Genomic DNA, 57,671 nt, shown 5'->3' with positions numbered 1-57,671 from the left:
CGTATATTTAGCCTGCTTTCCATCCATACCCTTTTCTCCGGATTCAGCTTTCCGCCACCCTTTGCCTTCAGGGCCATATTCCTGCAACACGATCGCTTCTTCCGTATACAGATAATCCGCTAACCGGATGGCGGCAATCTGCTGCTCGCTCGTCGCTTTATTCGTAATCGCAAATTGTGAGACAGCGATTCCCGCAAAATTCAGCGTCTGCTGCACACCATTCGGGCCTTTTAGCGGAGGCAGGGCAACATAATCTTTATGACGCGGCGCCTTATCATCCATGCTGTAAGCATAACTGATTAATGCAGTTGAAAGCGTACCCATAATATTGTCCGGTTCCCGGTTGGCCATTTGCTGAACAGCATCGGCATTCTGGGTAAAGGCTGCGGGATCAATTAATCCCTCTTTGTACAATTGATTCAGATAAAGGAGGCCTTGCTTCCACTCTTCTTTGTTTGCCGTAAAATCAACTTTGCCATCCATGACGCGGAGGAACGTACCCGAACCCTTGTCGACGTAATCATCAAGGATAAACGAGTTCATCAGGAAGGCGGAGACGTTGCCTGCCCACATTTCATCCGAGCCTGTCAGCGGGATTTCATCTTGTTTGCCGTTGCCGTTCGGATCCTTCTCTTTGAACGCTTTCAGCACCGTATAAAATTCGTCCGTTGTCGTTGGAACAGGCAGTCCCACTTTATCGAGCCATTTTTTATTGATCCACACTTTGAGCGCATTGTCACAATGGTAGCATTCATTGACCTGCGGCAATGCATAGATGTTGCCGTCCGGAGTCGTGATGGAGGCTTTCATGTAAGGGATATCCTCCATCGCTTTCTTAATATTGGGTGCATATTGGTCTATCAAATCATTCAGAGGGATAAACACGCCTTGCGACCCATACTTCATTTGCTCTTCCTTGGTCAAATTCCCTTGGAGAATGACTTCAGGATAATCGCCGCCGGCCAGCATGAGCTGCTTGCGGTCGTTCAAGGCATTTTCCGGTACAAGGTCCCAAGCGATATTGATGTTCGTCTTCTCTTCAAGATGTTTGGTAAATAGGTTGGTATCCATGTTTTCGATTGACGCAAACTGAGGCGCGAACATTTTAATGGTCATCGGCTCCTTCACGATCGGATAGGAACCAACAGCATTAAATAAATCTTCATTGGCAGCACCGTTGTCGGCCGTCTTGCCAGTTGACTGATTGCCGGAATTGGTTCCGCCGCAGGCACTAAGCAGCAGCATGCCAGCCATTAGGCAGCTAATGATACCTAGCCAGTTTTTCTTCTTCATGCTCTTTTCCATCGAATATACCCCCCGTTTATCATCCGTATTTCGGGCGTTTGGCCCCTTCCTATGCTTTTGCCTCCACCAGCTTTTGCCGTATCTGAATAATGTACAGCCTCACCTCCTTGAAACCATGATCGCTCTGTCATGATCAGCCCTTTAGCGAGCCGATCATGACGCCTTTGACAAAATGTTTCTGGACGAAAGGATATATGATAAGCACAGGCAAGCTGGCAACAACGATCAAGGAATATTTCAGCAAATCCTTGAGCCCCTGCTGCGCCTGCATCTGGCTCACATCCGCCATCATGGAAGCATCGACTGAATTCAGAATTAGAATGTTTCTGAGAATGATTTGAAGCGGGAACAAGTCAGGATTCCTTAAGAAGATCAATGCATCAAAATAAGCATTCCAATGCCCGACTGCATACATCAATGTCATGACCGCAATAATGGGTTTGGACAGCGGCAGGACAATGCTGAATATGAACCGGATGTCACTGCATCCGTCCAGCTCCGCGGCTTCCGCCAATTCATCGGGAATCGTGGTTTGGAAAAACGTCCTTGCGACGATAACCTGGAATACCCCCAGTGCCCCCGGTAAAATCATGGCCCACCGCGTATCCAGCAGATGGAGATTCTTAACGACGAGGTAATAAGGAATCAGTCCTCCTTCGAACATCATCGTGATCACCAGCAGAACCATGAAGAAATTGCGGCCGTAAAGCGACTTCTTCGCCAGCGGATAAGCCAGCATAATCGTGAGCGTTACATTGATGAGGGTGCCGACAACGGTATAAAAGAGGGAATTCAGATAGCCGACGCCGATCTGCGGATTATTGAATACCGCCTTGTAGCCGTCCAGCGTAAAATCTACGGGAAACAGCCAAACCTTGCCCGATGTAACCGCCTGAGGCGAGCTGAAGGACGAGCTTACGATGTAGATTAATGGTACAGCTACAGCAATGAGAACCAGGGTTAAGAACAGATAGATCAAGAACATGAATAGGCGGTCGCCTTTCGATTCACGTATAGCGGCTTTTTTGAACATGGGGTCTCCTCTCTTTCCAAAGTTGCTATTGTTTACTGGCTGCGTAGAACAGGCCTACCACAAGCTGCTGTTCGACAGCTTTCTGGCGATGTAATTGACGGACACCAGCAGAATAAGATTGATGACCGAGTTGAAGAGACCGATCGCCGTTGAGAAGCTGAAGCTAGAGCCCAGCAAACCAACCTTGTACACATAGGTGGATATGACTTCCGACGTGCTTAAATTAAGCGGATTTTGCATCAGGTATATTTTTTCAAATCCTAGTTTCATGATGTTGCCCAGATTGAGAATGAGCAGAATGACCGATACGGGAATAAGGCTTGGTATATCGATGTTCAGAATCTTCTGGATGCGGGACGCGCCATCTACTTTGGCTGATTCGTACAGCTCCGGGTTAACGCCGGACAGTGCTGCGATGTATATAATCGCTCCGTAACCTGTAAATTGCCAAACATCGGACCAGACGTAAATGGACTTAAACAGACCCGGTATACCCATAAAATTCGTATTGCTCATACCTAACATCTCGAAAAACTTACTGATCATCCCCACATTTGGCGTCAAGTTGACGATAATGATCGAAACCATAATCACCGTAGATATGAAATAAGGGGCATATGAAACCATCTGTACCGTCTTCTTGAATAGGCCGTTGCGGATTTCATTCAGCGCAAGTGCCAGCAGGATCGGTGCGGGAAAGCCTACAATCAATCCGTAGAAGCTAATGCCAAGCGTATTCTTAATGTAGAGCCAGAAGTTCGGCGAATCGAAGAACTGGCGAAAATATTTCAGTCCGACCCAGTCGCTGCCCCAGATTCCCTGGATGACGTTATAATTTTTGAATGCGATTACAATACCGGCCATCGGTATGTATTTGAAAATAATCAAATAAAGAACGGGTAACAAGAGAACGAGATACAACTGCCAATGACGCTTAATTTGTTTTCCTCTGGACCTTCCTTTCTTCACTTCTGGCAACGCTTTCAATATTATGGGAGGTTTCGGTTCCAGGCTTGGTTCGGTTTGAAGCCTAGCGTTCAGTCTCGGCATGCGGGTTAACTCCTTTCGTCCATTCCTACTTTCAGGTCCTTGCGATGTAAACCGAGTGTATACAACAACGACGCCCGGCAACAAGAAACAAAAATAAAAACGACTAACCATTTTCGCCTGAGCCTCCTCATAGAAAGCGAATCAGGGTTCATTCAAGGCGGATAGAACGCCTTAACAGCGGGTTCATTCTCAATCAAAAAAGGCAGCGATCCATGATCGCCGCCTTAACCGTTTTCTACTGCTGAATCATTTTCTCCCCGTTCCTTGGCCTTCCGGCCATTCCGGTATTCGCCCGGGGTAACTCCAGCCGTCCTCTTGAAAACGCGGGTAAACGAAATAGCATGGGCATATCCGACCCGCTCTGCGATCTCCTGCACGGAATAATCGGTTTCCGTCAGCAGCCGCTTCGCTTCCTTCATACGGATATCAATCAGGAAATCAACGAACCTTTGTCCGGTATTTTCCTTAAACAATTTGCTCACATATTTGGCGTTCAGCTGAAAACGATCCCCCAGCATTTCAAGGGACAGATCCGGATTGGCATAGTCACGCTCAATTAAATCGCATATGTTTCTAATGATGCTGGAGTATTGGTTGTCATGATGAATCTGCTTCATCTGTTCATAATGCTCCGTCAGCACTTGTTTAATTTCCTGTCTCAGCTGTTCCAGGGAATAGGAATTGTCTACCTTTACCGTCAGCTTCGGCAATTCCTCCTGTATCCACTTGTTGTAAATCTCCTTGCCTAGTCGCGACATTTCGCTGCCGGTGTAATAAACCAGATAATTCATCAGGCTGAATATTTCATCATTGGTCAAGAAGCTGTTCTTCAGCTGTTCAAACCATTGATCGTAATCCTCGCTCCACTGCTCCTTCTGCATTCTGAAGGACTGGATAATTGCACGAATCTCACCTAAATGCGTATAAACCTCGACAATGCCATGGCTCGAAATATCCTCGCTGCGGATCAAACGATTCTCACCGAGCACAATTTTATACTTTAAGGCTTGCATCGCATCTTTATAGGATTGCGGAATATCGCCAATCTGATCTGTCGACCGACCCATTCCCATCGTAATTGTAAATTTCAAGTTTTGGTGCGTCCATGCCAGGATTTGTTCCGCAATCGGAACCAGTACGGCCTCCTCAAACTTGTCCTGATCCCGTTCTTCAAACAGAATAATGGACAGGTTGTGAGGTGATGTCCATTCCGACCACAGCCGGCAGTCCCATTTCGAAGCGATCTCATCCACGACCGTCCGCAGAGTGAATTTAAGCAGATCTTGATCGGTCTTGGAATAATCCCGACAGAAATCCCCGTACTTATCAATCTCCAGGATGAGAATACGATATCGATCCAGTGGCAGCGGCAAATTCAGTCGAGCCGCTTCAGACTTCCATTCGGATACAGATAGAGGTGAGTCCCCTTCGATCAGCTGGCGGAACATAAACCGGGTCCTGACATGGAGATCCTCCCGGTATTTCTCCTGATATTCCTTGGATTGTTCCAGTATACTGTCAAAGGCGGATTCGATAAATGCGAATTCATCCAGCTTCCCCTTATGTCGGCTACTGCTCACCACCGGAAGCGAATAGCTGCTGAAACGGGCAGCTATCTCCTCAATGGGCTTGGAATTTCGCCTGGAAACATAAATCATCCATAGGAAGCCGATGGCAATCATGCCAAGACCTATGATAAACCAAAGATTATAGAGATAAGAGACAGCGCTTACAAAACCGTTGTTCAACAAACCGCTTCCATAGTTCCAATTCGTATAGCTTGATACATACTGGGAATTGACTTGGGATGGCGGACGATCCGCTTTGGTGCCGAACAAATGATTTCCGGAGGTATCCTGAACCTGAATGAAGCTCATGTTGGAATCCAGCATCTCTTCGGTAAGCTTGTTCAAGGATTCCGTGCTCACATTGACAACGATCATGCCTAAGTCGTTTTTCATATAAGGCGATCCTCTGACCAGGCTGACCACCTGTTTGCCGCCTTTCATTTTAAATTGTTCGAAATATCTCGCGCCTGTCCATTTCGGCGTTTTCGATACTTGATATTGTTCAATAAATTCATGGTCCGGATATGTACTTATGTATCCATTCGTGGCATTGCTGAGCACATAGCCGTCCGAATTCCTCACCAGATAAATCGAATCGATCAAGGGATAATAATTAATAATCTCCTTGAGCTTCTGAACAGCTTGAATATTAATATATGGATCGCCAACGGCAGATGATTTGAAAAAATCATTCAAAGCCTTGCTGTTGATGCTTTCGAGGACGATCATATTGTCGATCACCTTCAGCGACGTGTCCACCATGCGCATCGCTTGCAAGGAAAGCGATTTATTGGCATTAAGCGCCTCCCGCCGGCTCTGTTCGCTGAACAGCTGAAAGAAAACAAAAAATATAAAGGTAATCACAATGACAAAAATGGGCATATAGGAGAGCAATAGACGCTTGTACCAGGATCTCTGCATGATCAACCCTCCCACCGTTTTTTCACGAATTTTTAATTATTATAACTTAAAAAGCACCTTTTGGGTTATAGTTCTCCATAGTCATAACGATACGCCCATACCTAAACAAAAAAAGAAGCGGGACAATGCCCGCTCCGTTGTTGTAAACCTAGTATGCTGTATTGAATATTTTATAGCAGCGGGTTCTCGTGTTTCGCTTTCAGAATCGACCAGCGCCGCTCCACTTCTTTTTCAAATTCGCCGAGCATTTCTTTGTTTTCTTCCTTGAGCAGATGTCTTGATTTGCCCATGTATTTTAGCCAGTCGCTGAGCGGCACCTGTTTTTTCTTCGCTTCAGGATCGTACGTAATGTTCGTTTCTCCTTGCTCCACTTCATACAGTGGGAAGAAGTTTGAATTCACGGCCGCGCGGACGATGTTCTCCCCATCCTTGTCGCTCGATTTCCAGTTCAGCGGGCATGTGATCAGCAGCTTGCCATAGACGGTACCTACATTCTGGGCGTACCACTGCGCTTTTGCCGCCTTTTTCACAAGATCCTGCGGGAATGCTTCCGTCCCCGTGAATACATACGGAATATGCGCCGCCGCCATCATTTGTACCGTATCTTTATGATGGAACGCTTTGCCCTGCTGCTGTTTGCCGACACCGGACGTACTGGTCATGTGTCCTAATGGCGTGGAGTACGAAAGCTGCGCACCGGTGTTCATATAGCCTTCATTATCATATTCCAGAATGATCAGGTTATGGCCCCGCAGCGCCGTCCCGATGGCCGAACCCATCCCGATGTCCATGCCGCCGTCGCCGGTCACCATCACAAAAGTGAAATCCTCAGGAACCTCGATTTCCCCGCGGCGTTTCTTCTCAAGGAACGCTTCTACCGTGCCGGATAAAGTAGCCGGTCCGTTCTGGAACAAATTATGAATGAAGCTCTGCTTATGCGAGTTATATGGATAACCCGTTGTTGTGATATAAGCGCAGCCGGTATGGAATAAAGTAACGACATCGCCTTCAATCCCTTTGAAAAAGAGCTCCAGCGCCGGGAAAATACCGCAGCCCGGGCAGGCTCCGTGACCGGAAGCAAACCGTTTCGGTTTCGCGGCAAGCGCCCGCATCGGCGGCACTTTGACGGCTAATTTACTTGTCTCTTCATCCACCTTTACGGTGATCAGGCCCGATTTAAAGCTGTCTCCATTCATCGGGGCAATGACCGGCTGCAGCCTCTGCTCCTCAGCTCCCGGTGTTTGGCCGTAATAATCAAACGGCACGTTGGCATGACCGAGCTCCATGGCCTCGATCGTCAAGGCAAAAAAAGCTTCCGCGTCATCCGCGTAATAGTCTTTCCCGCCAAGACCAAATATGCGGGACAGCACAATCGGCTGCGGACCACGGATTTCCTGCAGGGCCGCTTTGACCTCATGGGTCAGATTGGCTCCGTGCGCACCGTAAGAATCGGCACGTTCGCCAACCAGTAGTGCTTTGACACCTATAAGCGCCTCGCGAATTTCTCTTGCCGGGAACGGCCGGAGAATATTGGGGCTGATTATGCCCGCTTTAATTCCTTTCGCCCGCAGCCGATCCACGACGTCTTTGGAGGATTCGGCCGCCGAATTGAGCAGGAATAAAGCCACCTCCGCGTCTTCCATTCGGTACAGATCAAGCGGCGAATAGGATCTTCCGGATACAGCTGCGTATTCCTCTGCCACTTCCTTGAATACCTCGCCCGCACGGTACATGGCGTTGGACTGTTGGTAGTGGTTATTCATCAAATCGTCGCCGTTCATATAAGCCCCAACAACGATCGGGTTGTTCTCGTCCAGCACATGCGGATATTCAGGAGCCTTTTCCCCTACAAACGCCTGAACGGTTTCCCGTTTCGTAAATATGTGTACCCGGCGTTTCTGGTGCGATGTGAAAAATCCGTCATAAGCTACAATGACCGGCAGGCGTACGTCTTCATGTTCCGCGATACGCAGCGCCATGATATTCATGTCATACACGGCCTGCGGTGAACGAGCGGTCAAAATCACCCAGCCAGTGTTCAGGCCGTAGTAAAGATCCGAATGGTCACCACGAATATCCAGCGGTCCGCTGACTGCACGCGTCACCAAATTCATGACCATCGGGAAACGTGTGCCCGCCTGCACAGGAAGCTGTTCGATCATATACAGGAAACCATTCGCGCTAGTAGCATTGAATACCCGTGCTCCGGCTGCGGCCGCACCGTAGCAAATCCCCGCCGAGCCATGTTCGCCGTCAGCCGGAATCAGCTTGATGTCATGTTCGCCGCGTGTACGCATCATATCAAGATATTGGGCGATTTCCGTAGAAGGTGTAATCGGAAAATAACCCATAATGTGATAGTTAATCTGGGCAGCCGCCATGGCAGCCATTTCGTTGCCCGATTCAAAGACTGCCGTTTGAGCGGCCGCCAGCTTGTTCTCCGTTGTTTCTTGAATTTGCATATTCATGATCGGACTCCCTCCGCAGTTAAATAGGGAAAAAATTGCGGCACACGGTGCTGCTCCGCATAATGCGGCTCTTCTAACATGGCGGCTAAAGCGGTGGTCGGACAAGCTTCGATACACTTCAAGCAGCCTTTGCAATATTGATAATCGATGCCTTTCATAAACATCTGCATATTCCCGCGCTTGTCCGGTTTCTGCTCCCACACGATGCAGAAATCCGGACATACTGTATCGCAGGCGGCACAGTGAATGCAGTCCTCTATCTTGTACTCTGGCAAATATCCCTGCCGGGAGCTGCTAAGATCCTTCAGGACACTGTTCGCCGTAACGTTCAGAATCCCACCCAGCTCCTGCGTGTCATATCCAAGCATCGGCTGCGGTCTTGCGAAAGCGATTGGGTCTATAAGCTCTGAGCCGTTTCCCAAGGAAAGGAACTGGACTTCGTTATAACCTCTGTCAAAGGTCCGCACATTCGCTTCCACGAGGTGGGGCAGCTTTTTCTCAAATGTTGTGCGGATCACCTGCCGCATATCGTCCGGGTCTAGGAAGCTGCAAATCCGGAACAAAGCCCCCAGCATGGCCGTATTCACTTTGGTTTTTTCCTCAACGGAAATTTTCAGCGCATCCACTACGGCCAGCGTTCCCTGCGTCATGTTCAGATCCGCGGCCACTTCGGAAAGGTCTCGCGTCGTATTCACAAGCACCGTTCCATCAGGCTGTAATCCGCTTATGACATCGATCGTCTTATACAATGCTTCATGAAATACGCCGACGACATGCGGCTGCTCAATGGGACTGTGATCGCGGATTTCCACCTCGAGATCGCAGAACCTTACGAAACTCTTTACGGGCGACCCTTTTTTCTCCGAACCATAGCTGGAAAAATTCGAACCGTTAAGTCCGGAGCCGGTAACCCCGGCTTCGGCCAGCATTTTTCCGGCCAGATTGGCGCCAAGCCCGCCGATGGATTCGAGACGGATCTCGAAAAATCCCAGTTCATTCTTTTGAGGCAAAATCGACATGTTCTCTCCTCATTTCTTCTTAGGTCATTAATTCCAGTTTAAAAGAAGAAACGGACCAGGTTTGTGATTAAACTCACTACTTAAGAAATTGTGATTCCAATCACTATGTCGGTTGTGGGAGCGAAGTATACTGTCTTCAACAGTCCAATTGCGAGGCAATCTTATACTGACCTTACGACTAATAATCACGAAATTGGAGGAGAAACAATGAATAACAACGCCCAAGAGACCTTAAAGCATCAGCCGTCCATGTTCTGCTTTCAATGTCAGGAAGCATCCAAAGGAACAGGCTGCACCATTGTCGGCGTATGCGGCAAACCGCATGATGTGGCAAACCTGCAGGATTTGCTGATTTATCTGCTGAAAGGTATCTCTTTTCTCAGTCTGGATGTCCGGCTGCCGGAGGTGCTTGAACAGCGCGTATCGCTGTTTATGATGGACTCCTTGTTTGCAACGATAACGAACGCCAACTTTGACCGCGAGGTTTTTGTGGGAAAAATCCGGGAAGCGATCGAGCTCCGCGGCGAGGTGCGTACCTATTATAACGAACAATATCCGGAAGGAACCGCCAATCTCCCTGATGCTGCCGTCTGGCAAGCGGATAACGAAGCTGCTTTTGATGAAAAAGCACGTACGGTGGGTGTCCTCTCGACCCGCAATGAAGACATCCGCTCGCTGCGCGAATTGATTACGTACGGCTTGAAGGGGATGGCAGCTTATACGTACCACGCGCTTCATCTGGAGAAGGATGATCACGAATTAAACCGTTTTATGCGCCGTGCACTTGCCGCCACGCTTGACGACAGCCTTGAAGTGCAGGATCTGGTCGCTTTGACGATGGAAACCGGTAAATACGGCGTCAACGCCATGGCGATGCTGGATGAAGCGAACACCTCGGTTTATGGAAATCCGGAAGTTACGAAGGTCAATATCGGGGTAAGCAACCGGCCCGGCATTCTCATCAGCGGCCATGATCTGAAGGATTTGGAGGAGCTGCTGAAGCAGACGGAAGGAACCGGCGTGGACGTGTACACGCACAGTGAAATGCTGCCTGCCCACTATTATCCGGCATTCAAGAAATATGAGCATTTTGTAGGCAATTACGGGAATGCCTGGTGGAAGCAGAATAGCGAATTCGCAGCTTTTAACGGACCGATATTAATGACAACCAACTGTATCGTTCCGCCGAAAGACAGTTATAAGGACCGTATATATACAACAGGCAACACTGGGTTTCCGGGTGTCCGCCATATTCCAGAAGGAAAAGACGGTGCTCCCAAAGACTTCTCCCTACTAATCGAGCAAGCGAAAGGATGCCCGGCTCCAACGGAACTTGAAACGGGTGAGATCATCGGCGGTTTCGCTCATGCCGCTGTGATGAACGTGGCCGATCAAGTCGTCGATGCCGTGAAATCCGGGGCGATCCGCCGCTTCTTCGTCATGGCCGGCTGCGATGGACGAATGAAATCCCGCAGCTATTACACCGATTTCGCGGCTGAGCTTCCTAAAGACACGGTCATTCTAACTGCAGGCTGTGCCAAATACAAATACAATAAACTGGATCTAGGCGAAATCGGCGGTATTCCGCGGGTCCTGGACGCGGGTCAATGCAATGATTCTTACTCCCTCGTCGTGATTGCATTGAAGCTGAAGGAAGTATTCGGCCTTGAGGATATTAATGATCTGCCGATTTCCTATAACATTGCCTGGTATGAGCAAAAAGCGGTGATCGTGCTGCTTGCCCTGCTATATCTTGGCGTCAAAAATATTCATCTGGGCCCTACACTCCCTGCATTCCTGTCGCCTAACGTTGCCAAAGTCCTCGTGGAAAACTTCGGTATCGGCGGCATTACCAATGTGGAAGATGACATGAACATGTTCCTTGGCGCCTAATTAGTAGTCGAAGAAAACCTGATAAAGAAAAAAGGGCATGGGTTATGCAAGCAATGATCTGCTTGGTAACTCATGCCCTTTCAAATTAAATAAGCCGCTTCCACTCAACAAGGAAACTTCCACGTCGCTATTTTTCAATTTACCTATCAATGTAACCCCCTAATTCTTACCGCCATAGCCCTTATAAGTAGCATAAACTGCATCTGCATATTGATCTGCCAAAATAGGACGGCCATAAGAATCCGTAGCTCCTGGATACCAGTTATCTCCACCGTTGTAGTGTAATAATCCGTTGTAGATATTTCCAAACTTCGTAATCTTCTCATTTAAAATTAATGCCCCCAGATATACCTGGTCTTGTTCACTACTATGATTATACGCACGGCCAAATTTTGAGCTGAATTGAGATAAATACGCATTGCGTGTGTTTGGTTCTACCTGCATCAATCCGTCCCCGGCCGATGGACTACCTGGTAAACCGGCTCCAAAGCTGCTTTCCTTTTTGATAACTGCACTTAGCAATAAAGCAAAATCTCCGCCTTTCCCATAGGCATTGTCCGCATTCATGACATATGTCCATATATGGCTTGGAACCTCGGCAGGCTTAGTTACTGTAGGAGGTGGTGAACCCGTATAAATCTTGACCGATGACATTTTGTCATTGATCGTGTTGCCAACCCAGGAAGAATCTGAAGTAAAGGTCCACTTGTTTCCTCCATAATTATCATTCTCATAAACTTCAACCGTCCAACCGCTTGGAACCTTAAGAGACGACATCCAGTCGTTCGGAATTCCGTTTGCGTTTAACTGAGACAGTGTATAATTGCCTATCCCGAGTGTCACTGCTTTTCCTCCATAGTTTATATCTGCATAGAATGTTACTCCGTTCGTTGTCGGTGGTGTGGTTGGTGGCGTAGTTCCGCCGCTACCGTCTTTCTGCCATAAAGCAGGAACATTGGACGGTTCCCAACCTACGAGAGAAGTATGTGCCTGAAGACAGGTATAAGTGCTTCCACTATAGGTTACTGTGTCATTTACTGCATATGCGGTATTTGGAGCCCATGCTCCTCTAGCGGCTGCGCTCACTGACGGTAAGGCTGTGCAAAATGTGGATAGAAATACTGCTAAAACTACCAAAAGTGATAAGGGCTTAAAAGAAAACCTTTTATTAGTCATTTTCAAACCTCCTTGTTCTTTATTTATCTGTAGCGCTCCCATGAGACATGCCACAGGTTTTTACTTTACTATTATCTTACTTTATTTCCATTTTCTAAATTAATTCCACAGTTTTTAATGATACGGCAGGAGGATATCAAGATCGGGACCAAAAAGGCAATTTAAGTCGTGCTAAAAACAGAAGAAAGACTATGGAAAAATGAAGGGGGAAGGATTCAATAAAAAAACCGAGGAAAAACAGGAGTGGATACCTGAATTTCGCCCGGCTTGTAACACAACTTTAGGCTTTAACACGACTTTATCTGCTTTGAGATGACTTTAATTGCCTTCCACACCTATCGCACTAACAGTGCGCAACTCTCCACATGCACCGTATGCGGAAACATATCCACCGGCGTTACCTCTACCGTCCGATACCCGCCATCCTCCAACACACGCAAATCCCTTGCCAGCGTGGACGGATTACAACTCACATAAACAACCCGTTCAGGCTTCATCTCAAGAATCGTCTCTAGCAAGCGCGGATCGCACCCTTTACGCGGAGGATCGACCACGATGACGTCCGCCTCGATGCCCTGCTCTTTCCAGCGTGGAATCACATCCTCAGATGCACCAACCTCAAACTCTACATGCTTCATACCATTGAGTTCGGCATTCGCACGCGCATCCTCGATGGCTTCCTTCACGATCTCGACCCCATACACCTTCTTGGCATGTTGGGCCAAGAATAGGGATATCGTCCCGATGCCGCAATACGCATCGATCACGGTCTCTTCCCCGGTTAATCCTGCGTACTCCACCGTTTTACCGTACAGCACTTCGGTCTGAGCCGGGTTCACCTGATAGAAGGAACGCGCAGATATCGCGAACTTCACATCACCAATATAGTCATGGATGACCTCACGCCCCCACAGGACATGAGTTACATCCCCGAAAATCACGTTCGTTTTGCGTGTGTTCACGTTCTGGCAAACACTCACCACAGCCGGGAGCTCCTCACGGATCGCAGCGACCCACTCGTTCACCCGCGGAATCCGCTCGCCATTGGTCACGAGCACAATCATCATCTCCCGGGTAGCAAAACCGATCTTCACCACCACATGGCGAAGCAGGCCTTGGCCTGTCTCTTCATTGTACGCGGTAATGCCGAGCTTCCGTCCGATGGCTTTGACGCGGCTGACGACCTCGTCGTTCTGCTCGTGCTGGATGAGGCACGTCTCCATGTCCACGATCCGATGGCTGCCGCGGGCGTAGAAGCCGCCGACCAGGCCGCCTTCCGTTACGCCGATCGGCACCTGGGACTTGTTGCGATAGCGCCAAGGCTCGCTCATGCCGAGTGTCGGCCGCACGAGGATCCCCTCTTGATCTGATTCAACGCCGGACACGGCATGATTCGCCCCATTGGTTTGAGAATTCTCAATGTCCCCTCCACCATCTGTGCCACTCCGCTCGTCGTCCACACGCATCTCTCCAGCAACTGCCGCCTCACGCACCACCCGCAGCTTCCCGATCCGCTCCAGGTTGTCCACCACCAGCTGGCGCTTCCACTCCAGCTGTCCGGCATAACTCATATGCTGCAGCTGGCAGCCGCCGCATTGGTCGTAGATCGGGCACGGAGCTGCGATGCGGTTCGGGCTCTGTTCAACCAGCTCCAGCAGCTTAGCGTAGCCATACTGCTTCTTGGTCTTGAGCACCTTCACCCGGGCCTTCTCGCCCGGCAGGGCGCCCTGAACGAACAGGGTATAGCCGTCGGCACGGCCGACCCCTTCCCCGTCATGGTTCATTCCTATAATATCGATCACGACCTCGTCGTTCTTGGCCACCGGCAGGTCCAGGAGGGCCGCCGAAGCCGCCGGCTTGCCGCTGCGGCGCGTGTCGCTTCCCTTGCGGTTCTTCTTCATGGTGTGCTGTTCACTTCTTTCCGTTCAACTTGTCCCTTACTACTCTATATTCCCAATCGGAACACCATCCATAATCAAAGCGGATGATCTTCCGTTAACCTTCATTCGCTTAAACAACAAAAAGCTCCCCCAAGGGAGCTTAGCGCACAAGCTCACGTCCATCATTATACGGGAGCCTCGTATGTTATTCAATCCATATAGCCTGCAAATCCAATCATTTACTTACAAGAGCCTGGAGCCTAAGCGGCGATCCTCGGCCTGTTCCATCTCGATCAATGGCCCATCGCCCCAATCGCCTATCCATCGCTAATGCGGTCAGTCCCCGCTGAGCACTCAGCAGCAACCATCACGCCTTACGCGCGTTCCATGCCTACCGCCTCTCTACCAGCCAAACATCTCAGCCAAAAATCCGCAAATGCTGCGGCAGAACGCGGAACGTGCCCGGCAGAACGCCGCCGAACTCGCCGTCCAGGTTCAGCTGAACCGGTCCCGGAGAGACGACCTCCATATAGTCGGTGCGGAAATGCACGACTCGCTTGTCGTTGATGTGCTCGCCGCGCAGGGCCAGCGTAGCCACACGCACGAACTCCGCCAGATTGCACTTGCGCAGCGCAATGACGTCGAACAAGCCGTCATCGATGCTTGCGCCCGGCGCGATTTTGTCGAAGCCGCCGACCGAGTTGCTGTTGGCAATGAGGAACACCATGAACTCGTCATGGATCGCCGGATGGCCGCTGGCATTGATGATGAGCTCCTGCGGCGCGAGGCTGACCATTTTCTCGATCCCCTTCAAATAATACGCCAGCTGCCCGATCATCGTCTTCAGCTTGCTTGGCACCTCATAGGTGAGCTCGGTCAGCGTGCCGCCGCCCGCAATATTGATGAAGTAGCGATCATTCGCTTTACCCACGTCAATCGGACGCGTCTCGCCCCGAATCACCAGATCGCAGTACTCCTCCCAGTTCTTCGAGATGCCGAGCGCCCGCGCAAAATCGTTTGTTGTGCCCAGCGGGAAAATACCGAGCGGCGGGAGGTTATCCCTGCCGGCCATCCCGTTGATGACCTCATTCAGCGTACCGTCTCCGCCGGCTGCGATCACCAAATCGTATCCGCGTTCGACGGCATCTGCCGCTTCACGGGTCGCATCCCCCTCTCCGGTTGTTGCATGACAGGAGGTTTCGATGCCAGCACTGTCCAGACGGTGCAATATATCAGCAAGCCGACGCTTCATTTCCTCCCGGCCGGAGGTTGGGTTATAGATTAACCTTGCATTTCTCATGAACGATACGCCACCTACTTATGATTTCAAGGATAGAAGAAGAAGTTTAGCCTGCGACTCCATCCACTGCGGCAGCAGCGGATGCGGAAGCAAGGTTCTGCCGGAATATCGGCATTCAAGCCCCTCGAGCCGATCGGGTATAACCTTCTCCGTAAAATACCCCTCACTTAAAAAAAGCGGAGCTACGATCACATCGCAGCCGCGCTCCATCCATGCTGTTACCTTGTCCCGAACATCGCCGGGACTGAGTAAAGCATAATCTGCGCTTGTTCCGCTTACCTCGCTAACTCGCTGTGCCAAAGAGTTAATACCCTTTTCCCAGCGGCTGCGAAACAGATCATGCCGGCTGCCGTGTCCGACAAGGAGAATAACCTCCTTCGCCGGGTTCACGGACAGCTCTTTCACCTTATCCCATACCATAGCCGCAATCTCGGGGTCGTCGTCCATCGGCGTACCAAAATGAACCCGGGACCGAACCCGAAACGGTGCCAGGTCCGTCTCCATGTCCGGAACGGCCTTCGCTCCTATAGCATAAGCTATTTCGTCGACATGTGTGCTGCCGGACGAGACAAATAGTGGAATGACCACAATGTCGGTGACACCCTGATCTTCCAAGACCGTGATGCCGTCCTGAATCAGACGGCCCTCTACCAGCTCCAGGTACGAAGAGACGACCGGTACATCCATATGAGAGGCCAGCTTCTGGACGGCTTCGTCCACAAGCGACACCCATTTCTGTTCACGTGAACCATGACTAATAACCAGCACACCCGGTTTCGTCATATCTTAACGTCCTAAACGCTCCAGCGTCATTTTATATCCGTCATTGCCGTAGTTCAGGCAGCGCTTCACGCGCGAAATCGTTGCGGTGCTGGCTCCCGTTTCTGCTTCAATCTGGTTGTATGTGCATCCCTTGCCCAGCATGCGCGCCACTTCCAGCCGCTGCGACAAGGACTGAATTTCGTTAACGGTGCAGAGATCATCGAAGAATACATAGCACTCTTCCACACTGCCCAGGGTTAATATCGCTTCGAATAATTGATCGATGCTTTTATCATTTAGCTTCTTTAATTGCACTGGATGATCATCCCCTATTGTTACTGTGTATAACACTCGCACTCCCATTGTACCCGAGCGGAACTAGTATTTTCAAGCATTAACGATTTCACGCACTACAGGACAACCATTACCCAGGGGCAGCATCCCTTATGCACGCTCACATTTCACCGCTCCAGCGCTCGCCAAAATCTTCCTGGGCGATCGCCCGATTCCGCTCCTATCCCGAAAATCGGGACATCCGCCTAAACCCATCGCCCGCCCGTATCATACAGTATAGTATCTTAACTCAAAAAGGAAAGTGATATCATGACGCGTCATTCTCACTATTATCACCGCCGACCCACTAACAACCAGCGTTCGCTTAATGAATATGAATCACTGCCGCAGGCGCCATCGCCATACCCTGGCATCACGCCATACAGCGATTATCCGGAAGTCGGTGAAACCGCGTTATATCCATATACCGACGGTGTAACGGACATGGAGGCTTCAGCTTCGGCTCTGGCTCCATCTACGAATTCCGGCGGAGGCGGTCTGGCAGGTCTCCTCGGCGGTGGAGGCGGCAGCGGCGGTGGAGGTGGATTAGGCAAGCTCCTCGGCGGACTCGGGGTCAACAATATGAGCGACATCAAGGGCCTCATCGATCGGATGGGGGGCATCGACGGCATCGTCAACAACATTGGCAAGGTACAAAAGGTCATGCAGGGCTTCCAGCAGCTTGCACCTATCGTCTCTCTGCTTGCAGGCGCACTCGGCAAGAAGAAAGGCGGAGGTGGCAGCGGATCCTCACCAAGCGCATTTACGGACCAAAATGAAGACGGCTACGAATATAAACCGAGAAGACGCCGTTCCTCGGGAAGCCGGCGCCGCTCCGGCTCGCGCAAAACATCCGGTAAAGGCAGACGTCGCCGTTAACCTATGTAAATCGGTAGACTTTAAACCTTTGCCATGAGTTTCAAAAAACACCGCAGCCTCTGATCATCGAAGGATATCTGACACGATTGGTTTAGCAGATACGTTTGAAGCTCACCATAGGCGGGATCATCCGAACCATCATACATCATGCAGCAGGCTCCAGTCGGTTACCTAGACTGGAGCCATATCCTTTTTATCAACACGATGATATCCTCATCAGCGCGTCCAGTCCTCTTCGGGGCCGGCTTCTTTATTCTCGGCGCTTTCGAGTGATTTTAACCGGAACCAATAGGAGCCGCGCAGACCGGAACGCAGCAGCATCATAATGCTGCCCACCAGATACAGAACGGTCGGAATTCGCTTCATATGGGGATAGAACATGAGAATGCTGCCTGTGATGAACAACAGGCCGGTCGCAATCTCGCTAATGACCATGCCCACCTCATAGCGGTTCGTCACGGCCAGCTTTCGTTTTCGTTTCCATGCCAAGCGAAGCATCCGGCGCCGCAGCCGGGAACGCAAAGGCTCATCTGGATGATGCGATGAACGCTTCTTGGGATGTGGTCTGAGCCTAAGTTTCATATGCAGTCCCTCCTCTGCAAGCCTTTACCCCTTACGGAGAAACAAGAAACCCCAGCGATTTAGCATTGGTCTTATGGTGCAGGACAACCTTCCCCTCATTAGATAAGGACTTGGCAAGGACTTGGACCGACCGATACGCTGGCTAACCAACCTCTACTTCCGAATGGCATCACCATGTTCACGCCAAAATGAACCTCTCTATTTAAACCAGCCTCTGCGCATAAACCACAACACCATGCCGCCGCCGAGCACAAACATGAGAAGAAGCACGAAGAAGTATCCGTAATGCCACTCCAGCTCCGGCATGTTCTCGAAATTCATCCCATATATCCCGGCAATCAGGGTGAGCGGCATGAAGATGGTCGTGATCACCGTTAAGGTCTTCATGATCGTATTCATCCGGTTCGAATTCACTGATATGTAGCTATCCCGAAGATCTGCCGTCATCTCGCGGTCGGCCTCGATCATGTCTGCCAGCTTCAGCAGATGATCGTAGATGTCGGAAAAATAAGCATGGTGCGCGTGGTGCTCCAAATGCTGCGAGTTCACGATCCGGTACAGCAGATCCCGCATCGGCACGACCGTCCGCCGCAGGCGAAGCAGCCTCGAACGCAGCGCAAACACCTGATTCATTAGCTCCTCCACCGAATCCTTCTCGCCTCGGCTTTCCAGTTCGGCCAGCTCATCCTCGATGGCAAACAAGCTTGGGAAGTACTGATCCACCAGCTTATCCATGATGGTATAAGCCGTAAAGCTTGGACCGTCCTGGCCTAGCGGACCCTTGCGGGCGATCGAGGTGACGCGTTCCCAAGCGTCATTCATTTCGGGTAGTGCTTTCTCGTGGAAGGAGACAATGAACGAAGGTGCAAGAAACAGATCCACCTCGACGGCTTGCAAGGTATCCGGCTGAAGGGCATGGAGGACAAAAAATTGCATCTGTTCGTAATAATCCAGCTTCGGCCGCTGCAGGATATGCAGGCAATCCTCCACCGCCAGCGGGTGAAAATGAAAATAGCTCTCCAGCATCCGGGCCTCCTCCGGCGTGGGCTCACTGAAATCGGCCCAGATCCAGGCATAATCCTCGATTCGAATCTCTTCGAGCGGAAGCCCGATTACGGCTTCATAGCTTGGTGTAATCGCTAACGTGCGAATCATGATCAACACTCCTTCCATTGGCACCTTCGGTTTCATTAAACAAAAAAAGCCAATCGATTCCTGATTGGCCCACTACTATCCATGATCTATGTGTAATTATGTTTTAGAAAAGAATTTTAAAGATGACTCCTGCCAGTACAGCCGTAATGGGAATCGTAATAAACCAAGTCACCACAATGCGGCCTGCCAGGGACCATTTCACGGCGGAGAAGCGTTTTGCTGAGCCTACACCGAGAATGGCCGAGGTAATTGCATGCGTTGTACTGATCGGCAGATGAAGCAGTGTCGCCGAGAAGATGACGGATGCGGCCGAGAAGTCAGCTGCGAACCCGTTGATCGGCTCGATTTTGAAAATTTTCGTACCCATGGTCTTGATGATCTTCCAGCCACCCACCGAGGTTCCGAGCGCCATCGCTGTCGCTGCAGAAATTTTAACCCAGAGCGGAACTTCCATCTCCGTCAATTGACCGGAGGTAACCAGAGCAAAGGTGATAATCCCCATCGCCTTCTGTGCATCGTTGGTACCGTGCGTGAAGGATTGGAGTGCTGCCGTAAAGATTTGCATCGTACGGAAGCCTTTATTTACCGTATGCGGGCTGCGCTTCGCAAAGATGACCTTAAGCAGCTGCATGACCAGATAACCGATCACAAACGCGATGATAGGCGATAGGACCAACGCCAACACGATATCCTTAAATCCGCCGTAATTCAGCATGTCGCTTCCCGCGCCGACGAATACCGCACCGGCCAATGCCCCGATCAGGGCATGGGAAGAGGATGAAGGCAATCCGAACCACCAGGTAACCAGGTTCCAGATGATGGCTGCAAGCAATGTTGCAATAACAACCTCGATCCCGTTATCCAGCTTGGTCGGATCCGCGATGCTGCCGCCGATGGTTTTGGCAACCCCTGTGAACATCATCGCACCGATGAAGTTCATACTGGCTGCAAGCAAGATGGCTACCCGCGGCTTCAAGGCCCGGGTTGATACCGACGTTGCAATGGCATTCGCCGTATCGTGGAACCCGTTGATGAAGTCAAATGCAAGCGCCAAAAAAACAACAATTACTAATACTAACATCGTTGTATCCATTGTTCAGGACTCCCTTACGAGTTGCGCATAATGATGGATTCCAGCATATTTGCCACGTCTTCGCAGGTGTCCGTGGTCGTTTCAAGACGTTCGTAAATCTCTTTTTTCTTGATCAGCAGAATCGGGTCAGAGACGGTGGCGAACAGATCCTTGATACAGATGCGCAGCAGCTCGTCGCCTTGGTTCTCCAGATCGTTCAAGCGGATCGTGTACTCACGAATAGCCAGAAGTTTTTTCTGAGAGAGCAAATGAATGGCCTTCTGAATTTCGTAAGCCGATTGACGCAAAATTTCGGCAAACTGTACCATGTACTCGTCAGGTTTCCCCAAATTGTACATATAGAAACGGGATGCCGTTGCTTCCAATCCGTCCATCACATCGTCCATGCTGGTTGTCAGGTCCATAATATCGTCGCGTTCGATTGGCGTGATAAACGTTTTGTTGAGCTCAGTAATGATGGTATGCGTATAGGTATCACACTGGGACTCGTATTTTTTCATTTCATTGGCAAATTCAAGCACATCTTGAAGATTGGAAACGTGCTGCGAAAAATAATCTGCGGCTTGTACCACCGTATCGGCCATATTCTCCAGCGTTTGGAAGAATATATCCTTCTTCTTCAATTTCATACTCTTAACCCCTTTTTTCGATAAATTGCCGCGAACGCCCTCAAAAGATAGACAACCTTGACTATCTTATCACATCCATGGCAGGGTGTGTATAGAAAAGTAACACTCAAAAATGTAAGGAACTAACAAAATAGAAGATGCATGGATATCGCTTCAATTCCCTTGCCTATTAACATCTCCGTAGGCGTGCAAATTATCCCGACACAGCATCCTCAAACCACTTCTTGCGCATCAAGGATTCGAGATTGTCACATGGCTTTCAAAAGAAGGCGAATTCGGCACAATGTTGAAATACGTCGTTCCTGGTACCAACGGCACTTCTTTGCCGTCCTTCACGAAACGAATCGCATCGCCCGCTGCACGTACCCACTGCCCCTCGATGACTTCTCCGCGCTGGAACAGCATCGCTTTCCCGCCCGTTTCCACATTCACGGCAAGCCGGCCCACATCATCCAGCACTTTATGATCCGCCCCGAGCACGATGACATTCGCAGCCTCCAACTGAACGTTATCGTTGAGATCCACATGCGGCGATCCATTGACCCATCGTTTATACGTATTGGACGAACCGTCATACTGATAAGCCACCACATAACTGTCTAGCAAAAATTTGATTTCTACCTTCTCCCCGGGTTCACCGGAAACAACACCCACTGGCGCCGTTCCCTCCGCACCATCGCCGCTTGCAGCTGGCGGCTCGGAATAGAACGAATATTGCGGCACCTTCACGTCGTTGCCATAATTGAGCTTGGCTGCTCCTTCACGGAGCTTCTCGTCGCTGGAATACAGATTATGCGGCGCTTTGCGGTCCTTGGCCCTCCAGAAGTAGGCGCCTGCATTTCCGATCTCGTCCATATCCTGCTTGCCTTGCTTTTGGATGATGCTATAAGCTTCAGGGCTGCCTCCAGCATGTACAAGCACCCCGCCGTAGCTCTCGCCTAGATTGATCAGATAAGGACGAATGCTGCGAATCGGCCCGATCTTCTCAATCCCGCTCTGGCTTTGGAATATGCCGATCAGTCGCGTGATCCCTCCCTCCGCCAGCACTTCATATACCATGTCCGCTTGTCCCAGACCCGACTGCGGCCTGGCCGCCGGTGCGTTATTGATCATAACGGCCAGCGGCCGCTGCGTCAGTGACGCTTCTAACGGCATTCCGGTCAGCGGTGCCTTATATGGAGAGGACGCTTCCTCTTGAGGCACTTCGATCGGCTGCTCGACCGGAGCCTCCACCACTGGTGCCGGCGTTGATTCCGCCTGCTGTTTATCGCTTCCGCAGCCCGACAGCATAAGAACTGTCGCCATCGACATTAAGCTTGTCCTCCAAGCAAATTTTTGGAAAGACAAAGACCCTTTGCTAAACATATGGTTTCCCCCTATGAACGCTCCCATTACTTATTACCCTAAATTTCCAACCTATTTCCCCAAAATTCCCAACCGACAATTCAACTTTAGTTTACATTTAATCACAAAATCCGTGCTTTGTCTGTATCGTCCTTTGTCTGTATATAGAAGGGGATACATCCAGATGAATATCAAAGGTAACCCGATTTCTTAAAGCAAGTCTTCGATATTCACTAAAGAAAAAGACCTGACACCGCAGGTCCTTTTCTTCTTTGCTTAGTCAAAGGCTATATTTTGGACATATGTAATTGGAGTTGATCTGAATTCCCCTCTTTTTTTCTCTTAAATTAAGGTCTTCCATAGTTTAATATTTCCCATAACTTTTTCCTGTTTCTAGGTGTTTATACTATTAGAGCCACAATTAATAAGGTTCAAAATACAAAAAGGTAGGATTTTATTATGTTAAAGAAAATCATGAGGCTGGCTTTGATACCATTACTTGTTATGGGACTAACTCTTAGCGCAGTTGGTATGGCATTCGCAGCGCCTGAAGAAGGATTATCCGATCTTCAAATTCGAGAAAAGTTGAATGAAATTAACGATCGTTATGAGGTCGGAGAAGAGTTAAGTGAGGAGGATGCGAATTTTGTGAAGAAGCATGCTACTTCGGTCTCTAAAAAGAGTGTACAGCCCAGCCTATGGCAGAAGGTAATAAAACTTTTCCTGATTCACTTGGTGTTGTAGGTGAATTAGGATTTATCAAATATAACACCGACCCTTTTGGAGGATCTTTTAACGGTCTCATTAATGCCCAGACTTCTGACCTCAGTAAACGTAGCAGTATTGGAGTGCCACGGAGGCCTTAAAAAGGAAATCAACGATAAATATAAAAAAAAGGCGCCCATAGCCAGGGCGCCTTTTTTGGGCAAAGATAACTCCTATTATTTTAGGAGCAATCCCACATCAATGACACGGCTTGTTAAAGCAAGAGGTCACCGATCGTGACGGTTCCTTCGATTTCTCATCGCCGGCATCCCTCAGAGCGGTAGTTGGTCCCGATGACCTCATAATGATACAATACTTGATCTTCGAACGGCTCACCGTTCAATGCATGTAATAGGAATAGTCCCCTACCATAAATTCTTATTCCTTAATCCTTCGAATCCCTCGCGCGATTTGTTCCCTCTCATAATCGCCCAGCGAATATAGTACAGGTGCCCTGGGAATGTCGAACTTCAGATGAGAATGAGGGATTTCCGTCAATAAGGTTCCAATGGGCTGTTGACCATTCTTACTACGTATCACGTTCCAGAATATTCTAGCCCTATTTTCCTCGGTTCCCCATTTTTCAAGCGAATTGCGAAATAGCAAACATTTACCGATGATGAAATCATGCTCCTTGAGGGGCTCCATTGCTTCGAACCCGGCGTCTTCAAGGCTCTCAAATAGTGCGGGCATCAACTGATCCAAATAGAGCCCATAGGCAGCATCCTCGATTTCACGAAAAGCGATCGTTAACTCATCAAACATCGAATCGTATCGTGTTTTCCATACCGATTCAATATATTGATTACCTGCCACACAAATCTCCTCAATGGTCATGTCCGAACGCAATACTGGTTTTACTGTCATATAAACTCCTCCTTGAAATGGATTATTTTCATCATACAACATGAAAGCCAATTGGAAGGTTTAGGAGGCAAATATGAAGGAAATCAATAAGAAATCCAGAATAACATTACAATGGTTTTAATGTTATGCATTTTTTACGAAGGTGGGATCACATGAGCTTTCGACCAAAAAGACTGGCAGAGAAATACGGGTTAAGTAGCAGTACTCTACGGAACTACGAAGCGAAGGGGTTGATACCTCCTGCAGATCGATCTTCAAATGGATATCGGATGTACACAGAACGGCATGAAGCTTATCTGGCATGTATTCAAGCCATGGCTGCCGCATTCGGTATGGAAGTAACGAGCGAGGTAATACATTGTCTTGGGCGAAATGAGTTGGATGACGCATTGTGGATCGTCAGGGATCGAGAGGTTATGCTGCATCGGGAAAAAGTAAGTTTGGATCAACTGGTAAGGGAGTTGAAATCGTGTTCTGAAGGTAGTCGAGCTAACGACTCTAACCAATATTTCAGCATCCACGAGGTTTCCAGACGGACAGGGGCTCCTAAATCGGCAATCCGTTACTGGGAGCAGAGCGGCCTGTTCACTGCAAAGCGAGACCCTGATAACGATTACCGTCTTTATAATGAATCGCATCTTTTTAAAATTAGGATGATTCAGGTACTGCAGAGCTCCGTTTATTCCGAGGAAACCGTAAACTTAAAACAATCCATTGCACGCTTAGAGCTAGAGAACATCGAGCATGCGATGAAGCTTTCTGAAAGTATTCAAGCTTACCTGCACAAAACGATCAAACTTCAGGCGCGAGCTCTCTATTTTCTATATCGCTTGATTCAAACAACAGGCTTCTCGGAAACAATCGAGGACAATCTTTAATCCTTTCTCCTGTGCTGCCTGTTACTTTATAGGTTTAGGTTTTATGAAATCCATCATGAAATGATGTGCTAAAACATTTTGGACAAAAAGCTTCGTCTTGATCGCATCGCTGATAATGTTGGAGTCAACAACCCCCAACAATGATCGTTAAACGTAACAAACAGATAATGGATAACATGATGACATAGATCTAGCAGTACTTTATGGCTCTAAGCAGAAAGCAGGTGAATGGCAGCCTGACAGCCATCCAAGCGTGCTCCTAACTAGGCATCGCGCACCCAGAAATCGGTGCCCACATTGGATATAACCCCCTCTGCGGAGCGCTCATACCGAAACGTTCACAACTTTGTGATATTTATCACGTTTATTGTGAATATTTTCACTTATAATAAAGACATAGAGAAGGTGATCACTTCCCAAGGCAACAAGAACCAACAACAACGACATTAGAAACAACGTAATGTCCTAATCCAAAAAATCAAAACTCACTTAAGGAGTGGTTTATATGTTTAACAACTGGCTGAGAACAAACAAATGGGCAATGTGGCTGCTGACGATCATTCGGGTCTACATCGGTTATGAATGGCTGACAGCAGGTTGGGGTAAATTGACAGGCGGCGGATTTGATGCCGGGGGCTTCCTGCAGGGTGCGATTGCCAATGCAACCGGCGATCACCCCGCCGTACAAGGCTGGTGGGCAGCGTTCCTCGAACACGCGGCACTGCCGGGCGTGAAGCTCTTCAACTTCATCATCCCGCTCGGTGAATTCCTGGTAGGTCTCGGACTCATTCTCGGTACCTTCACCACCTTCGCCGCCCTAATGGGACTGGTCATGAACGCCGCGTTCCTCTTCTCGGGCACCGTGAGCACCAACGCCCAAATGCTGCTGCTTGAAGTGCTGATCATCGTCGCTGCTGCCAACGCTGGTAAAATCGGTCTCGACCGTTGGGTACTCCCTTACCTTCGTGGCCTGTGGAATAAAATGACCCACCGCGGTCATGAGCCCAAAGCGCCGACAACTCATCTGAAAAAGCGAACAGCTTAACATCGTAACGATCATACAAAGACGGTGGAGAACTCCGGTTCTCCGCCGTCTTTTTTTCATGCCAAGAACCTATGCCAAATCGCAGCTATGCGAATACTGTATTTAAATACAGTTTTTTGCAAATATGAATAATTTGTTAGGATACGACATTATATAGATCGTTGCTGTTTTTTCGGCTTTCGTCGCGGCTTACGAATTTCAAATTTGCAAAAATCTGAAAACAAAAAAGAGAATGATTATTCATTGGAGGAGTGGTACTGGTGTTTATTCAATGGTTGCAATCAAGCAAAATCGCAATGTGGCTGCTGACGATCATTCGGGTGTACGTCGGGTATAAGTGGTTGACGGCAGGCTGGGGTAAGTTAACGGGAGGTTTCGATGCAAGCGGATTTATGCAGGGGGCCATCGCCAAATCCACGGGTGAGCAGCCTGCGGTTCAAGATTGGTGGGCCGTATTCCTAAAACATGCCGCGCTGCCCGGCGTCAAATGGTTCAACGTCATCGTTCCTTTGGGCGAATTCCTCGTCGGGCTTGGCCTCATTCTCGGCACATTCACTGCGTTCGCCGCGTTGATGGGGCTCGTGATGAACGCCGCGTATCTCTTCTCCGGTTCCATCAGCATCAACGGTCAACTCCTGCTGCTTGAATTCCTGATCATCCTCTCGGCTGCCAACAGCGGAAAGATCGGGATTGACCGCTGGCTCATGCCCTACCTCCAGGATAAATTCACGCGCAAAGCAAAAATCAGCAGCGACCCGTCCTCTCTACAGAATCAAGCGGTCTGAAGTTACAAGGAATGCGGGAGTAAACTAACGAAAAAGCCAAAGTAATCACAAGGCGGCCGCTTGCTTCTCATCATGAGAAGTTGTCGCCTGGCTACTCCAACTCCTAAGGTAACTCCAACTCGTTTCAACTGTCTTACAGAAAGTTTGAAGATGCTCCTCTCTCCGATCTCTTACTGCTTGCCTTCATCAATAAATCTACGGGTGATCGCGGCCATCGGTACCGGTCATCCGTGTCTTATAAACAATTTGCCCCTTTTAACAAATTCACACCGAACCCAATGATTCTAGCGATATGATATCCCTCCTTCCTCTATCCACACGCTCCCACCTACAGGGTGCTGCCTTGCGCTTACTACTTACTGCTTACTGCTTACTGCTTACTACGTACTTCTTTTTGCTCTCTTACTACTTTGCTTATTACTGGTTTTGCATCTACTACATACTGCTTTGTTTATTGCTTTCTGTCTCTCCAGCTTACCACTTCACTGGCTGCTGGTTTTGCACTTACTACTCTCTTCGTTTTTATTACTTACTGGCTTTGCCCTTACTTACTCACACTGCATACTACTTACTACTTACTGCTTCCATACTGCTTACTGCTTACTGCATACTACTTACTGCTTACTGCTTACTGCTTACTGCTTCTGCTTACTGCTTCTGCTTACTGCTTCTGCTTACTGCATACTCCTTACTGCTTCTGCTGCTTACTGCATACTACTTACTGCTTATTAGCCTACTGGCAACCATCCTGCAAGCAGCCATTCTTCACTATGAGCATCATACTGTTAGCTTACACATCTCCTTGTCCTCTATTTCTTCCCCATTCTATATTGCGCTTGTTATCCCTACCGCTTGCCACCTGTAACTTACCACCTGCCAACTCACGAATATAAAGTTTTTTATGATATTTATCACGAATGTGATTTAAATCACATATATTGTGATTTATTTCACTTATAATAAAGACATGAAAGAGAGATGATCATCTTCCTAAAGAACACATCGCAGAACTTAAACACATCCGAGAATTGGCAAGGAAGCTTTCATAAAAAATAAATCATACTTTTAAGGAGTGGTTTATATGTTTAACAACTGGCTGAGAACAAACAAATTGGCAATGTGGCTGCTGACCATCATTCGGATCTACATCGGTTATGAATGGATGACGGCAGGTTGGGGTAAATTGACGGGCGGATTTGACGCAGGAGGCTTCCTGCAAGGCGCGATTGCCAAAGCAACCGGCGATCACCCCGCTGTACAAGGCTGGTGGGCAGCGTTCCTCGAACACGGAGCACTGCCGGGCGTGAAGCTCTTCAACGTTATCATCCCGCTCGGTGAGTTCCTCGTAGGGGTCGGTCTGATACTCGGTACCTTCACCACCTTCGCTGCTCTGATGGGACTTGTGATGAACGCCGCATTCCTCTTCTCGGGCACCGTGAGCACCAACGCCCAAATGCTACTGCTTGAAGTGCTGATCATCGTCGCTGCTGCCAACGCAGGTAAAATCGGTTTCGACCGTTGGGTTCTCCCTTACCTCCGCGGCCTGTGGAACAAAATGACTCATAAAACAACCAAGGGCGACGGAACCACGCACACACCGTTCAAAAAACAAACGGCATAACACGGTAAGTAGCTAACTGTAGAAGATAAATTCTACACTATTGATTAGACAGCCCGACTTGAGCAATCAAGCCGGGCTGTTTTTGTTATGATACGTTGGAGCTTTGTCATACGTTGGAGCTTTGTCATACGTTGGAGCTTTGCCATACGTCAGAGCTTTGTCATACGTTAGAGCGTTGTCATACGTTAGAGCTTTGCCATACGTCCAAGTGTACATACGACACTCAGAGCGATTACAATTTTAGCGGACACAGCGAACCTTATTTTGACCAAAAACACCATTTCTTTAACACTAACGGACCGGAGATCCGTTATTCACCGAATTAAGCCATCATTTTAAAGATTATCAGCAACTTAACGGATTCTGTGTCCGATAAATCCCGCTAAAACGAGCCGATAGCGAAAATAGCGGATCTAAGGTCCGAAGAGCGTTGTACTTACGTTCGAGCGTTGTACATACGACGCTGCATAGCGATTTACAATTTTAGTGGACTCAGAGAAGCTTATTTTGACTAAAAGCACCAATTCTTTAACACTAACGGACCAGAGATCCGTTATTCACCGAATTAGGCCATCATTTTACGGATTACCAGCAACTTAACGGATTCTGTGTCCGATAAACCCCGCAAAAACGAGCCGATAGCGAAAATAGCGGATCTGAGGTCCGAAGAGCGTTGTACTTACGTTCGAGCGTTGTCATACACCGAGTTTACATACGACACTCAGAGCGATTACAATTTTAGCGGACACAGCGAACCTTATTTTGACCAGAAGCACCATTTCTTTAACACTAACGGACCAGAGATCCGTTATTCACCGAAATAGGCCATCATTTTAAAGATTATCAGCAACTTAACGGATTCTGTGTCCGATAAATCCCGCAAAAGCGAGCCGATAGCGAAAATAGCGGATCAGAGGTCCGAAGAGCGTTGTACTTACGTTCGAGCGTTGTCATACATCGAGTTTACATACGACACTCTGAGCAACTTACAATTTTAGCGGACTCAGAGAACCTTATTTTGACTAAAAGCACCCATTTTTTAACACTGACGGACCGGAGATCCGTTATTCACCGAATTAAGCCATCATTTTGCCAATTATCCGCAACTTAAAGGATTCTGTGTCCGATAAACCCCGCAAAAACGAGCCGATAGCGAAAATAGCGGATCTAAGGTCCGATACTGCCGGGCCGACGGACTGACCAAGTGCACGGGTTAAACCAACAACAGCCCCATTATTCCTGCTTCTTCCCACAGACATCTGCCCCGACTTGCTGCCAACAGAAATCCCACACACTATCCCTCAGCCCCCAAACACAACAAAAGCCGAGCTTGTGAACCAAGCCCGGCATCTCATTATTCGAATGACCAGCAGTTCAGACTCAAACTGCCATATTGGTAAGATTGAAACAATCGCTTTGCCTTGCGGCCGTTATCGGCGGCACCCATTGCATAGAACAAAGGGACAAAATGCTCCCGTCCATAGGAAGGGACAGCATCGCCGGCATGAGGCGCTTTTTTGTCAAACGCAAACAGATTACTCAGATTCCATTCCGTCAGCTGCTTCGCAATCCATTCATCGAATGCAGCCGCCCATTCATCAGGCTCATCGCTCTCATGCACCATCCGCAGATTGTGCACCAAACCGCCGCTCCCGATAATCAGGATGCCTTCTTCACGCAAATCGGACAGCATCGCACCGATGGAATATTGTTCGTTAGGCGAGCGCTTGGAGTCCACGGACAAGGCCACCACGGGAATATTCGCATCGGGGTACATTTTGCGCAGAATGACCCATACCCCATGGTCCAGTCCACGGCCGGTGACGGCTTTGGCATGCAGATTATTTGCCTCAAAACGCTGACGAATCTGAGCTGCCAGCTCCGCGCTGCCTGGGGCAGGATACGTGATATGGTACATTTCCTCCGGAAATCCGTAAAAATCATGCATCGTACCATGCTCGGCATCTTCGGTCAGCCGCTGATCCGGATCGTCCCAATGGGCAGAAAATACAGCTATGCCCCTAGGTGCAGGCAGCTCCCGCCCCAACTGCTCAAGGAAGCGGGTGTACTCGTTGTCCTCCAGGGCCATCATCGGCGAACCATGGGCAATAAATAAAGCAGGTAACGTCATCGATGCCACCTCCAGCTTCAAAATCAAGGGACAACTCTATTGTACCGTTAAATCGCCCATTATGCCAAATAACTCCCTTAAATCATCCAGTGCTGCCATTCCTGCTGAATGTTCTCCTGTTCGTTCAACCAATCCCGTGTCCGCTGAAGGAGCAGCTCGCGCTGAGGCCCGGCGGAATACGTGTGATCAGCCTGGAAGATGATCTCCTTATCGCAGCGGCCTTCCTGGCGCATCCAGAACACTTTTTGAAACAGGAAAGCGTAGTCCACCGGAATGACTTCATCCGAGGTACCATGTATCACCAGCACATTGCCCGTAAACTTGATCGCTTCCTGGAAAGGCTGGCCCTGTGCCAACGAATCGAAAAAGACCGGGGTAAACGAGTATCCCAAATAATCAGCGGATCCCGACTTAACAGAGGTGTCGTACACATCGCGGCCGGTGATTTTGACGATATCATTGAACGGGTATCCTACCGCAGACCACAGGATCAGATTCTTCACGCGCCGGTCACGAACGGCGGTCTGCAGGGCGACAGCGCCGCCCAAGCTATGTCCAATGAGTGTGATGCGCGTCGGATCGACATCGGTACAGCTGAGTCCATAATCGAGAACGGAACGCGTCTGGGCAATCATCGAGTCGAGACCCTCGCTGCCATAATTGCCCGAGCTCTCTCCGCATCCGATATAATCGAACCGGATCACCATATACCCGTCTTCGGCAAACGCACGCGCCGTTTTGACAAACAGTCGGTCCACGCCGATCCGGCTTCCAACAAAGCCGTGGCAGATGATGACCAACGGTACCCGATTGCAGCGGCCGCCTTGGGCCGATTCTTTTAATGGGTAATGGATAGTTGCCGTAAGTTCCTCTTGATTATGCCGGATTGTAATTTGCCGTTCCATGCCGATTCCTCCTTGCGATAACGCGCCGTAATCATAATATTAATAATTCCGATAAGATTAATATGGATTAGTTAAACTTATCTTAGCATCGTGATTATGGATTGTCAACGCAAATGGCAGACGGCGAACTGCAGTGTAAGGACAAGATAGTGGGATATGATAGTGCGATGCGAGTGGATTTTGACTGAAGCGAGGCGAGATTATAGCCATGCTTGGCTCCTAAAAATCAACCTTATGCAGCGATTCAACCTTCTACTAAAGCTACATAGGTTAAGAAATGGTCCATTCAGCATCCACTCGCGGCTCTGCAAAACCCAGCGTGCAACTCTTCTTGTCCACTTCAACCTTCATCCAGTTTTCGCACCGCATCTTTAACCTCTACTCATAACTCTGGCGAAACATCGCATGGGTCTCTTCTCGTCCGCTCCAATCGTTCATCCAGGTCTTCCCGACAGGGTCGTTCTCCCATAAGGATGAGGCAGACAGACCTGTTTCATCACCCTCGGAGGCGTATGCTCCTTCAGGCTGGCCAAATATCCCATCCGCTGCACTGCTGCCCGCGACTACCTCTTGCCCGTTTGCCGGCACAGCGTCTCCACCATGCAATTCATCGTCATAAAAGTTAGCACTCACCTGAGAACTCCTCCTTCTTATCCCTAAATGTTTAGAGTGTCGTCTATTGCTTAGAATGCTTATTATTGTGAAATAGGAGCCGGGGAATTATACCTGGTTCACGAATACGACATATATTTTCTAGCTACCTTGCATTGCAAGTATGTTGCTGATATGATATATTGCATAACAAGGTAGTTGCAGGGACATTCATTTTGTAGGGAACAAGGTGCGTATTGACTGGTTGCTATTGCTATTGCTATTGCTATTGCTATTACTTTTGGCTTATGATTTTGGTTTTTGGTTTTTGGTTTTTGGTTTTTGGTTTTTGCTTTTGGCTATTGGCTTTTGACTATTCGTTATTTATTTTTCGTTGTTCGTTCGCTATTCATTATTCATTATTCATTATTCTTTATTCTTTATTGGTCAATTGCCATTTGTCATTCGCCATTGTTCATTGTCATTCGCCATTGCCATTGGTCAATTGCCATTGGTCATTCGCCATTGTCATTCGCCATTGCCATTGGTCATTCGCCATTGTCATTCGCCATTATCATTTGTCGTTCGTTATTGTCATTCTCATCCACCATCGCCATCACTCGTCATTGATCATTCTCATTCGTAGCTCAGCCTCAATGCGCCCCACTACCTTGCATAGCAATATAATTGAAGGAGGATAACCCCATTCATGACCACCCAAAGTCAAATGCTAAAAGGCATTCTCGAAGGCTGCATTCTCTCGCTTATGGAGCATCGGGAGGTATATGGTTATGAGATTAGCACGCTGCTGGAAGACAGTGGACTCACGTTTGTAAGCGAAGGCAGCATCTATCCCTTGCTGCTTCGCATGCAGAAAGACCAGCTTATTGAAGGTACACTACGGCCTGCGCCCGGTGCCGGGGGGCCGCCCCGCAAATATTACAATTTGACCGATAAAGGCCTGCACGTTCTTCAACAATTCAAGGAACATTGGGGAACGCTTAAAGATAGTGTGGACCATATTCTAACCCGCGGAGGACAGTAAAGATGAATACCAAACAGATGATCAAAGAGAACAACCGACTCCAGAATGCCATGAAGCCAAACAACCTGAGCTATTACCAAGACATGGTTGTCTATATCCGCAGCAGCTCCGTGCAGGAGCAAAAAGGCGAGGAACTGCTGCTCGAAATCGCCCAGCACCTGCTGGATGCCCAAGCCAAAGGCAAAAGTGCTGAGGATGTATTCGGAAGCGATCCCGAGTCCTACTGCAAGGAGCTGGTGGAGCAGCTGCCAAAAATGAAAGGCCTCAGCAGTCTCCAATACCATGTCATGATCCCATGGATTGCCTTAACCTGGTTTTTTTTCGTCCAAGCGCTGGTCGGATTCATCACAATGTGGGCCGGGGGACCGGTTGAGCGCATGACGCAGGTACGTATTTCCACCCTGATTCTGATCGCAGGCGGCTCCTATGTGCTTATCCACGCACTATTAAGATGGATGAAGAGTGACACCTTCAAACCGGAGGAGGACAAGCGCAAGATTAATGTCCGCAATATGGGGATTTATGTCGCCATTACCGTAGTGATTCTGGTTGCCGGCGTATGGCTGGGGCGGCTGCTGCCGGTTCTGACGATAGCGCCATGGATCAGTCTCGTTATCTTCCTGGTCGGAATCGCAGGGACGAAACTTCTTTTTTCGAGCAAATAATACAAACTCGTCATGAATTCGCGTCCGGCGCATAACAAAATCTTTAATATTTTTTCGTTCATTGTAAACTAATGTTCTATAGAAGATGATAGGATAAGGGTAATGTGTGGTAAGGGAGGAAGATATATGTCAAAATCAAAAAAATCCGCGATGGCTGCCATCCTTGCACTTATTCTATCGATCCAGACTGGCGTCATCGCTAACGCGGCACCTGCATCCGTATCCCAAGCTGGTTCAACCGCCGTCTCAAGTAAAGCTACTGCCTTCGGCAATGCGGTTTACAACAAAGCCAGTAAACTGCTGAAGGAATCCGACGTGGCTTATGCCAAGTCTTACATCACCAAGCATATCCGCAGCGTAACCACGTATCAGGCGACCATGCTGGTGCTCAAGCTGGAGAATGCGATGAATGATGCGCTCCCGGCCAAAACCGACAAGGTGTATGAAATCGGCATTCAAGATAAACTGATGAACCTGTACAAATTCGGGGAACCGATTAACACCACCATTAACAAAACCAAGGACGACACCCTTCGCAAGGTGCTCATCAACCTGCGGGACAGCGGCTACAGACTATATACGACCGAAGGCGTCATCTTCCCGATTATCGACTATACGACACTGAAACCATACAAGCCTTATATCAATAAGGATATTCAGGCCTATATCGACATCATGATCGTGGAATCCGAAAAGCCTGCCGTCAGTGATGCCGCCTTGGTGATCCCTTGGTCCGAGGTCATTGAACGTGGACTTGCGCAGGAGGCCTTTATTACGACGTATCCCAAATCAAACCGAGCCGCTGATGTGAAGCTGAAGCTTCGTTTTACTGAGCTAAGCTTATTCTACGGCTATAACAATACACCGCTATTCAAGTACGAAGACAATCTTCTGGACCCCGAAGTGCGGCAAGCCTTCGATAACATCCTCAAAGACAGCGACACCGTCTCCAAAAGCGCTCTCTTGAAAAAGCTAAAGTCCTGGTCTGAAGTGCTTGAGAGCAACAAGGACAAGTTGACCCAGGAAGTGGAGCAGTATCGTGCGAAGGCGGTTCCGCTCGACTAGACAAACGAACCACAGACCATTCCCAATGGTTCAGCAAGATTCCCACCCTAATGAATATGTATAAAAAAGCCGGATTCCCGTTTGTAGGAGAATCCGGCTTTTAATCGTAGTCTGAGCCTATTTATCGCGGCCTGTATACCTCTTAAATCAGCAGATTGAACAAGTTCATGTTCTTGTTAAGCTCTGTATAATCCAGTCCCTTGCGCTGCATCCGCTCTACCAGCGGACCGTAATCCTCGGGCCTTAACAGCTCGATGCCCACCAGGGCCGGCCCGTCTTCCTTGTTATGCTTCTTCGTGTATTCGAAGCGTGCGATATCGTCGTCGGGACCAAGCACTTCTTCCAGAAACTCGCGGAGTGCTCCCGCACGCTGCGGGAAGTTAATCATGAAGTAATGCTTCAGCCCTTCATAAATTAAGGAGCGCTCCTTGATTTCCTGCATCCGGTCGATATCGTTATTGCCGCCGCTGATGATGCATACCACCGTTTTTCCGCGAATCCGGTCCCGGTTCATATCCAGCGCAGCCACGGCCAGCGACCCGGCAGGCTCTACAACGATCGCATTTTCGTTATATAACTCAAGGATGGTGGTGCAGGCTTTTCCTTCCGGAACCGTCACGATGTCATCAACCAACTCGCAGCATATATCATAAGTCAGCTGCCCGACACGCTTCACGGCGGCGCCATCCACGAATTTGTCGATCTCGTGCATGGTGACGACCTCACCCTGCTTCTTGGATTCGATCATGGACGCAGCCCCGAGCGGTTCAACGCCAATAACTTGCGTTGTTGGACTGACGGTTTTGACATACGTTGCCACGCCAGCCGCAAGACCGCCGCCGCCGATGGTGACAAACATATAATCGGCCGGCGCGTCCAGCTCCTCCATAACCTCCATCCCGATCGTTCCGTTACCCGCGATAATCTTCGCTTCATCGAACGGGTGAATAAAGGTCATGCCATACTCATCGCAGGCCTTGATCGCTTCAGCATATGCATCGTCGAAGGTATCGCCTGTCAGAATGACCTCAACACTGCCCCCGCCAAAACGCTTCACCTGCTTCACCTTCTGGTTCGGGGTCGTGCTCGGCATGTAAATCTTGCCTTTAATATTCAACGCGTTACAGGAGAAAGCCACCCCTTGCGCATGGTTACCCGCGCTCGCGCACACAATGCCGTTGCTGCGTTCTTCATCCGACAAGCTGCGAATCATATTGTAAGCGCCGCGGATCTTGAAGGAGCGAACCACCTGCAGGTCCTCGCGCTTCAGATACACTTCGCAGTCATACTTAGCCGATAGCACAGCGTCCCGCTGCAGCGGCGTGCGTACGATCACTTCACGAAGCACGTGGTGTGCGCGCACGATGTCCTCCATGCTGACTGCCCGTTTTGCCGTATACGTCTCTTCCATTCTCTCGATCACACTCCCACTTCGCTGCCAGGTAAACGTTGATCCTTCCGCTACCCTTATTTACGTATTTCTATCATTGTATCACTTTTCATGAAAATATCCCGCCCTTTTCTGGCAAGCCTTCGCAAAATGGTGATGATTTCAAGAGCATGAGGCCTGATTTCCAGTCGAACCTATCCCGCCCGCTTCTCTGACGCATGCTGCAAAAGCAGCAAACGCCTTGCTGCGGAATGATTCATTGCGACGGACGAGCTGTGTCGTGGCAATGCGATACCCATCCGGAACGGGGTAGGCCCTTAAACTTGGATCGGACCAAGGAATGGCCGATGCCGGCAGAAGCGCGCAACCCAATTGGGCTCGTACACAGCTGAGCATCGTTTCCAATGTGCTGATCTCGATCATGTTTGCTGTGGCGATCCCTTCGCTGCGAAGCCATTCCTCGTTAGACTTCCGGAACGGACATCCCTTGGGAAACACGATCCAAGAAGCACCCGATAGACCGAACGCCTCGAACGTCTCCTCTTCTCCGTATTTCTCCGACGAAACAAGCAGCGACACCTCCTCCCGGATTTCCAGCTCGCTCTCCAGCCGTGACCTGTCATAATCACCGGTAATGAATGCCCCATCCAATTTTCGACGGAGCATGCTTTCCTCATGCTGTGGAGAAGTTCCGCTGACGAGAGACAGCGCGACCTCCGGATAGATTCGTTGGAATTCGGACAAGGCTTGAATAAAGGATGGCGATGTCGCCATCGTCTCCACGACGCCGATCACAAGCGGACCGCTGGGATAAGGGGGCTCCTTCACTGCTGCAACGGCTTCCTCAGCCATGCCGAGAATCTCCTTGGCATATCGATGAAGAACGAGCCCCTTCTCCGTGGGGGAGACGCCCTTTGGATGTCTGTCGAACAAAGGAACACCCAGCTCGGACTCCAGCTTGCGTATGCGCGCCGTCACGTTGGATTGCACATACCCCATCTTCTCGGCAGCTCCCGATACGCTGCCTTCCTCCACAATGACGGATATAACCCTCAAATCCGTTAAGTCCATCCAGCTCACCTTCTTGGTATCATTTTTATTGATACATATATTAATTTCTATCATTTTACAGTATAGACCATGCGAAATACAATCAGATCATACCCACTAACAAGCGTCGGTCGCAATAAGACTGATCAACCAATGAGGAGGATACAACCATGCATTCATATCCCAACCTGCTAACCGAAGCTTCATTAGGATCTTTGAAACTGCCCAATCGCGCCGTACTCTCACCCATGACCAGAACGAGCGCAGAGCCGAATGGCCTGGCTAACAACCGAATGGTTCGATATTATCAGAGATTCGCGAAGGGCGGGTTCGGTCTGATCATTACGGAAGGCCTTTATCCGGATGCCGTACAGAGTCAGAGTTATCTCAACCAACCCGGCATGGCCAATGACCAGCAGGCCGCGTCCTGGAAGCCTGTCATCGAAGCTGTTCATCGGGAGGGGAGTAAAATCATTGCACAGCTGATGCACGCCGGGGCCCTGGTTCAGCATGATCGATTCGTCCCGGTTGCGCCTTCAGCGGTGAAGCCGGTGGGCGCCATGCTTGAGGATCATGGAGGAAGCGGAGAATTCGCCACCCCTCGGGAGTTAACGCAGCTTCAGATTAAACAAACCATTCAGGATTTTGCTCATGCGGCACTTCGCGCCAAGGCCGCTGGATTCGACGGGGTTGAAATCCACGCGGCAAACGGCTATCTGCTCGATCAATTCATAACCGATTACACCAACCACAGAACGGATGAATACGGCGGGTCCACGGAGAATCGGATTCGAATCGTCGTTGAGGTGCTGGAAGCCATTCGCTCAGCCGTTGGCTCGGATTATATTGTGGGTGTTCGGGTTTCCCAGGGCAAGGTGAACGATTTTCATCATAAGTGGGCTCAGGGAGTGGAGGATGCCAAGATCATATTCGGTCAATTGAGTGGGGCTTCACCGTCTTACATTCACACGACGGAGTACAAAGCTTACGCCCCCGCTTTCGCTGAGGGTGAGGCGACCTTAGCCGAACTTGCCACCATGTATAGCAGCGTTCCCGTCATCGCGAACGGAAAACTCGGTGATCCGGCTGTCGCGGAACGACTCTTGGCTTCAGGCCATGCGCACTTCGTTGCGATCGGCACCAGCGCCTTGGTCAATCCGGACTGGGTGAATAAAGCTCGGGCAGGGACTGAGCTCCGGCCCTTCGATCATCAATTTCTGCAGCCCATCGCCACGATCAGGGAGGATGAGGTGCTTATATGAAGCGCAAGAAAGCCGGGGTTATCAATCCCCCGGCTTTCGTGGTTTTATTGGGTATGGAGACGAATCCGCCTCCAGCTTACGAATGACGGCATGCTAATCAGTCCATCGGAATCACAATAACATTCCCATTCTGCGTGGTTATCTTAATCTGACGATGTAAGATTTCTACGCCCAGCCCCTCCTTCACGGCTTCCATGGAAGGCTCTTCGATGACCGGAGCGCTTGGATCACCAAGCACGGCCGATATAAGCCAATGGGTTCCGGGTTTGAGCGCCGCCCTCAACGTAGGAATGACGGTTCGGGGACGCAGCAGATTGGTTTGGGCATGGGGATAAATGAGCTCTGCCGTATCGTAACCGAGCATGCCATAGATGGCGCTCGTGCCGAAGGTACCGGAAGCAGATGCTACTCCCTCTCCCGCCGAGGAGCTGTCCAGAGATCCTAAACCTAATGCAAAACCGCCTTCTGCAGCATCAAGTATTCTGCCCGTGCTGATCCGGTGAATGCGGATATGCCAAGGCAGCCCCGCAGCTATCCATGTCCGTACCTCCACGTCTCTCCACGGCTTCCATCTGGCATACAGCACATGCTCCTGAATCCGCGTCTCCTCGCCTAAACGTTTGACCCGGTACAGTCGATCACCTTCGCTTAGCGCCAGCATGGAATCAAAAGCACCTTGAGCCAGTCCCCATTCCGCCCTCGGCACGCTGAACGCAAAGGCGGTAGAGTATACAAACTTCTCGTACTTGGCCGAAGTATGCGTATGCTCGTTGGTAGACGGATGGCCCGTATTGAAGGCGGCCACATGACCAGTCTGCTCGTCACGGCAGAGGACCAGATGTGCAGGCTCCTGGACCGAAATACTTCCCGTCTCCGCCAGCTCCTGCTCCTCGGCCGTCCAGAACGGATGCTCCTCCGGCAAAGCCAGGATCAGAAACGTCTTTAACGACCAGTACACGGAGCCGGCCGCGTTATAGTTTTCCGACATGATTCGGTTTGGATAAGCGTACCCCACCGTTAACACGCCGTCCCGGTCAAAAATAGGCTGCTGAAACCACCATCTGAGATTTCGCAGGACCAGCCCCTTCAGCTGGCCCGGACTAAACCCTTCCAGTCCGGCATAAGCCGCAGCCGACCAGAAGGCCGACTGGGCAAAGCGGTACGTCAAGCTGCGCCCGTAAGGAACGGCTGGCCCGTCGGGGGCAAACCAGTGGACGAAATCTCGTGCAAACAACGCCGCCCGCTCCCTGTAGCGACCAGCGCGTTCGGGGTCCTCCTCTCCCATCAGCTGCGCATAGATCAGGCCGTAGAAATGAAAAGCATATGGCACGTAGTAATCGCTGTGCCCCCGATTCCGTCGCTATACCAGCCTGCATTCAGATAGAACTCCTCTATTCGTTGGAGATTGTTCTCCAACTGCCCCGCATCGTACGGTAAGCCTGCTTTGCGGAAACCGACGTTGACAAATACATGGAAAAACAGCCAATTGCAATCATAGCAAGGATGGTAGTTGATCTGATCGAGCCATTGATAGAGATTAGACTTCTCCTTCTCGCTCAGCGGCTGCCAGATGCGATCCGGAATCAGGGCAAAGGCCAATCCGAATACCGCCATCTCCACCAGCCGTTGGTCATAGTCCTTAACCTTTCCCCAATGCTCCGGATCGGTCCCTGAACGTATCCCTTGCAGAGACAGCTCCCACAGGTCGCCATGGGAGCCTCCGGCAACGGCGGGAACGAGTCCCCACAGCACGCGCGAGAAGCCCTCCATCTCGGCAATATCGGCATAGGCGTCGACACCCGAACGGTCGAGGATTAATCGTGCGCGCCCCTCGCTATAATATGTATTCAGAGGCTCGAGCAGTTGGGTGAGTGCTTCCTGCACGTCCTCTCTTGTTCGCAGCGGATTCCGGGCAACCGGATGGGTCGAGCCGCGACCGAGATTCCTTGCAGCCTGTATGCTCATTTTTAAATTCTCACTCCATTTCCGGAATGCTTCTCTTATTCATTTCCTGTACTTCTACATCTCTTATCCTCTTACTCGCATGTATTTCTTTTATGACTTTCCCGAGCACCTGCTTCTCTTATTCTCTTCCTGAGAATCTACCTTACTATCCATTTCCCAGTGCTTCTTCTCTTATCCTCTTCCGGGTACGTCTGCTGTTCCTCAGCTTTTCTTTTTTTCTGTTCCTAACTCAGGTCCTGGTCTTGCCCCCAGTCCTTGTACCCCATCCGTCCGCTTCAATCTCCTTTATTCCCAGTAAAAAGGCCCCTTCTCTCTTAGCCGCGCCAGTCCTTCGACAAAGAAAAAGTCGCCGTAAATCAGGGGCACGTCGATATTCCGGCCTTCCGGATAATGACTAGTGCCGTGGAGAATCAGGCCTTCCTCTTTATCGTTGTCCCACGTACCGTAATTCCGGTACAGCGATTCCAGAATTCGGACTGCGGACGTCCGGTATACGGCCCCCTGCCCCAGTTCCACCTTGTCCGCCAGAAGCAGCAGGCCGCTGGCGGCGCAGGCACCGGCGGAGGAATCCCGGTAGATACGGGCCTCATCCGGCGCGCGGAAATCCCAGAACGGCACATGGTCCTCCGGCAGATTCGCCAGGAAGAAATGCGCAACCGTTTTGGCCGTGTTGAGGTATACCGACTTGCCTGTATGATGGTAGGCAAGCGTTAAGCCGTAGATCGCCCACGCCGTTCCCCTGGACCAGGCGGATTCCGGCGCAAAGCCCTGCCCGCCGATCCCTTCCAGGCGCTCACCGGTTGCCGGATCATATCGAACGATATGATAGACGGAACCATCCGGCCGAACGAAGTCTCGGACCACCGTATCCATGTGCGCTTCGGCCATATGCCGATAGCGGGGATCGCCGCTGATCTGCGACGCCTGGAACAACAGGGGCATGTTCATGGCGCAATCGATGATGGCAAGGCCCGCGTTATCCTCCCCTTCCGACCACGGATTCCAGGCTCGAATATAGTGGCCCTTCAGGTTGAAGCGTGCCGCCAGGAAGTTGGCTGCCTTGAGCGCACGTATCTTGGACTCTTCGCTGCCGGTCAGCTTGTAGGAAGCCATGCTGGTCAGCGTCCACATGAAGCCGAGATCGTGATCCAGACGTACATATTCGTTCAGCACGTCATCCAGAATGAGCTCGCACTGCTCGGCGGTGGTTCTAAGCTCCGCCAGGCCGCTGTCATTGTACAGAAGCCACAGCATGCCCGGCCAGAAGCCGGCCGTCCACCAATGCGGCGGCTCCAGTTGGTAGACTCCATTCTGGCTGGCATGCGGAAACCTTGCTCCGACCCGCGTTACGTTTCGCTGCGTCTTCGCAAGCGATTTCTCCCAGGCTTCCGTCACCCAATCCAAAGCGTTTTCCGTTTTCATCCCTCTCCACTCCTCTGTTCATATGAATTGAAATCTGAAATCGATATTCGCATGCAAGCCAGGGACCTTCACGTTAAAATCCACGGCATACCAGGCCGCTTCCTTGCCGAAGTGATCACGGAAGGTATGCCTTGTCAGCTCTGGCTCCACCAGCTCGATGTCATAATGGATCAGCAGGCCGGGCCTGTCGTCTATGGAAAAAGCAGGACCCGGGATAGTGTCCTGTACCTTAGGCTGCTCCCGATTACCTCCTCGGTGTTGAGCCGGTCCCTCCCGGTTCCCCCCTTGGCCCTGAGCCGGCTGCTCCCCGGTTCTTTCTTCAGCCGCAATCCTCTCGCCCTTCTTCTCCAAGGCCTGAACGGCTTCTTGCCCTCCTGCCTCTGCTTGCTCATGAGTTCCCGCTCCCCGTAACGCGACAACCCGCCGGCCATCCATCAGCACCAGCTCGGGCGGTATCCTGGTGACAATCCGCTCCACCAAGCTGCCTGGGGGCGAATCGAACGTGAACCGGTCGCTCAGCGTTAGCTCTGGCTGATCTCCCTCCTTGTTCCACTCCAGCGTCCTCGTGAATGCCCGCAGTGCAGGAACGCGGTAGGCTGAGGTCAGTTCCAGCCGCAGCCGATCCACGGCTTCACCCGTCGCCGCTTCCAATACAACCGCAGCGCTATCCGAACCCTCTCGCTGAACATGGCCGTCAATGATCGGCACGGAGTGGCCTTGGGAGCCGTTGCAATCATAGCCATACCGGCCTTCGCCGAAATACTCCGCCGTGTATTCCCCGCAGCCAAGGTCCGAGCACCATGCTTCCCCGGCGCCGTACAGGATAAAATGCCCGAGATCATTATGATTGTGCGGCTCGCCATTGCTGCCGCCCTTGGCCGCAAACGCGTACACTTCGCCTCCATGGGAGCTGCGGGAGATCAGCCACTGGGCATCGGGCAAATAATAACTTGCCTCTCCCCAATCGCTTCCCGTCATCAATGGATCCCGCCAGATCAGGTTGCGCAAAGCCGGAGCCCAGCGGCTGCAATGATCGTCGCGGTAACCCGACCGGAGAGACTGCGGCGGAGACTCGAAGTCTGCGTACAATCCAGCCAGATAATGAGACAAGCCGATATGTACCGTGCTTTTCGGCTGCGAATCGGAGAAGTTGACGACCGCCTGCCCTCCCAAAAAGCACTTTTGTTGAAACAAGGCGATGCGGCCGACCTTCTCCACCAGGAACCAGTCCAACGCGCCCCGCCTGCGCTTGCGCAGCAAATCGGCATAATACACAAAATAACCGAACCCGTAATTCCAGTATCCCAGCCCTTCCAGACAGGCTCCATCCGCACCAAAGCCCTGCAGGTAATAGTCCATGCACTGCTCCGTCTTCAGCAGAACCTTCGCCAGAGAGTCCCCGCTTTCCATAAGCAGCAGCGCGGCGGAGCCGATGGAGCCGGCACAGACGGCAGACCAATTGTGCGTGGCCGTCTCCCAGCCGTGCTCTTGGCTCAGGAAAGGGATGAATAACCGCTCTTCAACCTCCTCCCCGATTCTCGAGATCAGCAGCGAAGGCAGATGGTCCCGCAGCAGCACGCGGATTTCGCTGAGGGTAAACCCGGTCTCGGCGCTGAACAGATCAATCGTCCCCTTTATGCCGCCCGGCGATTCCGCGTTGAGATGCGCCGGCAAACACCAGGTATACTCATCGCAGATAGACCAGATCATCTCCTGAAGAGCCGTCCGATACGCTTCCTTATCCGGCTCGAGAAGGGTCAGCAGGGCAAACGTATTCAGCCTGAGCCTTCGCTCGAAATACACCTTCTCATAATCCAGCCTCGTTCCCTGCCGGGCAAACCGGATGAATAAGTCATACGTCAGCGGCGGGTTCGGAACAGACAGCAGCCGTTCCCCTTCCTCGCGAATCTCGGATATGTCCTGCTCGTAATCCTCGCTTAGCCGGATGCCTTCCCAGAAGGACCTCTGGTCCCCGCCTTGGTAATACATCCGCAGATCGGCGGGAGCCATCCCGTTCACGATCGTTGTCAGCTCCTGTATTCTGTTCATCGGGCTAAAACCTCCTCCTTCCCGTTTCTCCCCCTGTTGGAGACGCCCTTTCAACCGTTTCGGAACTCTACGGGGGTTACCCCCGCATACGCCTTGAATGTCTTGCTGAAATAACTCACATTGTCGTAAGCCAGACTTTCGCAGATTTCCCCGACCGTGCGGTCCGTCTGCCGCAGCAGCTCCTTGGCCCGCTCCATCTTCATCCGGGTGACGTATTCGATGAAGGTGACGCCGGTTTCTTTTTTGAACATGCGGCTGAAATAGCTCGGATTCAGGTGCAGGCAGCCGGCAACGTCATCCAGCGTGATCCTCTGGTCAAGCCGAAGGGACACGTATTTGCAGGCCTCCGCCACTTCCGATCTTCGGCTGCCCCCGAATCCCCGGTCCATAGCCTGTATGGTGGATTCCAAATAATCGTGAAGCCAGGATTTCAGCTCGTTCAGGGAGTCCATGTCCATGATCTCTTTGTGCAGCGCATCGGCCGTATACGCGGGTGACAGCGAATGCAGGAGATGAAGCCTCAGCTTTAGATCCAGCAGGAGCTTCAATACCCAGTCCTTGACCGATTCCGGTGCATACCGCTTGCCTTGAATCCAAACGATCCACCGATCGACTGTGTCGCTCGGCCCGCTGGAACCCTCTTTTCCAAGCAGTGATTCCCGCAGCTCCGAGCTGGCCCGGTCATAATAAACGAAGAGATCGGGATCTCCAGGCACACTTTTCTGTTCAAGCGTTCCGCTCAGTTTGGATATCTCCTGCGGCTCCAGATAGAATCGTTGATGCTGGCAGGCCAGCAGTTCATTGAGCCCTGCCTTTAAGCCTTCAGGATCCGCGCAGCCCCGGCCGATCAGGAACGACATGCGGATTCGCAGCACGCGTTCGAGCGTCCGCTGCACCTCCTTTAGGCAGGCGGTGGCCTCATCGTATATGTTGCTGCCCAAGCCGGGTCGATACGAGAACAGGAGCAGCGAAGACTTTGCATCGTATAGGACATGCACCGCATCCGGATTTAATTGATCCAGCACCTCCCGCAGCACGTTGCCCAGGGCAAAATGCAGCGTCTGGTTGGAGGCAAAGCGGTGCCTGATCTCCCGCACATCCTCCAGATGTCCGACCACGGGAAGGCAGTGATAGCCCGGCTTCAGCACCCCATATTCCGACAGCTCATGCCGCCATTTTTCAGGGGACAGCAAGGGCTGGTGGATGAAATTTTTGAGGCTCTGCTCCTTCCGCAGTTCCCTGGATTCGTCCACCAGATGGATCATCCGTGACTGCTCCCAGCCCTTCTGTGCTTCCTCGTCCATCGCCTGCTTGAACCGCCTCAGAAGCTGTACCAGCTCTTCGGGATCGAGTGTGTCCTTCAGTAAATAATCCTGCACGTTCAGGCGCATGGCCTGCTGGGCATATTGGAATTCGTTGTGGCAGGACAGAATGGCGATCCGTACATCGGCCTTCACCTCTTTAATGCGTGCGGACAGCTCAAGCCCGTTCATTTTGGGCATGCCGATATCCGTAATCAGAATGTCCGGAGGCGAAGACTTTGCATCTTCCCAGGCACTCATTCCGTTCTCATAACTTCCCATCAGATTCAAGCCCAGCTCATTCCACGAGATGGCCTCCGACAACAGCTCGATGACGGGATAATCATCGTCCACCAGCATCACGTTATACATCCGCATTCCCTCTTTCCGGTATAAACATCTCGATCACCGTTCCTTGGCCAGGCTCGCTGTAGACGCGGCATTGGAAAGCCTCGCCGAACACCATGCTCATCCGTTCCATCACATTTTGCAGACCGATATGAGAGAAGCTGCCTCCGCTTGCCTCCTCCTGTTTCGAAGACCCGTCGGATCGGCCCTGGATTCTCCGGGCAATCGACTCCCTGACGGCGGCATCCATGCCAATCCCGTCGTCCTTCACCGTCAGCACGAGGTGCCTGCCCTTCATGGCAGCTGCAATTCGAATCGTCCCTGCCTGCTGGTTGAGCCCATGGATTAATGCATTCTCCACGATCGGCTGCAGAAAAAAGCGCGGCACCTTGAAGAGGAAAGCCTCCGGCGCGATATCCAGCTCCAGCCTGACCTCCTCCTTCTGCCGAAGGTTCATGAGAGCTACATAATGCGAGATCAGGTCAATTTCCTCGTGAAGCGCAATCTCGTCCTCCTCGCGGCTGATCGTCATGCGGAGCAGCACGGACAGGGAGCCTATCATCTTGGCGCTTTCGGGATCGCCCCGCTTCATGACCTTCATCCGAATCGAATTCAGAACATTGAACAGAAAATGGGGATGGATCTGGGCTTGAAGCATTCGGAGCTCCGCTTTGCGTTTTCTCGCCTGGTTCTCGGATATTTCCGAGATCATGGCTTTGAACCGGTCCAGCATGTCGTCGAATAAATGCCCCAGCCGTCCAACCTCATCATTGCCATGAACATTCGACCTCACTTCCAGGTTTCCGCGCTGCACGGAGGTCGCCACTTTGCCGAGCTTGACTAACGGCTTGGTAAACGCGCGGACAAGCGCAATGAGCAGCAGCAGAAAGATCAGGAAGAAGCACATCTGAAACCAGAACACCCGGTTGAAAATCGAGTTGATATTGACGATCGCATCCTTGTACGGCTGCATCAGCACCAGACGCCACCCGGCATACGGGATGTCCTGGTGTACCATCAGCTGCTTCTCCCCCTTCATCGGCACGATTGAATACGGCTTCTCTTGATCCAAATTTTCGAGATAGGCAAAGGTCGTTCCGATCTGGCTCTGATGGCTGCCGGAAACGATGGTTCCCTCAGCATCCAGCAGCACCAACTCGTTGCCTTCCGAAAGGGAGTTGAAGATCCCGCTGATCTGATCCTCCATGAACGTCACGATCACGTAACCGTAAATTTCGGAATCCGGCAGCCGGAGCGTGCGCACCACCGATAATTGCGTCGGATGATCAATCTGGTCGGAGCGGAACATCGTGGCCTCCGGCTCCGTCCATAGGGACTCCAAGCCTTTCAGCTCCGAAATCTGGCCGAACCAGGGGCGCTGCCTGTAATCAAGCGGATTGTAATCGCTTACGGAATAATTCATGTAATAGGAGCCGTTCTCCAGAATGACGGTGACATAACTTTTCTCGCCAACGACCGTCAAGCTGTCCAGATGCTCCAATACCCGGTTGGATTCCATGAACCTGCGATAAGGATCCGGATCTTCGTTGCCGGAGACCACCTGCTTGAAGTAGGAATTCAAGCCGGAATTCATCTGAATGTAATTGGCGATATTGATTTTGCTTAAGAGCAGATTCGTCACCGATCCGCGGACCAGCTGAAGGGCATCGCTTGCGTTGGATACCGCCTGCTGCCTCAAGGCTTCCTTCGTTAATGAATTGTACAGAATCAAGCTGACGATGGCGGGAACGACGATGCAGGTGACGGCAGCCAAAATCAGCTTATGCCTGATGGAGCTAGGGATCAGGCTCTTCAATCGTGCGGGCATAGGATCCACCTCGGGTATGGCGTGACGGGAATAATGTACGCGAATTCAAAAAAAGGGACGAAGAGTTTCGTCCCGATTTTTTTGTCTATTATACCAGATCATTTTTTGTTGGATTCTATAATTTTGTTCACTCGCTCCTGCGAATTCGCGATGGTCTGGTCAATATCCTGATTGCCCAGTATCAGCTTCTCGTATTCCTCGTTCACCGCCTCGTACACTTCCGCCTGATAAGGCGCAGGCGGCACGATGGCCGAGGCCTTCGAGGCAACCAATGTGTCCACGAGCGATTTCTTGTCTACCTTTTCCGGACTTTTCGTGCCCGACAGAATGGTGTCGATGATCTCTTCCACCTGCTCGGTCTTCACCTGCTGCCAGGCCGGAATGTTCTTGCCCTGCACGATTTGCCCTTCCGTTGTGTACCAGCGGACGAATTTATAAGCTTCTTCCTTATGCTTCGACTTGGCAGCCACCGCCACGTAATCCGTGGTGACCGGCGTAAGTCCCGTCGGATCGCCTTCCTCGTTTTTCGGGAATGGAGCTACGGCGACATTGAAGTCCAGCGGCACTTTATCCGTTCCGCCGATCTCCGTGTTCATCCAGCTGCCGATCGTGATCATGCTTGCGGATTGATTGAAGAATTGCGTCCGGTAATTCAGCTTCTGGGAGATCATGTCCGTATAAGGCACAGAGGATTGGTCCTCCTTCTCCATCCGCACGCGCAGCTCCAGCGTCTGCCTGAAGGTCGGGTTATCCAGATTGGAAGAGCCGTCGGCCTTCAAATAGTCGGTATCTTGAGGCTGATTGGCCATCATCAGCTTCAGAAACTCCAGCCATCCGCCCCCTTGCGGGCCATGGAAGTACGTCCCGTAGCGCTTCGACGCTCCTTCGCCCTGGGTCAATTTTTTGGCATAATCCGCATATTCGTCCCAGGTCCAGTCCGTTGGAACCGGCAGTCCCGCTTCCTCCAGGTGATCCTTGTTCAGCAGCACATACCAAGGGTTGAACTTGCCTGGCAGCGCGTAGACCTTGCCGTCGAGGCGGGTATCCACTTTATAATCGGTTTCCACGCTGTAGCCGTCCTTCGCGATAAAGTCATCCAGGGGCTCCGCCATGCCGAGCGCCACCCGCTGCGCATAACCTGCCGGATCGCTGAACATCAGAATGTCCATCTGGGCCGAGGATGCCGCCTCCAGGTCAAGCTTCTTGAACGCCTCCTGCGTATCTCCCTTCTCGCTGAGCTGCACCAGCTCAATGGTTACCCCCGGCGTTGCCTCTTCATAGGCTTGGAGCGTCTTTTTCCAATTGTAAGCTTCCTCCGTGCCATACGTGTACAGCCTCAGATTGGTCTTGCCTCCGCCTTGCGCGGAATCACCTTGCGCCCCATCCTCTTTCGCTCCCCCGCAGCCGGACAGCAAGCCGATCACCATCGCGGCCGTGAGAACGCCTGACCACCATTTCTTGTTCATCATTGTCTATAACCCCTCCCCATTGATATCTATCGGTATGTAAGGTCGTGACGATTCTAGCTGTAACTATCCACATTATATAGAGCGCTTACATCTTAACCATAAAACAATCTTTACTGATGTTGGAACTATTTTTACCCCATTCATTCCCGAGAGTCCTAGCCCTTGACCCCACCCAGCGCAATACCTTCGATGACGCTCTTCTGGCCGATAATAAAAACGATCAGCAACGGGAATATCGCCGACACGGCAGCCGCCATGATCAGGGAGTAGAATTCTCCGCTCAAGGACGTGAATTTCTGCATCGCCAGCGGAATCGTGAACAGCCGGTCCGTCCGCAGGAAGATGAGCGGATTCTGATAATCGTTCCACGTCCAGATGAACCGCAGGATCGCATAGGTGGCCACAGCGGGTTTCACCAGCGGCAGGGCAATGGACCAGAAGATTCGCGGATGGTTCGCACCGTCGAGTTTGGCAGATTCGATGAATTCCTGATGCACCCCCATGAAGAATTGCCTGAGCATGAACGTTCCGAGCACACTGAAGCTTCCCAGCATAATGAGGCCGAAATGGTTGTCGAACAGCCCGATGTTGCGGTAGAGAATAAACTGCGGGATCAGGATGGCCTGGCCCGGAATCATGTAGGTCACCAGCACGATGATGAACAGCCAATTGCCGGCGGCAAACCGGATTTTGGAGAAGCCGTAGGCAGCCAGGGCGGATACCATGGCCGAGATGATCGTGGTCAGTAGGCTGACCTTGATCGAGTTCCAATAATAGAGATAGAAGGGATAATCGCCGAACCATACCTCCTTGTAATTCTGAATCGCGTTCCACTCCCGCGGAATCCACTGAATCGGATATACGAATACGTCTCTCTCCACCTTAAAGGATGTCACCAGCATCCAGATAAAAGGGAGGAGAAACAGAATGCTCACCACGAACATCACGATCGTGACGATAAGCTTGCGCAAGTCAACGCCGACTCTTGTCCCCATAAAGCAGCGCCCTCCCTCCTAGTAGTTGACCCACTTCTTCTGAGCGGCCCACTGTCCCAGCGTAATCAGCATGACAAAACCGAACAAAACCGCGGCAATGGACGATGCATAACCTACCTTCAGATTAATGAAGGCTGTATCATATAAGTACCAGACCATCATCGTGGTGGAGCCAATCGGCCCGCCTTGGGTCATGACGGCAATAATTTCAAACACCTTGAATGTGGAGATAATCCCCGTTACCAGCAGGAAAAAAGATGTCGGCGACAACAGCGGCAGCGTAATGCGCCTGAACTTGGTCCAGCCGTTCGCTCCATCGATGTCCGCCGCTTCGTACAGATCCTTCGGTATGGCTTGCAGCCCAGCGATATAGATAATTAGATTGAAGCCAATGGAAATCCAGATCGAAATCAGCATAATGGAAATCAGTGCGAAATTTGGATCGGCAATCCACTTGGGCGGATTGGACATCCCGAGCGTCCGGAGGATTTCGTTGATCGGCCCGTAGGAAGGCTGGAACAGCACCTGCCATACGACGGCAACCGCCACGATGTTGGATATGTAAGGCATGAAGTAAGCCACTTTAAAATAGCCCTTCATATATACAAACCGGTCGATCAAAATGGCCAGCGCCATCGAAATCATCATATAGATCGGTACCGTCAACAGAAACAAGATGTTGTTGCGAACCGACTTGATAAACATGTCATCCTCCAGCAGCTGGCGGAAATTTTGAAACCCGACCCACCGGATGCCGTCCCAGCCCTGCACGAAATTCCAATCGGCAAACCCCAGCACAAGCGTTGCCAATATCGGAAACAGCACCAAAATGATAACGCCGATCAGCATCGGGCTTACAAATGCGATCCCCCATAGGTTCTCTCCCCGCTGCAAGGATCCCCGGGACTTGTACCCCCGCGTCGGCTGGGTGCCAGGCTTCTTCATCGTCTCCATTGTCTGTGCCATGTCGGACCCCCTCGATTCTTATTCGATGGGTTAAGTATAAAAAAAATACCGCCAACGCATTGACGGTATTTTGATCATATTCGCTTTCATTTTTACTTGATTAGACAGGGAACGCATCATGGATCTTGGCATGCCCGGTATTACAGGAACTTCTCCTTAAACCAGGAAGCGGCCATCCCGACCTCTGCACGGCTGAGCTGATGCCCCCCGTTCTCCCAATGCAGCTTCACGTCCGCGCCTGCCCCGCTCAATAGCTCGTTCAGATCCTCGCTCTCCTGCGGCGTGCACATCGGATCGCGCCGGCCGGCCGCGATGAAGACCGGTACGCCGGTCAAATCCGGCAAGGTTTTATCCCGCAGCGGAACCATCGGATGGTGGAGGATGGCCCCCTGCAGCGCGTCCCCTTCGTGGAACAGCAGGCTTGCGGCAATGTTGGCGCCATTTGAATACCCGACTGCCACGATGCGGCTGCGGTCAAAATCGTACTCGGCGGCTGCCCAGTTCAGGAATTCATTCAGATCGTTCGTGCGCTTCACGAGATCCTCTATATCAAACACGCCTTCGGCCAGGCGCCGGAAAAATCTCGGCATGCCGTTCTCCAGCACGTTCCCGCGGACCCCGAGCACATTCGACGTTGGCGAGATCATCTCGGCCAGCGGCAGCAAATCCTCCTCGTTCCCCCCGGTACCGTGCAGCAATAGTAAGGTTGGTGCCTCCGGGGAAGTTCCCTGGCGGTAAATATGCGTATGTTCCATGTGTTTATAGTCTCCTTCCGATTGGTGATAAGGTTAGATTTCCGTTTGACACCATTAATGTTAGAATGCCCTGGAATAGCTCAATAGGACCAAGGGCAGCCCTAAAAACCACATCATAAATTAGGTCGCAATCCCCATCAAAGGTTGCCCTAATATCCTGTTATAATATCTTTATTTTAAGATTCTTTAAATACATCATACCATGGATTTTAAAAAATGCAACAGCCGACCCTCCCCCTCCACGCCAGAGCTGCAATCGGAAACGCTATATCGCCCGTAGCCTGTGTATCACAACCGGTGACGAACAAAACGAAAAGAGAGGACGCCTCCACTATGGAAGACTTCCTCTCCTGTTTGTATTCTCTATATATGATTCCGTACGTGTTCCCCCGTAACATCACTCATTATATCAAAAGATAGGTATAATGTCAGTGGATGTTTTGGCATTTCTCACAATTTTTTTGTGATTTCATTAGGTATTATTCCAGTTGTCTGGATGTAAAACCATATATTTAGAAAAATTGTAATCGTTTAGTTAACGCGCCTCTCGGAACGGCAAAGGCTTGAGCCCGCTTGAAGTTCACCGGAGCCCCCCGCACGATCGTGAGCGCTTTGTAATATTCGATGAACGGGAAGCCATAGGTTTCCCCGCGCGCATAAGCGTACACGTTCATGGCTCTCACCCACGTTTCATAGGCTTCGTCCGGAATATCGATGAATACCTCGGGATGAAAATCATACGGGTCCTCCCAATTGTCCGCATAGTATAAATGCTGGGCATAGTGGGCCAGAAGCTCCCGTTCAATCGTCTTCAGCCCCGCATAGAAGCGGGCGTCCTCCACAATGTAATGGGTATTGGAGTGGTCCTTATGAATGCTCTCCTTCCAATGCGTAATGATGATATCCGGCTTCACTTCCCGTATGACGTCCGCTACCTGATATTTCACTTCCTCATCAAGCGGCAGCTCGGCATCCTTGTAAGCAAGGAAGCGGACATCCGCGCCAACGATATCAGCAAATTGGTGAGCTTCGTCAATCTTCTGCTTCGCGTACTCCTCGGGCGTCAGTCGAGGGTGTCCCTTCTCCCCCGGCGTTAAATGAAGAAACGTTGCTTTGTGGCCAGCCTGCGTGTATTTAGCGATTACGGCTCCTGCCGTTAGATCCATATCGCCCGCATGTCCGCCAATCGCCAAAATATGATGCTGCTTTGCTTCCGTCAAATCGGATCTCCCCTTTTGTATGAAAAGTAGTAGAATCTATTGAAGCGGCTTGCTCATAATATCGAACCGGCGCGTCACGTGAAATCCGGCTTTGCGGTACAGATGTCCTGCGGGGCTTTGCTCACCCGTCCAGAGGAACCAGGCACCGTGCAGTCCTTGAGCCCGCATGAGAGCAAGGCAATCATATAATAGGATTTTGCCGAGGCCCTTCCCTTGCATCGACGGGTCTACGCCAAACGGACCGAAGCGTTCAGTCACACCTTCATATCCGTTATGCAGGCAGAATCCCACCAGCTTTCCTTGATCGCGCGCGATCAGGATCTGATCCGTTCTTAGTCGCTGCACCAGTCCCTCACGAATCGCCCGGCCCCAATCCGGGTTAAACACGTCCGTCGCAAACTCGATCAGCTCCACCAAATCGCTGTCCTGGGCCAGCGTGAAGGTAAAGCCTTCTTCCTCTCGCTGCCGCTTCAGCTCCGTTACCTCCGGCGGCATATGAAAATCGACCAGGGAGCGATCCATCGCCACCGCCGTGTAATTGCGGGTAAAGCCGCTGGCCGCAAGCCACCCCAAGCCTTCCGGATATCGCTCGCCATCGATGCCCGGCACGATATAATTCGGGGCATACGAGGAGAAAAAGACTTTGCTGCGCCCATGACCGCGAAGATAGTCTTCGCCTTCCTGCAGCAGCCGCGACGCTACACCCTGTCTTCGAACCGACGGATCGGTATAGAAGAAGGTGATCCAGCCGTGATCCGGCTCCAGCTCGGTGCCGATCATCGGCAGCCTCCGGCGCACCGCATACAGGACGCCCACCATGCGGCCCTCCTGCTCTGCAATCCGCAGTCCCTGCGGATCAAAGTTCGGATCGAGCAGCACCAAATTCCGAAAGCGGAGCCGGGTGATGGGATCTCCCGGCAGGCAGGCGTTCCACAGCGCAGTGATACCGTCCTCGTCCCCAGGCCGGTAAGACCTGTAGGTTAAACTCGTCATTGCGTATTCCCTCCTTATTGTCGTAAGTCCTTGGATTGGCTGCGATTGCCGCAAAACGGCGTGCAACCGGTTCATCTTAATTAACCAAAATATTTCATGTACTGGGCGGTACATCTATTTACAAGTTCCATAAATGAACCGGCTCAATTTGGTTATTGCTAATGTCCATCCGGCGTCATATTGCCTCCCGATTGCCGCTGCCCCTGCCGAATTGAACGACGGTTATTGTGTACATCGTGCGTACTACTCCCTGTGCACACGGCGCATGGTCCGGGGCATGCCTGGATGGCTGTCAACCATACGCCGCCGCATCCCCGTCTCACCATGCCACGGCTCCCGTCAGCGCGTTGTGGACCTGTGCGCGCAGCTGAGCCACGCTGCTGCTCCGCCCCCCGTATACGCGGTTTGTCAGCAGAACGACCGCAAGATCCAACTCGGGATCGATCCACATGCTGGTTCCGGTAAATCCGGTATGTCCATAACAGCCAGGACCCATCCAATCACCGGAAGCATCCATCTTATCCCCTTTCAGTACCCACCCCAGACCACGGTTGGAGCCATGCATATGTCCTGTATGGGTACGAGTGGCCGCAACAGCCCCAGCCCGAGATAAAATGCGGGATTCCCCGCCCTCCGCCTCTGGACTCGCCGTTGCCGGGATCGCCCCTTGCTCCAGCCACATTCGCGTGTACTGCAGCAGATCGCCTGCTGTGGCAAACAAGCCGGCATGGCCGCATACACCACCCAAGGCCCGGGCCTTCTCGTCATGCACGATCCCGCACAGATGATCCTGGATGGTATCCTCATACTCCGTTGCAGCATAGCGGCCGGGCTGTTCCGGCGAAGGAGTCAGTGTAGCCTGACGCATGCCCAGCGGATCCGACACCCATCGCTTAAACGCTTGGTCCAAAGGTAGTTCGAGCGACCGTTCTATGATGCGTCCAAGCGTCAGATATCCCAAGTCGCTGTAAATCACTTCGGTATCCGGCTTGGTCACGAGCGGTGCTGTAAGAACGGCGTTCCACATCTGCTCCCTGTCCCAGCCATGGGAATGCAGGTTCATATCCGCCTGAAGCCCGGAAGTATGCGTCAGCAGCTGGCCTACCGTAACTTCTTCTTTGCCTGCCGTTCCGAATGGAGGCAGAATGTCACTCACTTTTGTGCTTAAGGTCAAGATTCCCTCATCGATCAATTGCAGAATCAACGGGAGCGTAACCACCACCTTGGTTAAGGATGCACAATCGTATAACGTATCCTCGCTGACAGGCACAGGCTGCCCCTGCGCTGGCTTGGGATTGGCATAGCCGGCTGCGTAGAACCATTCCCTGCCTTCATGCAGAACGCCCAGTACGGCACCCGGTGTCGTACCCGCGGCTATTTCGCGTTCAATGGCGGTGCACGCCGCTTTCACTCCCTTGATTGCCAAGCCCAGCTGCTCTGCACCGACTTCCGCGCTGCTCGCCATCCATCTTCCTCCTTTGCTGCAAGCCTTAAGTTTGGAATACTGAATAACAGACACATCATTTAAATCCACAGCGCCTTTGAAAATGTAAACGTTTCCTAGACCTATTATATGACCTGTAAAATTTTGTTTCAATAATAATTAGCAATAATAAAATTTAATTTCACCATATCCTACATACATTTTCCTTTTATTTGGATATTACGTATTGACACTTGAATTCGCTTTCATTTACAATATTGTTGAAATCAAACACTCGCATAATTTAAGGGCCATGCATTCCGTAACCGCACACCCGGTATGGAACAACCCCGGTTTCTCTACAGGAGATTCCGGGGTTTTTTGTTGCCCGATTTTGTATGGGAGGTGATGCTCAAGCAGCCGATAAGCTAGTAAAACCAACCTTCTCTATATCAACTACATAGGAGGAATTACGATGAAAAAGTTTTACAAACTGACAACCGCTCTTGCCCTTAGCTTGTCCCTGGCCCTGAGCTTGCTCGGCCCAGCCCATGCAGCCCCGGATACTTCGGTATCCAACAAGCAAAATTTCAGCACGGATGTCATTTATCAAATCTTTACGGATCGTTTCTCCGACGGCAATGCGGCCAACAACCCGACCGGACCTGCCTTTGACGGTACCTGTACTAATCTAAGGCTGTACTGCGGCGGTGACTGGCAAGGGATCATTAACAAAATCAACGACGGCTACCTGACCGGCATGGGCGTTACCGCCATCTGGATCTCCCAGCCTGTCGAGAACATCTACAGCGTCATCAACTATTCCGGCGTGAACAACACCGCTTATCATGGCTATTGGGCCAGAGACTTCAAGAAAACGAATCCGGCTTACGGCACGATCGCCGATTTCCAGAATCTCATCGCTGCCGCTCATGCCAAGAATATTAAAGTCATCATCGACTTCGCACCGAACCACACCTCTCCCGCTTCTTCGGACCAGCCGTCGTTCGCGGAGAACGGGAAGCTGTACAACAACGGCACCCTGCTCGGCGGATACACAAACGATACGCAGAATTTGTTCCATCATAACGGGGGCACCGATTTCTCGACGACAGAGAACGGGATTTACAAAAACCTGTACGACCTTGCTGACCTGAACCACAACAACAGCACCGTGGATACCTACCTGAAAGATGCCATCAAAATGTGGCTCGATCTGGGCATTGACGGCATTCGAATGGACGCGGTGAAACATATGCCGTTTGGCTGGCAGAAGAGTTTCATGGCCACCGTTAACAACTATAAGCCGGTCTTCACCTTCGGCGAATGGTTCCTTGGCGTGAACGAAGTGAGTGCCGAAAACCATAAGTTCGCCAACGAATCCGGCATGAGCCTGCTGGACTTCCGTTTCGCACAGAAGGTACGCCAGGTATTCAGGGATAACACCGACAATATGTACGGTCTGAAGTCCATGCTGGAGGGCTCGGCAACCGATTATGCCCAAGTGGAGGATCAGGTCACATTCATCGATAACCATGACATGGAACGTTTCCACGATAACAACGCCAACCGCCGGAAGCTGGAACAGGCCTTGGCCTTCACGCTTACCTCACGCGGGGTGCCGGCCATCTATTACGGAACCGAACAATACATGTCCGGCGGGAACGATCCTAACAACCGGGCACGGATTCCTTCGTTCTCTACGACGACTACCGCTTACCAAGTAATTAAAAAGCTGGCGCCGCTGCGTAAATCCAATCCGGCCATCGCCTATGGAACGACGCAGGAGCGCTGGATCAACAATGATGTGCTGATCTATGAACGTAAATTCGGCAACAACGTAGCGCTTATCGCTGTAAACCGTAACGTGAACACGCCGGCTTCCATTACCGGCTTGGCGACTTCATTGCCTGCCGGCAGCTATGCCGACGTGCTGGGCGGACTTCTGAACGGCAACAGCTTGACCGTTGGCTCAGGCGGAGCGGCTTCCAACTTTACGCTGGCTGCCGGCGGTACGGCCGTATGGCAGTACACCACCGCCGTGACTACGCCAACCATCGGGCACGTAGGACCGATGATGGCCAAACCGGGCGCAACCGTCACCATTGACGGCCGCGGCTTCGGCGCAACCAAAGGCACGGTATACTTCGGCTCGACGGCCGTAACGGGCGCTAACATTACGGCATGGGAAGACACGCAGATCAAAGTGAAGATCCCTGCGGTTGCCGGTGGTGTATATAACATTAAAGTCGCCAATAGCGCTGGCACTTCAAGCAATGTGCACGACAACTTCGAAGTGCTGACCGGGGATCAAGTCAGCGTCCGGTTTGTCGTGAACAATGCCACCACCGCGCTCGGACAAAACGTGTACCTGGCAGGCAGCGTAAGCGAGCTTGGTAATTGGGACCCGGCCAAAGCCATCGGTCCGTTATATAATCAGGTCATCTATCAGTACCCGACCTGGTACTATGACGTCAGCGTG

At 51.1% G+C, this 57,671-nt stretch carries 45 protein-coding genes and 2 pseudogenes (2 of these 47 cut by a window edge); 12 read left to right on the top strand and 35 right to left on the bottom strand.

What is annotated here, in order from left to right; translation table 11 throughout:
• From OHJ21_RS25200 to OHJ21_RS25175, 6 genes are all read right to left on the bottom strand, one after another.
• A protein-coding gene (locus tag OHJ21_RS25200) for an ABC transporter substrate-binding protein (RefSeq protein WP_486021458.1) crosses the window boundary here: on the bottom strand, nt 1–1,305 show its 5' portion. The gene continues 402 nt to the left of window position 1, outside the view; only the first 1,305 of its 1,707 coding nucleotides appear in the window; it begins with the start codon at nt 1,303–1,305; its stop codon lies beyond the left edge, outside the window.
• Nucleotides 1,306–1,438: 133 nt separating this feature from the next.
• Nucleotides 1,439–2,338: a carbohydrate ABC transporter permease gene (locus tag OHJ21_RS25195; protein ID WP_009593409.1), complete on the bottom strand. Its 900-nt coding sequence runs from the start codon at nt 2,336–2,338 to the stop codon at nt 1,439–1,441.
• 54 nt (nt 2,339–2,392) lie between these two features.
• Nucleotides 2,393–3,388 carry an ABC transporter permease gene (locus OHJ21_RS25190; protein WP_009593427.1) on the bottom strand — a complete coding sequence of 332 codons (996 nt, stop codon included), beginning with the start codon at nt 3,386–3,388 and terminating at the stop codon, nt 2,393–2,395.
• Nucleotides 3,389–3,612: 224 nt separating this feature from the next.
• Nucleotides 3,613–5,877 carry a helix-turn-helix domain-containing protein gene (locus tag OHJ21_RS25185; protein WP_486021457.1) on the bottom strand — a complete coding sequence of 755 codons (2,265 nt, stop codon included), beginning with the start codon at nt 5,875–5,877 and terminating at the stop codon, nt 3,613–3,615.
• 170 nt (nt 5,878–6,047) lie between these two features.
• Nucleotides 6,048–8,345, bottom strand: a complete 2,298-nt coding sequence (locus tag OHJ21_RS25180) for a thiamine pyrophosphate-dependent enzyme (RefSeq protein ID WP_486021456.1) — start codon at nt 8,343–8,345, stop codon at nt 6,048–6,050.
• Entirely contained in the window at nt 8,342–9,364 is a 1,023-nt protein-coding gene (locus OHJ21_RS25175) for a 2-oxoacid:acceptor oxidoreductase family protein (protein WP_486021455.1), read from the bottom strand. Before OHJ21_RS25175 ends, OHJ21_RS25180 begins: the two co-directional genes overlap by 4 nt.
• Before the next feature lie 207 nt (nt 9,365–9,571).
• Here OHJ21_RS25175 and hcp point away from each other — a divergent pair, with 207 nt between their 5' ends.
• A complete protein-coding gene (hcp, locus tag OHJ21_RS25170) occupies nt 9,572–11,257 on the top strand; it encodes a hydroxylamine reductase (protein ID WP_486021454.1) in 1,686 nt (561 codons plus the stop codon).
• Between the two features lie 159 nt (nt 11,258–11,416).
• Here the strand turns inward: hcp and OHJ21_RS25165 are convergent, their stop codons facing one another.
• From OHJ21_RS25165 to OHJ21_RS25145, 5 genes are all read right to left on the bottom strand, one after another.
• On the bottom strand, nt 11,417–12,433 hold the full coding sequence (locus OHJ21_RS25165; protein ID WP_486021453.1) for a carbohydrate-binding protein: 1,017 nt from the start codon (nt 12,431–12,433) through the stop codon (nt 11,417–11,419).
• Nucleotides 12,434–12,768: 335 nt separating this feature from the next.
• Nucleotides 12,769–14,334, bottom strand: a complete 1,566-nt coding sequence (gene rlmD, locus OHJ21_RS25160; RefSeq protein WP_486021452.1) for a 23S rRNA (uracil(1939)-C(5))-methyltransferase RlmD — start codon at nt 14,332–14,334, stop codon at nt 12,769–12,771.
• 397 nt (nt 14,335–14,731) lie between these two features.
• Entirely contained in the window at nt 14,732–15,613 is an 882-nt protein-coding gene (locus OHJ21_RS25155; protein ID WP_009592325.1) for a diacylglycerol kinase, read from the bottom strand.
• An 18-nt stretch (nt 15,614–15,631) separates the two neighbouring features.
• Nucleotides 15,632–16,396 carry a sirohydrochlorin chelatase gene (locus OHJ21_RS25150; RefSeq protein WP_486021451.1) on the bottom strand — a complete coding sequence of 255 codons (765 nt, stop codon included), beginning with the start codon at nt 16,394–16,396 and terminating at the stop codon, nt 15,632–15,634.
• 3 nt (nt 16,397–16,399) lie between these two features.
• Entirely contained in the window at nt 16,400–16,690 is a 291-nt protein-coding gene (locus OHJ21_RS25145; RefSeq protein ID WP_053489879.1) for a YerC/YecD family TrpR-related protein, read from the bottom strand.
• 288 nt (nt 16,691–16,978) lie between these two features.
• Between OHJ21_RS25145 and OHJ21_RS25140 the strand changes: the two genes are divergently transcribed.
• Nucleotides 16,979–17,587 carry a hypothetical protein gene (locus tag OHJ21_RS25140; RefSeq protein ID WP_100540338.1) on the top strand — a complete coding sequence of 203 codons (609 nt, stop codon included), beginning with the start codon at nt 16,979–16,981 and terminating at the stop codon, nt 17,585–17,587.
• Between the two features lie 216 nt (nt 17,588–17,803).
• Here OHJ21_RS25140 and OHJ21_RS25135 read toward each other — a convergent pair whose 3' ends face one another.
• From OHJ21_RS25135 to OHJ21_RS25115, 5 genes are all read right to left on the bottom strand, one after another.
• Nucleotides 17,804–18,169, bottom strand: a complete 366-nt coding sequence (locus OHJ21_RS25135) for a YrhK family protein (protein WP_326117433.1) — start codon at nt 18,167–18,169, stop codon at nt 17,804–17,806.
• Nucleotides 18,170–18,367: 198 nt separating this feature from the next.
• Nucleotides 18,368–19,324 (bottom strand): magnesium/cobalt transporter CorA, encoded by a 957-nt coding sequence (corA, locus tag OHJ21_RS25130; RefSeq protein ID WP_100540336.1) that lies wholly within the window; start codon nt 19,322–19,324, stop codon nt 18,368–18,370.
• A gap of 103 nt (nt 19,325–19,427) precedes the next feature.
• Nucleotides 19,428–20,417 carry an inorganic phosphate transporter gene (locus OHJ21_RS25125; protein ID WP_326098212.1) on the bottom strand — a complete coding sequence of 330 codons (990 nt, stop codon included), beginning with the start codon at nt 20,415–20,417 and terminating at the stop codon, nt 19,428–19,430.
• Between the two features lie 14 nt (nt 20,418–20,431).
• Complete coding sequence (locus OHJ21_RS25120; RefSeq protein WP_053489885.1) at nt 20,432–21,046, bottom strand: DUF47 domain-containing protein; 615 nt, start codon at nt 21,044–21,046, stop codon at nt 20,432–20,434.
• A gap of 231 nt (nt 21,047–21,277) precedes the next feature.
• Nucleotides 21,278–22,357: a DUF3048 domain-containing protein gene (locus OHJ21_RS25115; RefSeq protein WP_486021450.1), complete on the bottom strand. Its 1,080-nt coding sequence runs from the start codon at nt 22,355–22,357 to the stop codon at nt 21,278–21,280.
• A 492-nt stretch (nt 22,358–22,849) separates the two neighbouring features.
• On the opposite strand from OHJ21_RS25115, the gene OHJ21_RS25110 reads away from it, so the two are divergent.
• The gene (locus OHJ21_RS25110; protein ID WP_486021449.1) at nt 22,850–23,134 is read left to right on the top strand and encodes a hypothetical protein; all 285 of its coding nucleotides are present in this window, start codon (nt 22,850–22,852) and stop codon (nt 23,132–23,134) included.
• Nucleotides 23,135–23,444: 310 nt separating this feature from the next.
• Here OHJ21_RS25110 and OHJ21_RS25105 read toward each other — a convergent pair.
• Together OHJ21_RS25105 and OHJ21_RS25100 are read right to left on the bottom strand one after the other, a co-directional pair.
• Nucleotides 23,445–23,527: pseudogene (locus tag OHJ21_RS25105) on the bottom strand (acetyltransferase); the annotation flags it as partial.
• A gap of 6 nt (nt 23,528–23,533) precedes the next feature.
• Nucleotides 23,534–24,022 carry a DUF6022 family protein gene (locus OHJ21_RS25100; protein WP_486021448.1) on the bottom strand — a complete coding sequence of 163 codons (489 nt, stop codon included), beginning with the start codon at nt 24,020–24,022 and terminating at the stop codon, nt 23,534–23,536.
• A gap of 152 nt (nt 24,023–24,174) precedes the next feature.
• Here OHJ21_RS25100 and OHJ21_RS25095 point away from each other — a divergent pair, with 152 nt between their 5' ends.
• The 4 genes from OHJ21_RS25095 to OHJ21_RS25080 all read left to right on the top strand — a co-directional run bounded on the left by OHJ21_RS25095 (nt 24,175) and on the right by OHJ21_RS25080 (nt 28,351).
• Nucleotides 24,175–24,900, top strand: a complete 726-nt coding sequence (locus tag OHJ21_RS25095; protein WP_486021447.1) for a MerR family transcriptional regulator — start codon at nt 24,175–24,177, stop codon at nt 24,898–24,900.
• A gap of 505 nt (nt 24,901–25,405) precedes the next feature.
• Entirely contained in the window at nt 25,406–25,945 is a 540-nt protein-coding gene (locus OHJ21_RS25090) for a DoxX family protein (protein ID WP_100540330.1), read from the top strand.
• Nucleotides 25,946–26,205: 260 nt separating this feature from the next.
• Nucleotides 26,206–26,730 (top strand): DoxX family protein, encoded by a 525-nt coding sequence (locus OHJ21_RS25085; protein WP_394059002.1) that lies wholly within the window; start codon nt 26,206–26,208, stop codon nt 26,728–26,730.
• Nucleotides 26,731–27,811: 1,081 nt separating this feature from the next.
• Nucleotides 27,812–28,351, top strand: coding sequence for a DoxX family protein (locus OHJ21_RS25080; RefSeq protein ID WP_486021446.1), 540 nt, complete (start codon nt 27,812–27,814; stop codon nt 28,349–28,351).
• A 1,354-nt stretch (nt 28,352–29,705) separates the two neighbouring features.
• Here OHJ21_RS25080 and OHJ21_RS25075 read toward each other — a convergent pair.
• From OHJ21_RS25075 to OHJ21_RS25065, 3 genes are all read right to left on the bottom strand, one after another.
• Entirely contained in the window at nt 29,706–30,482 is a 777-nt protein-coding gene (locus OHJ21_RS25075) for a DODA-type extradiol aromatic ring-opening family dioxygenase (protein WP_127590006.1), read from the bottom strand.
• A gap of 77 nt (nt 30,483–30,559) precedes the next feature.
• Nucleotides 30,560–31,387, bottom strand: a complete 828-nt coding sequence (locus OHJ21_RS25070; RefSeq protein WP_326116234.1) for an alpha/beta hydrolase — start codon at nt 31,385–31,387, stop codon at nt 30,560–30,562.
• A 378-nt stretch (nt 31,388–31,765) separates the two neighbouring features.
• Nucleotides 31,766–32,020 carry a hypothetical protein gene (locus OHJ21_RS25065; RefSeq protein WP_486021445.1) on the bottom strand — a complete coding sequence of 85 codons (255 nt, stop codon included), beginning with the start codon at nt 32,018–32,020 and terminating at the stop codon, nt 31,766–31,768.
• Between the two features lie 667 nt (nt 32,021–32,687).
• Between OHJ21_RS25065 and OHJ21_RS25060 the strand changes: the two genes are divergently transcribed.
• The 3 genes from OHJ21_RS25060 to OHJ21_RS25050 all read left to right on the top strand — a co-directional run bounded on the left by OHJ21_RS25060 (nt 32,688) and on the right by OHJ21_RS25050 (nt 34,753).
• Complete coding sequence (locus OHJ21_RS25060; protein ID WP_076325576.1) at nt 32,688–33,023, top strand: PadR family transcriptional regulator; 336 nt, start codon at nt 32,688–32,690, stop codon at nt 33,021–33,023.
• A 2-nt stretch (nt 33,024–33,025) separates the two neighbouring features.
• Nucleotides 33,026–33,688: a DUF1129 family protein gene (locus OHJ21_RS25055; RefSeq protein ID WP_486021444.1), complete on the top strand. Its 663-nt coding sequence runs from the start codon at nt 33,026–33,028 to the stop codon at nt 33,686–33,688.
• A gap of 126 nt (nt 33,689–33,814) precedes the next feature.
• Nucleotides 33,815–34,753 (top strand): hypothetical protein, encoded by a 939-nt coding sequence (locus OHJ21_RS25050; protein WP_100540323.1) that lies wholly within the window; start codon nt 33,815–33,817, stop codon nt 34,751–34,753.
• Nucleotides 34,754–34,895: 142 nt separating this feature from the next.
• Here the strand turns inward: OHJ21_RS25050 and ilvA are convergent, their stop codons facing one another.
• Together ilvA and OHJ21_RS25040 are read right to left on the bottom strand one after the other, a co-directional pair.
• Nucleotides 34,896–36,164 (bottom strand): threonine ammonia-lyase IlvA, encoded by a 1,269-nt coding sequence (gene ilvA, locus OHJ21_RS25045; RefSeq protein ID WP_096774986.1) that lies wholly within the window; start codon nt 36,162–36,164, stop codon nt 34,896–34,898.
• A gap of 141 nt (nt 36,165–36,305) precedes the next feature.
• Complete coding sequence (locus OHJ21_RS25040) at nt 36,306–37,214, bottom strand: LysR family transcriptional regulator (protein WP_486021443.1); 909 nt, start codon at nt 37,212–37,214, stop codon at nt 36,306–36,308.
• A gap of 149 nt (nt 37,215–37,363) precedes the next feature.
• Here OHJ21_RS25040 and OHJ21_RS25035 point away from each other — a divergent pair, with 149 nt between their 5' ends.
• On the top strand, nt 37,364–38,455 hold the full coding sequence (locus OHJ21_RS25035) for an oxidoreductase (RefSeq protein ID WP_486021442.1): 1,092 nt from the start codon (nt 37,364–37,366) through the stop codon (nt 38,453–38,455).
• A gap of 97 nt (nt 38,456–38,552) precedes the next feature.
• On the opposite strand, the pseudogene OHJ21_RS25030 reads toward OHJ21_RS25035, so the two are convergent.
• The 12 genes and pseudogenes from OHJ21_RS25030 to OHJ21_RS24975 all read right to left on the bottom strand — a co-directional run bounded on the left by OHJ21_RS25030 (nt 38,553) and on the right by OHJ21_RS24975 (nt 55,231).
• Nucleotides 38,553–40,420, bottom strand: a pseudogene (locus tag OHJ21_RS25030) (DUF2264 domain-containing protein).
• A gap of 285 nt (nt 40,421–40,705) precedes the next feature.
• Nucleotides 40,706–41,842 carry a glycoside hydrolase family 88 protein gene (locus OHJ21_RS25025; RefSeq protein ID WP_486021441.1) on the bottom strand — a complete coding sequence of 379 codons (1,137 nt, stop codon included), beginning with the start codon at nt 41,840–41,842 and terminating at the stop codon, nt 40,706–40,708.
• An 18-nt stretch (nt 41,843–41,860) separates the two neighbouring features.
• Nucleotides 41,861–43,891, bottom strand: a complete 2,031-nt coding sequence (locus OHJ21_RS25020) for a hypothetical protein (protein ID WP_486021440.1) — start codon at nt 43,889–43,891, stop codon at nt 41,861–41,863.
• Between the two features lie 50 nt (nt 43,892–43,941).
• Nucleotides 43,942–45,564: a response regulator transcription factor gene (locus OHJ21_RS25015; protein WP_486021439.1), complete on the bottom strand. Its 1,623-nt coding sequence runs from the start codon at nt 45,562–45,564 to the stop codon at nt 43,942–43,944.
• A complete protein-coding gene (locus tag OHJ21_RS25010; RefSeq protein WP_486021438.1) occupies nt 45,557–47,368 on the bottom strand; it encodes a cache domain-containing sensor histidine kinase in 1,812 nt (603 codons plus the stop codon). The genes OHJ21_RS25015 and OHJ21_RS25010 overlap by 8 nt, the downstream gene beginning before the upstream one ends.
• 98 nt (nt 47,369–47,466) lie before the next feature.
• Nucleotides 47,467–48,837 carry an ABC transporter substrate-binding protein gene (locus tag OHJ21_RS25005; RefSeq protein ID WP_326117446.1) on the bottom strand — a complete coding sequence of 457 codons (1,371 nt, stop codon included), beginning with the start codon at nt 48,835–48,837 and terminating at the stop codon, nt 47,467–47,469.
• A 155-nt stretch (nt 48,838–48,992) separates the two neighbouring features.
• The gene (locus OHJ21_RS25000) at nt 48,993–49,832 is read right to left on the bottom strand and encodes a carbohydrate ABC transporter permease (protein WP_486021437.1); all 840 of its coding nucleotides are present in this window, start codon (nt 49,830–49,832) and stop codon (nt 48,993–48,995) included.
• Between the two features lie 18 nt (nt 49,833–49,850).
• Complete coding sequence (locus tag OHJ21_RS24995) at nt 49,851–50,798, bottom strand: carbohydrate ABC transporter permease (RefSeq protein WP_326116249.1); 948 nt, start codon at nt 50,796–50,798, stop codon at nt 49,851–49,853.
• Between the two features lie 140 nt (nt 50,799–50,938).
• A complete protein-coding gene (locus OHJ21_RS24990) occupies nt 50,939–51,553 on the bottom strand; it encodes an alpha/beta hydrolase (protein WP_486021436.1) in 615 nt (204 codons plus the stop codon).
• A gap of 512 nt (nt 51,554–52,065) precedes the next feature.
• On the bottom strand, nt 52,066–52,773 hold the full coding sequence (locus OHJ21_RS24985) for a PIG-L deacetylase family protein (protein WP_486021435.1): 708 nt from the start codon (nt 52,771–52,773) through the stop codon (nt 52,066–52,068).
• 36 nt (nt 52,774–52,809) lie between these two features.
• On the bottom strand, nt 52,810–53,766 hold the full coding sequence (locus tag OHJ21_RS24980; RefSeq protein WP_486021434.1) for a GNAT family N-acetyltransferase: 957 nt from the start codon (nt 53,764–53,766) through the stop codon (nt 52,810–52,812).
• Between the two features lie 319 nt (nt 53,767–54,085).
• On the bottom strand, nt 54,086–55,231 hold the full coding sequence (locus OHJ21_RS24975; RefSeq protein WP_486021433.1) for a serine hydrolase domain-containing protein: 1,146 nt from the start codon (nt 55,229–55,231) through the stop codon (nt 54,086–54,088).
• Nucleotides 55,232–55,664: 433 nt separating this feature from the next.
• Here OHJ21_RS24975 and OHJ21_RS24970 point away from each other — a divergent pair, with 433 nt between their 5' ends.
• Nucleotides 55,665–57,671, top strand: the 5' portion of a protein-coding gene (locus OHJ21_RS24970; protein WP_486021432.1) for an alpha-amylase family glycosyl hydrolase. Its footprint extends 135 nt past the window's final position; 2,007 of the gene's 2,142 nt are visible here — the first part of the coding sequence; its start codon is at nt 55,665–55,667; its stop codon lies beyond the right edge, outside the window.

Origin of the sequence: Virgibacillus sp. LDC1 (assembly GCF_025792345.1) — a bacterium.
Classification (GTDB): domain Bacteria; phylum Bacillota; class Bacilli; order Paenibacillales; family Paenibacillaceae; genus Paenibacillus_AQ; species Paenibacillus_AQ lautus.
The sequence above is the reverse complement of the archived record's forward strand: the minus strand, read 5'-3'. Positions and strand labels throughout refer to the sequence as shown.

Coding starts and splice junctions, on each gene's coding strand:
- OHJ21_RS25005 (WP_326117446.1), bottom strand. CDS start 48,837: ATGATGAACAAGAAATGGTGGTCAGGCGTTCTCACGGCCGCGATGGTG.
- OHJ21_RS25155 (WP_009592325.1), bottom strand. CDS start 15,613: ATGAGAAATGCAAGGTTAATCTATAACCCAACCTCCGGCCGGGAGGAA.
- OHJ21_RS24995 (WP_326116249.1), bottom strand. CDS start 50,798: ATGGCACAGACAATGGAGACGATGAAGAAGCCTGGCACCCAGCCGACG.
- OHJ21_RS25015 (WP_486021439.1), bottom strand. CDS start 45,564: ATGTATAACGTGATGCTGGTGGACGATGATTATCCCGTCATCGAGCTG.
- OHJ21_RS25070 (WP_326116234.1), bottom strand. CDS start 31,387: ATGGAACGGCAAATTACAATCCGGCATAATCAAGAGGAACTTACGGCA.
- OHJ21_RS25050 (WP_100540323.1), top strand. CDS start 33,815: ATGTCAAAATCAAAAAAATCCGCGATGGCTGCCATCCTTGCACTTATT.
- OHJ21_RS25195 (WP_009593409.1), bottom strand. CDS start 2,338: ATGTTCAAAAAAGCCGCTATACGTGAATCGAAAGGCGACCGCCTATTC.
- OHJ21_RS25075 (WP_127590006.1), bottom strand. CDS start 30,482: ATGACGTTACCTGCTTTATTTATTGCCCATGGTTCGCCGATGATGGCC.
- OHJ21_RS25055 (WP_486021444.1), top strand. CDS start 33,026: ATGAATACCAAACAGATGATCAAAGAGAACAACCGACTCCAGAATGCC.
- OHJ21_RS25090 (WP_100540330.1), top strand. CDS start 25,406: ATGTTTAACAACTGGCTGAGAACAAACAAATGGGCAATGTGGCTGCTG.
- OHJ21_RS25140 (WP_100540338.1), top strand. CDS start 16,979: ATGACGCGTCATTCTCACTATTATCACCGCCGACCCACTAACAACCAG.
- OHJ21_RS25060 (WP_076325576.1), top strand. CDS start 32,688: ATGACCACCCAAAGTCAAATGCTAAAAGGCATTCTCGAAGGCTGCATT.
- OHJ21_RS25150 (WP_486021451.1), bottom strand. CDS start 16,396: ATGACGAAACCGGGTGTGCTGGTTATTAGTCATGGTTCACGTGAACAG.
- corA (WP_100540336.1), bottom strand. CDS start 19,324: ATGATTCGCACGTTAGCGATTACACCAAGCTATGAAGCCGTAATCGGG.
- OHJ21_RS25000 (WP_486021437.1), bottom strand. CDS start 49,832: ATGGGGACAAGAGTCGGCGTTGACTTGCGCAAGCTTATCGTCACGATC.
- OHJ21_RS25190 (WP_009593427.1), bottom strand. CDS start 3,388: ATGCCGAGACTGAACGCTAGGCTTCAAACCGAACCAAGCCTGGAACCG.
- hcp (WP_486021454.1), top strand. CDS start 9,572: ATGAATAACAACGCCCAAGAGACCTTAAAGCATCAGCCGTCCATGTTC.
- OHJ21_RS25175 (WP_486021455.1), bottom strand. CDS start 9,364: ATGTCGATTTTGCCTCAAAAGAATGAACTGGGATTTTTCGAGATCCGT.
- OHJ21_RS24990 (WP_486021436.1), bottom strand. CDS start 51,553: ATGGAACATACGCATATTTACCGCCAGGGAACTTCCCCGGAGGCACCA.
- OHJ21_RS25025 (WP_486021441.1), bottom strand. CDS start 41,842: ATGAAAACGGAAAACGCTTTGGATTGGGTGACGGAAGCCTGGGAGAAA.
- OHJ21_RS25110 (WP_486021449.1), top strand. CDS start 22,850: ATGTTAAAGAAAATCATGAGGCTGGCTTTGATACCATTACTTGTTATG.
- OHJ21_RS25010 (WP_486021438.1), bottom strand. CDS start 47,368: ATGCCCGCACGATTGAAGAGCCTGATCCCTAGCTCCATCAGGCATAAG.
- ilvA (WP_096774986.1), bottom strand. CDS start 36,164: ATGGAAGAGACGTATACGGCAAAACGGGCAGTCAGCATGGAGGACATC.
- OHJ21_RS25165 (WP_486021453.1), bottom strand. CDS start 12,433: ATGACTAATAAAAGGTTTTCTTTTAAGCCCTTATCACTTTTGGTAGTT.
- OHJ21_RS25125 (WP_326098212.1), bottom strand. CDS start 20,417: ATGGATACAACGATGTTAGTATTAGTAATTGTTGTTTTTTTGGCGCTT.
- OHJ21_RS25095 (WP_486021447.1), top strand. CDS start 24,175: ATGAGCTTTCGACCAAAAAGACTGGCAGAGAAATACGGGTTAAGTAGC.
- OHJ21_RS25120 (WP_053489885.1), bottom strand. CDS start 21,046: ATGAAATTGAAGAAGAAGGATATATTCTTCCAAACGCTGGAGAATATG.
- OHJ21_RS25100 (WP_486021448.1), bottom strand. CDS start 24,022: ATGACAGTAAAACCAGTATTGCGTTCGGACATGACCATTGAGGAGATT.
- OHJ21_RS25035 (WP_486021442.1), top strand. CDS start 37,364: ATGCATTCATATCCCAACCTGCTAACCGAAGCTTCATTAGGATCTTTG.
- OHJ21_RS25135 (WP_326117433.1), bottom strand. CDS start 18,169: ATGAAACTTAGGCTCAGACCACATCCCAAGAAGCGTTCATCGCATCAT.
- OHJ21_RS25020 (WP_486021440.1), bottom strand. CDS start 43,891: ATGAACAGAATACAGGAGCTGACAACGATCGTGAACGGGATGGCTCCC.
- OHJ21_RS24980 (WP_486021434.1), bottom strand. CDS start 53,766: ATGACGAGTTTAACCTACAGGTCTTACCGGCCTGGGGACGAGGACGGT.
- OHJ21_RS25180 (WP_486021456.1), bottom strand. CDS start 8,345: ATGAATATGCAAATTCAAGAAACAACGGAGAACAAGCTGGCGGCCGCT.
- OHJ21_RS25185 (WP_486021457.1), bottom strand. CDS start 5,877: ATGCAGAGATCCTGGTACAAGCGTCTATTGCTCTCCTATATGCCCATT.
- rlmD (WP_486021452.1), bottom strand. CDS start 14,334: ATGAAGAAGAACCGCAAGGGAAGCGACACGCGCCGCAGCGGCAAGCCG.
- OHJ21_RS24975 (WP_486021433.1), bottom strand. CDS start 55,231: ATGGCGAGCAGCGCGGAAGTCGGTGCAGAGCAGCTGGGCTTGGCAATC.
- OHJ21_RS25040 (WP_486021443.1), bottom strand. CDS start 37,214: ATGGACTTAACGGATTTGAGGGTTATATCCGTCATTGTGGAGGAAGGC.
- OHJ21_RS25080 (WP_486021446.1), top strand. CDS start 27,812: ATGTTTAACAACTGGCTGAGAACAAACAAATTGGCAATGTGGCTGCTG.
- OHJ21_RS25115 (WP_486021450.1), bottom strand. CDS start 22,357: ATGTCGATGGCGACAGTTCTTATGCTGTCGGGCTGCGGAAGCGATAAA.